Source organism: Pseudoneobacillus rhizolycopersici (assembly GCF_054786815.1).
Genome location: NZ_JBTOOE010000026.1, coordinates 1 through 53,583 on the forward strand (window position 1 = coordinate 1; position 53,583 = coordinate 53,583).

Below are 53,583 nucleotides of genomic sequence, written 5' to 3' on the forward strand. Positions count from 1 at the left end.
TCTCCAATAAAGAGTTGATAAAAGCTCAAAAAGTTAATCTGGCTTGTTTTCTTTTTAAAAAAAAGAAGTTTGTTAATGTTTGGTTGTTTAGTTTTCAAAGAACAATTTCGTTGTCGCGTTAGAGGCGACTTTTATAATATAGCATGTTGAGTTTTTCATGTCAACATCTTTTTTACTTTGTTAAACCCGTCAACCGCGATTAACTCATTGAGAATTTCGCAGCGACGGATATTAATATAACAAGTATTTCAACAGAGGTCAATAGTTTATTTTATTTTTTTAAAATAATCTTTCCTTCACCTTATAGTAGCGGTGGTAGACACCAAGTCCCTTTGTTTCGGCACTGACAACTCTTAGGAAGTTCTTATCAATTAAATATTCTAATAGAACTTCTAAATCAACCGAGTAAGGGGCTAATTCCTCATGCTCCATCATCTCTTGAAATGACCAATATTCTTTTGTTGATAGTATATCGATTAAATGTGATATTCCTACGACTGTCCGTGAATGAATAAGAAATTCGCTAGCAAGAAATAGGAGTTCTAGACGTTTTTCCAGCGTTTCAGTGCTACTGACTAGTTCTTCATATAATTTAAAAATTTCCGGTTCAATCTGTTTAACCTGCTGCCAAACGGTTACCTCTGGGTGAAATCCATTCTCGATGACAGCAAGTCTTGCTAAGTGATGCAAGCAATGCACCATATGATTGAATGCATCTAAAAATTGTTGATGATCAAAAAAGGTTTTTCCATCGACATAGCGACGAATGAGTTTGGCGAATTCCAAGCCCATCTTCAGCTTCCGTCCATAAAAGGGAAATTCTCTTAGTTCTGTCTTTAAATTTTCAAGAAAATCCTTTCGGTCGAAAATGATTTTCCCATTTAAGAGCCAATCAAAAATTTTTCGATTCGAGCCAAGCATAATCCATTCCTTTAGCTTCCCCTCAGAGACGATGTGCATGGCTGCTTTTTTATCAACATCATAAGAATAATGTTTAACAAACCATTGGTGTTCATGATCCTTTTGGATAATTAAAAGGACGACATCAAATGTATCGGTATGAATATTAGCTTTTATGCCTTTTTCTATTGCTATAATTCCTAATGTATTGGGATGACTTGCTCGTTCCTGATAAATTGGCCTTAGAATATGTTCCACGGTCCATGCGCCTCCATTATTGGTGGGAAACCTTGTCCACCACATAGATTCTTCGTTTATTTTATATTTTCGACAGGAGTTTTTAATATCCTTCTTTTCAATTCTAATCGCTATCATTATATGATATAGTTATTCTTTGGGAGGAAGATTATGATGGTGAAATATTCAAGTAAGATTAATAAAATTCGCAGCTTCGCCTTAGGGTTAATCTTTGTAGGATTTATTGTGATGTATGGTGGTATCTTCTTTCGAACTTCCCCAGTCATTATGACAATCTTTATGATATTTGGATTACTTTTTATCATTGCCAGTACGGTGGTTTATTTTTGGATTGGGATGCTCTCGACTAAAACGGTTCAGGTCACTTGTCCCAATTGCCAAAAGCAAACGAAAATGCTTGGTCGTGTGGATATGTGTATGTATTGCCGCGAACCGCTTACATTGGATCCAAATCTTGAGGGCAAAGAGTTTGATGAGAAATATAATCGAAAAAAGTAAAGGATGGCACTTTTGCCATCCTTTTTTAATGCGTATTTTTTGAAGCACAGTCTGGACATGACCCATAAATTTCCATTCGGTGATGTCCAACTTTAAACCCCGTCACATGGGAAGCCAAATGTTCTACTTCATCAAGCCCTGGATAGTGAAAATCCACAATTTTTCCACAGTCTTCACAGATCACATGATAGTGATTGCTGGTGATATAGTCAAAGCGGCTTGAAGCGTCGCCATAAGTTAGTTCTTTAACGAGACCTACTTCACGGAAAACGCGTAGATTGTTGTAAACCGTTGCGACACTCATGTTCGGAAATTTACCTTCGAGCGCTTTATATATATCATCGGCAGTCGGGTGTGACATAGAGTTGATTAAGTATTCTAAAATGGCATGACGTTGCGGAGTGATTCGAACTCCGGTCTCCTTTAATGTATCTAATGCTTCTTTTAATTGATTTGACATCGCCATGCACCCCTTTCAAAAAAGATTCTTATTTTATAATGTTTATAATTAGTGTACTAAGGACATTATTATCTTGTCAATATCATAAACTTGGTAAGTGCCATTTTCTTAGGAATTTGGTCGCAGAGTGTTTTCTGGCTCTCCAAGTTTGGCATTAACATATCGTGCGGCAACAAACAATAGGTCAGATAAACGATTCAGATAGGAAAGAACTAATGGATTAACTTCTTCACCAATCGCCACTGCATTGCGTTCCGCTCTTCTGACAACGGTTCTAGCTACATGAAGGGCTGCACCGGAAGGATGTCCACTAGGTAAAATAAAATTCATTAGCATAGGAAGATTAGTATCCCATTCATCAATGTGAGATTCCAATTCACTGATGTCTTCTGCTTTAAGTTTCCATTTCACTTCTTTTCCTGCAGGTGTGGCTAGCTCTGCTCCGACGTGAAAAAGCGTAGTTTGAATTTTAGCAAAGATTTGTAAAAAGTCTGCTTTTCCTTCAAAATCAACATTCTTTAAATAACTCAACGCAAGACCAATCATTGAGTTGGTTTCATCACAAGAGCCATACGCTTCCACTCGTTGATCGTTTTTCGCAACGCGTTGTCCGTAAATGAGTGAAGTGGTACCTTTGTCCCCAGTTTTCGTATAGATTTTCACTATAGTATCCCCTTTTTTAGCTTATTTTTATTATATGTATGTAGTTTATCGTACTTTCCATTATTGTGGGAAATTTTAAATAAAATAGCTGTGTTATAGAAGTCTGTTGATTTCCGCTCCAGGCACTCGCTTTCCGCGGGGCGTCCGGTGAGCCTCCTCGTCGCTTAGCTCCTGCGGAGACTCACCCTTGGACGCTATGTCCCGCAGGAGTCGAGTGCCTTCCGCTCCAATCAACAATTTCTTAAAATAAAAGTTATCATTAAAACACAGCCAATAAAAAAAGGGCAGATCACTAAGTGATCTGCCAAAACTTATTTGAGGAGGTATGCCCTAATATAATGTTATTCAAAACTTGTTTAGTGGAATGGACACTAGCCACGGGTTGTAAAAAATAGGCTAAGAAAGATGTTCTTTTATATAAGTTAAGGCTTCTTCGACATGCCCTTTAATTCGTATATTTCGCCACTCTTTTACTAAGCAACCATTTTTGTCAATAATAAAAGTGGATCTGATAATGCCCATATATTCTTTCCCGAACGTTTTCTTGAGCTTCCAGACGTGGTATGCCTTCGCGGCGACTAAGTTAACATCCGCTAATAGTAAAAATGGCAAGCCATGTTTATTAATAAATTTCTCGTGCTTTTGAATCGGGTCGGGACTAACTCCTAAAATTACCGTATCTAATTCTTGAAAGTTTTGATGGTAATCGCGAAAATTACATGCCTGTGTTGTGCAAGTTGGTGTCATATCTTGTGGGTAAAAGTAAAGTACAACATTTTTACCACGATAGTCTGATAATTTGATTGTTTCACCTGTATTGGATTCTAATTGAAAGTCTGGTGCTAGTTCACCAATTTGTACTGTCATTTTGTTTGGATGGCCTCCTTTTTTGGTGTATACCATGAGCCTATCCAATTTAATCGACAAATACAACTATCTTGACTGGATTAGTTGTTAACGGTCATAGAATGCCCGTGCGACAAATGCTGCAGGGATGGTGTAACCAATAAGCGCCTCAAACACAGCAATTATCCTGCCTATTCCAATTGGATAGATGTCACCGTAGCCAACAGAAAAAAGCGTCATTGCACTGAAATAAAAGCTTGATTCTAGACGGAGAAAAAAGCCGTCTCCTTCCGTAAGGAGACCATCTCGGACGATAGGATTGCCTTGAAGATCAAAAAGTAGATAAATAAGGGCGAAGCCGAGCGTGATGGTTATATAGACCACCGTGAGAACCAAAAAATTTTCAATTGAAAGCATCTTTCCTTTGATTTTATTGGGTGAAAATAGTGTTTTTATGGTCATCAAAATACAACCGGTAATCGATATAAAAAAGAGGATTGAAATCATAGGTGTTCCCTCTCATATAGGTTTTTTATCATTTTTATGCGGGCTTGGACATGAAAAGACTAGATTGTTTTTGTGATGGGGGGCTGACAGTACCTATCACCAAAGGAATAATTTTAAAAAATATGAAAAAAGCATCAACTACACCAATCGTGTTAGAATAAAAAAGCAATCATTCCCTTAGGAGGTTACTATTGTGCGATTTGATCAATCAGAAAGAATATATGGAGAAGCGTTAGAGCATATTGTCGGAGGGGTGAATAGTCCCTCGCGTTCCTATAAGGCAGTTGGCGGTGGTGCGCCGGTTGTAATGGAGCGTGCCCAAGGTGCTTACTTTTGGGATGTTGATGGCAATCAATACATAGATTATTTGGCGGCATATGGCCCGATTATTACCGGCCATGCCCACCCACATATTACAAAAGCCATTACAAGAGCAGCAGAGTCCGGAGTATTATACGGAACACCTACTCCACACGAAGTGAAGTTCGCGAAAATGCTAAAGGAAGCAATGCCCGGGCTGGAAAAGGTACGCTTCGTCAACTCTGGAACTGAAGCAGTAATGACGACGATAAGAGTTGCACGCGCCTATACCGGCCGGGACAAGATCATTAAGTTTGCCGGCTGTTACCATGGACATTCCGATCTTGTACTCGTTGCAGCCGGATCTGGGCCTTCAACACTTGGGACACCTGATTCTGCCGGAGTTCCAAAAAGCATTGCCCAAGAAGTTATCACGGTTCCTTTTAATGACATCGAGCCATTTAAAGAAGCTCTTGAGAAATGGGGAAACCAAATCGCAGCTGTACTCGTTGAACCGATTGTTGGTAACTTTGGAATTGTTGAACCGAAACCTGGGTTCCTCCAACAGGTTAACGACCTGACCCATGCTGCAGGTGCACTTGTTATCTACGATGAAGTCATAACCGCATTCCGTTTCATGTACGGCGGAGCACAAGATTTACTAGGCATTACTCCTGACTTAACGGCCCTTGGTAAAATTATTGGCGGTGGGTTGCCGATTGGGGCCTACGGTGGACGTAAAGAAATAATGGAAAAAGTCGCCCCATTAGGACCTGCCTATCAAGCGGGTACAATGGCGGGGAACCCGGCATCGATCCTAGCGGGAATCGCTTGCTTAGAGGTACTTCAGCAAGAAGGTGTTTATGAATACCTTGATCAATTGGGGGCGCTTTTAGAAGATGGCATTTTAAGCGCCGCAAAGGAATACAATGTTCCGATTACAATTAATCGTTTAAAGGGAGCGTTAACCGTTTATTTTACTACGGAAACAGTCTTCAATTACGAGCAGGCAGAAAATACGGATGGAGAAATGTTTGCAAAGTTCTTTAAGCTAATGCTGAACCAAGGAATAAACCTTGCTCCTTCCAAATACGAAGCTTGGTTTGTTACCATTGCTCATACAGAAGAAGATGTAGAGGCAACACTGTATGCGGTGCGCCAAGCATTTGAACAACTAATGGGATAAATAAAAAAACAAACTCGTGCCAAGTAGGCATGAGTTTGTTTTAATTTACAGCAATAATGTTGGCCTCAGGAACCAGTAGAATATTTGCGATACTTGAGTCGGTTATTTCTTTTATCTCACAAAAACCGTTTTGATAAGTATAAAATACAACATATTCATCACCTTGATACAAGACTTTATTTCCTGGCTTCATTTGGTTCACCCCATTATTGTAGTAATAGTTACTTAACTACCCTGTCCAATTAGAGGTTAAACCCCAAAAATAAAAATTTTCTAAATATTTTTCCGCAATGTTAATCAAACCGTACTAGGCTCAAACTGCTGCACTTGGAATAAGCGGTAGTATCCGCCTTGTTTCAACATCAACTCTTCATGACTGCCGATTTCGACAATTTCTCCGTGTTCGATTAGGACAATACGGTCGGCATGAGTGATTGTCGAAAGACGGTGCGCCACAATAAAAGTGGTACGATCTTTTGCTAGTCGCTCAAAGGATTCTTGAATTAGGTGCTCACTCTCCAAATCTAAAGCTGAAGTTGCTTCATCTAAAATCAAAATGGGGGGATTTTTTAAAAAGACCCTAGCAATCGCTATTCGTTGCTTTTGCCCGCCAGAGAGCTTTACGCCCCGCTCACCTACCTTCGTATCATAACCGTTTGGAAGATTCATAATAAAGTCGTGCGCATTCGCGGCTTTTGCTGCCTCGATTACTTCCTCTTCAGTAGCTTTTGGTTTGCCAAGAAGAATATTTTCGCGCACTGAATCGCTAAACAAGATATTATCCTGGAAGACCATTCCGATTTTATCTCTTAAGCTGCGAACTTTATACTCACGGATATCAACATCATCCAGTAAAATCGCTCCAGCTGTGACGTCGTAAAAACGTGGAATCAAACTAACTAACGAAGATTTTCCACCGCCGCTCATCCCGACTAAGGCAATCGTTTCGCCTTTTTGTACCTTAAGATTGATATTTTTTAACACTAATTCATCATTTTCATGATAAGAAAAGGATACTTGGTTAAAACTAATATTTCCTTGCACTTTTTCGCAAAGTTTGGCATCCGGACCGTCTTCGATGTCATATTTCTCATCAATGAATTCAAAGACACGGTCCATCGATGCGATTGACTGTGTTAAAGTTGTCGAGGAATTAACCATTCGGCGTAATGGGTTGTATAGCCTGTCTATATACGCAATAAATGCAATCATTGTCCCGATGGTTAAATGACCATTGATCACCTGAAGAGCTGAATAGCCGATGACGACCAATGGTGCGATGTCGGTAATAGTATTGACTGCCGAAAAGGATTTCGCATTCCAACGTGTATGGTCAAGCGCCTTTTCCAAAAAGTTACGGTTTTGCCGAGCGAATTGTGATTGTTCATGGTCTTCGATGGCAAAACTTTTGACAACCGGCATGCCTTGAACCCGTTCGTGCAGGTAGCTTTGGACCTCAGCTAAAGCTTGCGAGCGCGATTTCGTTAATTTTCGTAAATTTCCAAAGAAGTAGCGGACCGAAATCGCGTACAGCGGAAACAGGACTAAAGAAATCAACGTCAATTTGACGCTCATCGTGAACATGATGGCGATTGCGATAAAAATCGTTGCCATATCTAGCCAGAGATTCATGAGCCCGGTAACTACAAACGTTTTCGTTTGCTCAACATCGTTAATGACGCGAGAAATGATCTCACCTGATTTTGTGTTCGAATAATATTTAAAGCTTAATTTTTGAATATGGGTAAACAGCTTATCCCGAATGTCGTACAGAATTTTACTAGCCGTCCATTGTGCATAGTATTGTCTGTAATACTCAATTGGCGGTCGAATCACTACAAATATCAGCAGCATGACGCCCATCACCCATAATAGGTGCTCTATTTTTTCCACCTTCGAAAGCTCAGTACTTACCACCAAATCGTCAACGACATATTTGATTAAAAGTGGAATCATCAGAGGAATGGCAAATTTTAAAATTCCAATAAAAATAGTTAAAATAATTTGCAATCGGTATGGTTTTACAAATTGCAAATACCTACGGATACTTCCCAAGAAATTTCATCTCCAGTCATAAACCTTAAGAAAACCTGCCCTTTTGACTCAACAGGCAGGTTGTAGCTTTATTTAGCGTTTTAATGATAAATATTTTTCATACCAAATATCGATAAAATCTGGCGCAAACGGACCTTTGCGTAGCTTGATCCATTTAATTAATTTGTCAACGTTTCGTTTTAAAATTTGGTCAATAACCTCTGGGTACTTCATTTCGCGGCGATGTCGTTCGTACTCATCTTCATCAAGTAGATGATAGGACATATCCGGATATACCTTTATATCTAAGTCGTAATCAATGTATTTTAAAGCCTCGCCATCGTAGATGAATGGTGAGCTGATATTACAATAGTAATACACGCCGTCATCACGAATCATTCCGATGATATTAAACCAGTATTGCGCATGAAAATATACAATCGCTGGCTCTCTCGTAATCCAAGTTCGGCCATCAGACTCCGTGACAAGCGTTCTGTCATTGCCACCTATCACCAGAACTTCTGACCCTTTTAAAACCGTTGTCTCTTCCCAAACACGATGGATGTGCCCGTTATGTTTGTAGCTATGAATTTGTATTGGTTCACCTTCTGTGGGAACGCCCATATTATTCCCCTACTTTCATCCGAAAAACTTTGCGACCATTTTCTAAATAATAAAAAAACGACAAAGTACGATTCTTTTTTCTATTATTATAACGGTTGGACAAGGATTTTAAAACAAAAGAGCCATTGAATTTTCAATGACTCCCGGAAATGAAGTGTATTTTTGGTAAATGGCTTAAATTTTTATGTAAAAACGACTTCATTCATCAATTGATAGGAGCGAATCACTTCTTCAGTTTGATGGTCAAATATTTTTTGGATTTCTTTTAATTCCTCTTTCATTTTACTTATTTCCGATTGAATAGAGTCTACTTTGGCTTCCTGTTGTAGCACGCTCAGTTCCGTTTCTATCTCTTGGCAGCGTTCCAGCTCCGCCTGGAGATATAATAATTTTTCCATGGTTTTCATTTGTTCGGAAACTAACTGGTTAAATTGATTCATCCTGACACCGCCTTTATATTTTTGGTTATAGTATGTATTCGTGGAAAATAGAGCGTTTCCTTTGACTAGTTCTGTAGAGTATAGGGAGGTTTTGTCGAATCGAAATTTATTTATACCTTGGGGTTCTCAAAAGAAAGCACCCTATAAGATGAGGGTGCTTTCGGTAAGTATTATGAACGGCCTTGTTGAGACTGTTGGTTTTGACGTCTCACTTCAGCAGCGTTTGTTTCACTTGCGAACTCAGTACCAAATGCTCCTGCAGCTCCTTGGCCAGCGTTTGCTTGTGATTGTTGGTTTTGCTTTCTAACTTCAGCAGCGTTTGTTTCGCTTGCAAACTCAGTGCCGAATGCTCCTGCACCGCCTGCAGCGTTTTGGCGAGCTTGATATCCTTGACCAACATTTGCTTGTGACTGTTGGTTTTGACTTCTTACTTCAGCAGCGTTTGTTTCGCTTGCAAACTCAGTACCAAATTGACCTTGACCACCTTGAGATTGAGCGTTTTGTTGTCTAACTTCTTGAATGTTAGTACCTGCTTGCGATTTGTTTGGCTGGTTATTGAAATTTGCCATCATTATCACCTCCACGATGATTAATTTACCCATCGTAAAGGAAGTTATCCTATGTTAAAAAAATAATTTTTTAAACTAAAAGTGAAATACCACCATCAATAATAATCGTCTGCCCACGAATCATATTTGACTCTTCCGAAAGCAAGAACATCACTGCGTTTACCATATCATCAATTTCGACCATTCTTCCAGCAGGCGTTTTTTCACGGGCCTCTGCTAATAGTTCATCGCGGTTCGGGAAATGCGTAAGTGCCTCTGTATCAACCGCTCCACCAGAAATCGCATTGACGATAATATTTTTTGGAGCCAATTCCACGGCCAAATAGCGTGTCAATGCTTCGATGGCTGCTTTGGAAACTCCGACGGTCGTATAATTTTTTAGATAGCGAATGGAACCAAGAGAACTGATGCTAACAATTTTACCACCACCGTTTTTCTCCATGAGCTTGGCGGCTTCTTGGGCGCAGAATAACAGCGCCTTACTATTGATATTCATTGTCCAGTCCCAATGGGATTCCTCTAATTCCATAACTGGTCTTTGAACGCCAGAGGCAGCATTGCTTACAAAAACATCAAGTCTGCCAAAGGTTTCTTGAATTTGCGAAAACATATTTTTGATTTTTTCAACATCACCGACGTTTGCTTTTACGACTAATACCTTTCTGCCAATTGCCTCAATTTCCGAAGCAACCTCAAGGGCAGCAGATTTACTACGAGCATAGTTGATGACGATGTCATATCCCTGTTTCGCCAGCCGAATCGCCGTAGCCCTTCCGATTCCTCTACTGCTTCCAGTTATTAGTGCAACCTTTTGTGTCATATGTATTCCTCTTCCTTTCGGTTTTTCCTTTTCATTTTAGCCTTTTCATGTATAGATGACAATTATCATAAAGAAAATAGAGTTGAAAGGATTGGAAAGGAGGAAGTTTTGATGAGTATGGGTCGTGATATGACCGAACTATCAATGATGTCGATTAACGAGTGGCAAGACCATGAGCTTACCTATTTTCATCATTCCTTACAGCAGATGGTGCCGTACTTAAACAGCGAAGGGCAATCGATTCACCGTAAAATTGTGGAGGAAATCGAGCGGCGTGGTGGCTTGAAATCAGTTCATGGGGATAAAAGCGAAATGGTCTTTGATTAGGAATAATGAAGAGGTTATTGACCTCTCTTTAAGGGCTTTTATTAAAAACGGGCATCATCGACGCCCGTTTTCTTTTTCAAAGTTCAAAAATTGTTGCAACATTTTTTGATGAGAAACTGGAAAGGCGTATTCATCGATTTCATCTAAGGATACTAATTTTAAACGTGGTGTTTCCTTTACTTCTGAAATAATTTTTCCCGAATATACTTGAATAAACCACTTTAAATGGGAGAAAACGTGATCAATCGAACCTAGGTTTTCGTTAATCATTCCTTCGACCGCAAATTGACTTATTAATCTATCAAGAAATTCCTTCTGCGCCTGTCCCCGTTTTAGATCTAGATGAACTTCAAAATTTGGAAATTCCCACAAATTTGCCAATAATCCGCTTTCTGGACGCTTATGAATTAAGATGCGGCCATTTTCATCCGTTAAAATCCCGGCTACAATCTTCACATCCTTGACCTTCGTTTTTTTCGTTTTCACAGGCAAATCCGTTTGTGTCCCAGTTTCAAAAGCGTTACAATGTTCTCTAACAGGGCAAAGCAAACAGGATGGAGAGGTCGGCGTACAAATTAGTGCACCAAGCTCCATTAATGCCTGATTAAAGTAGGACGGATTATCGTGTGAGATTAGTTTCCGGACGGCCTCTTCGAATATTTTCCGAGTCGAAGGTTTAGCTATGTCTTCCCAAATTGATAAAATTCGTGACAGAACACGCATGACGTTACCGTCAACCGCTGGTTCTGGAACCCCATAGGCGATACTTAGAACGGCGCCTGCTGTATAGGGGCCAATCCCTTTAAGACTGGCAATTTCTTTTGGCGTATTAGGGACAACACCGGCGTACTTTTCCTGGACTTCACGACAAGCATTTTGTAAATTCCGCACTCTGGAGTAATAGCCTAATCCTTCCCATGCTTTTAAAATTTTTTCTTCATCAGCCGCAGCAAAGTCCGAAAGAGTTGGAAACTTTTCCATGAAGTTTTCATAGTAAGGAATAACAGTGTCGACACGGGTTTGCTGCAGCATAATTTCAGAAACCCAGATGCGGTAGGGATCTGATTCTCTACGCCATGGTAAATCTCTCTGTTCATTAGTAAACCAGTTGATTAAATCTGCTTGAAATTGTTCAATATCCATTTTTTCAATCGTTTCCAAGATAAATCCTCCAAGATGTTAAAAAAGCTAACTTTTTATTCCATAGCATTCCATTTGCTCAAGACCACCCTTAATATAAAGATCCAATAAGCCAAATAAAGAATGATTTTTTGATTTTCGCAATTTCTTTAGGGCAAAATAATGAGACTCTGTTGGTAAAAGAAAGGTCTCGATGATTTGATTTTGTGATTCACTTAGTTTTATTTGGTTTGCTTCAAATGTCGGCAATTGAGAAAGAATATGAGAGATAGCATTTTTGTACTGGTGACGGAAATTTTCGTTAACCTCATAGTGAATAACCATTTTGATTTGTGAATTCACATGTTTCATCTCCTTAGAGTATACGATAATAATGACACTTGACAAGTTTTTTCATTTTACCTAAAAAGGGGGTATTTTCCTTTTGGATACAGGTACTCATGTTGTAATGGGGCTTGCTTTAGGCGGTTTAGCCACATTAGACCCAGTAGTAGCAGGGAGTTCGGCGACTGCAACAAGTGTGTTGATTGGAACCATAGTTGGCTCGCAAGCACCTGATATAGACACCATTTTAAAATTGCGCAATAATGCAATATACATTCGTAATCATCGAGGGGTAACTCATTCCATCCCCGCCGTTCTGTTATGGCCAATTGGAATTGTTGCCGTGCTTTATCCGTTCTTTCCGGAGGCTAATTTGCAACACTTATGGATTTGGACATTTATCGCGGTATTCCTGCATGTGTTTGTCGACATTTTTAACGCCTATGGAACCCAGGCATTGCGTCCGTTTTCGTCGAAATGGGTCGCTTTAGGGTGGATTAACACGTTTGATTCGTTTATTTTTGCGATTCATGTCGTCGGCTTGATTATTTGGGCACTTGGAGCCCATCCGGGTTATACCTTTATTGCGGTTTATGCGGTGATATTGTCCTATTATGTCCTGCGATTTCTTGCTCAAAGGAGAATTCGCCGGACCTTACAGAAAATGATTCCCGATGCAACGGAAATCATTATTGCCCCAACTATGAAATTTCATCAATGGCGAATTGCCGTCATTAGTGATACGAAGTTCTATGTGGGTCGTTCAGTAAGGTTTCATGTTAAAATTTTTGACGAATTCGAACGGATTCCCGTTCCGGAAATCCCAGTAATAGAAGCAGCTAAGAAAGATAAAAATCTCTCTGCCTTCTTATCCTTTTCACCAGTTTACCGCTGGGAGCTTGATGAATACGATGATTATTATGAGGTTCGCTTTATCGATTTGCGTTACCGCAGCAACGGTCATTATCCATTCGTCGCAGTTGTACAATTAGACTTAGATTTTAATATCATTACCTCCTATACCGGCTGGGTGTTCAGCGAAGAGAAATTACGGAAGAAATTGTCGATTTTACCTGGATGATACCAAAGTCTGATCTGAACACGAAGAAAGGTCTGACCGTTTCAAACGGGCAGACCTTTTTTAATGAAAAGATTGGTTGTTTCCTTCTAATAAATGTTTGTATTTCGGATTGTTTGCGATGAAGTCATGGAGCTTGTCCCCATGGTTTTCAATCCATTGTCGAACTACTCGTTCCGTCACCTCCGGACCTCGATACTCTCTTCCAGCTTTTGCATAAGTAGTTTCAAAATCGTCCCAAAGAAGTTCGACCCAGATTCTCGCCAAATCCTCGTTTATTTGGCTATTTTTTTCTAATAAAAGCTTGATTAGGTTTTCTTGGTACAGTTGCATTTAAATCACCTTTTTTCCATTTATCATTTTTCATAGTTTTGATTATCTAAACCGATACTAATGGTACGTGGAGGGCAATCGTTCTACACGAGTTGGATTTTTTAGGAGGTTTTCGCATGCGAAATAAAGATTCACACTTCCCTATGCAGAGTGGCCAGAAACTCGAAGGTGAACCACGCGCAAAGGCGGAATACAATTCCCTTCGAGCAGACGGAACCATTAATACCCAACCACAAGAACGAATGAGAGCATCAAGTGACCGCGATTCGGACACACCTGAACTATTTAAAAGCCAACAACATTAAATTAGAGGAGGTCCTTTTTCTCGGGCCTCCTTACCCTTTTATTTCCTTTAGCATTGAAATCGGTAACGCCTCTTCGTCACCTTCACCACCAATTCGAAAGCCCCAAGCGAATACACCATTTAAATATTTCACTTTAAAATATGTCCCAGGTGCACCCTCAATTTCATACAGTTCATCCGTTTTGATTGTTGCTGGGTCAATTAAATACGATTTCGCCATAATGGCCTTGCGTTCTAAAACTGCATACTCGTTTACCATTCCCAATTGTTCCGCTTTTCTCGCCTTTTCATTTAGCTGGGAAATCTCCTGCTGCAGTTCATATGTCGTCATTTGACTATATCGCTTTTCCTGTTGTTGTGACAATTGTTGATCCATTTGGTTCGACCCCTTTATGTTTTTTGAATTATATTTAGTATAATAAAAATACTATCAAGGTGAAAGGAGAACATACTCGAATGAATAGTATTCTTATTACCGGAGCAGGGTCCGGTTTAGGTAAAGAGCTTGCTTTATTATTTTCGCAAAATAATTACCATTTACTTTTAGTTGGTCGTTCTAAGGAAAAATTGGAGAAGGTCAAGGCTGAGATTGAACAGCAAGGTGGTAGTGCTGATGTGATTTCAACTGATATCCGTTCGTTTGATGAGCTAGTCATGAAGTTTAAGCGGTTGACGGAGCATTACTCGATTGAAGGCGTTGTAAATAATGCTGGTGTTGGGCATTTTGGACCATTATTGAAAATGGACGAACGGGAAATCGTCGATATGATCGAAACCAATCTACTGGGGACCATTTTTGTCACAAAGGCGATACTACCTATTTTGGTCGAACAATCGTCCGGGTTTGTGATGAATATTATTTCAACAGCTGGCCTGCGCGGAAAAGTGAACGAAGCTGCATATGTCGCTAGTAAGTTTGGCGTGCGCGGTTTTACCCAGAGCTTACAGAAGGAATATGATGACTCAAATATCAGATTTATGGCGGTTTATATGGGTGGAATGGACACGCCATTTTGGGAAAACAGCGACCATATTAAAGATTCTTCTCGATTGAGGTCCGCGAGGGAAGTCGCTGAGATAATAATGGAGCAGTTTGGGCAACCAGAGATTGTGATTGAGGGGAGATAGCATGATTCTCTCCCCCCATGAGAACTATTCCTCTATTTCAAGCTCGACAAGGTACTCTTCAATCTGTTCTACCGAAAACCCTTTGCGGTACAAAAATTGCTTTATTCTAGTATGATCACTGCCAAATTTTCTAACGGCTTTCTCCCCTTGCTTGCGTATCGCATCCATCTCAGGGTTATCCTCTGAATCCAATTCCGCCACCATGCTTCTCAACACTTCTTCAATGATCGCAAAGGAGTGCCCTTTTCGTTGCAAAGCCAGCTTTAGCTTTTGTTCGAAGACATAGCGGGAGTCAGTTCGCTTTTTGCTAAAAGCCTTTTGACAAAGCTTTTGTACTTTTTCCAGCTGCAGGTCAAAAGTAAACTCATCCAAAACCTTGTCAATAATCGGATCTGCAACCCCCTTTTCCCTTAGTTCCATTTTTACTACAGTAGGGCCTTTATCGTTTGTATTTATTTGCGTTCGAACGAAGGCAAGGGCGAATTCTTCATCGTTTAAATAACTAAGATTGTAGAGACGGTGAATCACCTCCTGAATGACGGGTGCCTCCACTTCCTTTACAACTAGATAGTCCCTCACTTCTTTCTCAGAGCGCATGCGGTGGGCCAGATACTGGATAGCTACGCCCAACGCTTTGCGGATGGTGTCCTGATAGAGGACCTCCATTTGTGTGAATTCATCTAAATGAATGCCTTTTTTCAATTGGTATTTGATAAGGACATCTTCATCGACGCTAAAGGCGTACTTTTCGCCGTTGCCATCATCTACATATATATTAAAGCGATCGGTTTGTTTTTTTTGGGTTGTTATTTTTGAGATATAGACCATCATTTTCACCTCTACCACCAATTTAGCATATAAGCGGCAATGTTGTAATAATTGTGATATAAAAGAATAAAAAGGAGGGAATTTCCAATTGAAAATAGCGATTGCCGGCGGGTCGGGGTTTGTTGGTCAAGCAGTTAGTGAATTTTTTGTTAGCCAAGGTGCTGAAGTATTTATTTTAACAAGAAAAGGTGGCAACGATTCGAATCTAAAGCAGATTGAATGGTTAACAGCCACAAGCAATCCCAGTTCACAGCTTGCTGGCGTGGATGTGCTGATAAACTTGGCTGGAGAATCAATCAATAGCGGCCGCTGGACGGAACAAAGAAAAGCACGGATCCTACAAAGCCGTCTAACAGCAACAAACGAAATCTTAAAAATAATAGAAATCACCAAACCGAAACTACTTATCAACGCTAGTGCGATTGGATTTTATGGCACATCGGACCATCAAGTTTTCACCGAAGAAAGCGCCAGTATCGGCAACGATTTTTTAGCGGAAACGGTCAAACAGTGGGAAGCTTTGGCACTAAAGGCTAATCAGTTTGGTGTACGGACGGCCCTTTGTCGGTTTGGGATAGTATTAGCGAAAAATGGCGGGGCACTACCAAAAATGAGCTTACCATACCGAATGTTGATTGGTGGAAAACTAGGCAAAGGAAATCAATGGGTTTCTTGGATACATCTTGAAGATGTTGTAAGGGCGATTGATTTTATTATTAAAAATGAAAGACTACATGGGCCAATTAATTTCATCTCCCCTAATCCGGTTACGATGAATGAGTTTGGCAAAACACTTGGCGCGGTATTAAAATCGCCGCATTGGCTACCGCTACCTGGATTTGTCATGAAGCTAGCACTTGGTGAAATGAGCATACTCATGTTGGAAGGACAAAAAGTTATACCTAAAAAATTATTACAGTACCAATTTGAGTTCCGCTACCCGAATTTAGAATTGGCTTTAAAGAATATTTTTCAAAATTAACCGTTTATCTCCACATCTTTAGGGCAAAAATAGGGAAGTATCATGAGATATGAATTTCACTTAATCCTAAAGGAAAGGTTGATGAACCATGTCGAAGAACAAAAGAGATAAAACGAAAAGTACGTTAAGCAGTGCGCAAGCCGTTGCATACTCTCGTGAATTTAAGCGAGCAGACCGCGCTGGAAATTATAATCACCAAAGTATTAAGTAATATTTTCTTTCAATAAACAAACAATATAAGTACGAAAACATTGATGTTTTCGTACTTTATTGTTTGAAGGGGGATATATTATGGGCAGATCACGAGGTCAGAGATCAAGGGACAAAAATAAGCAAACTCTTCCACAAGTACCGAAGAATATGAAATCGGATGGAATTGATGTAGAGTACTCAGCTGAATTAGCTGATCAAGAAGATTTGGAAGCACAAGCTCGTGCGAATGCGGCAAACCAGCGAGTAAAGGCAAACAGAAAATAAAAAATAAGCAGGATGGGCCTCATCCTGCTTTTTAGATATATAAAGGGGGGGGAATAAAACAATGCTTGAATCAAAAGTTGCAAAACTTCCTTTTCACACTTTCAATATACCCCGCCTTAGGATAGTTATCAATTCAGTTCACAGATTGTTAAAATATTTCTGATGTAAAATATGACTATAATGTGAAAATGATTTCTCTCTTATTGCGCTTTATAAACAATTTCGCTACCTGAGAAGAAGCTTTGTCTCCACTCTTCAATAATGGGGTGATGCTGATTTTTTTCACCAGCATTATTGTAAAAATTAACTTTCTCACCCTCAGAAGTAGCTGCCCAAATTTTACCTGTAGTATCAAAGATGACAACGCCTTCTGCCACTCCTTCGAGACCCGGGATATAACCATGGAAGGCCATTTGGTTTTCATCTTCAGTCGGAACCGGATTAATTTGTTGGAAGGTAACACGGAAAATGTTTAAATCATCTCCCACTAACTTCTCAAATGATTTTCGCATCTCATCATCAAGGAATATGGAAAAGATTTGATTATATTCTTCTTTTTCCGTAAGTTGCCCATCTCCCTGCTCAACTACGCCGTCGATTTCCTCACTTGAATCATCTACCACAGCTATAGAATCTTCGTCAACTTGCTCAGTATCTGGTTCGTTTTCATTAACCGCTGTTTGATCGGAACAAGCCGATGCTATGAAAAGACTTCCCATTACACTCATAACTAGTAACCATTTCTTCATCATTTGTTAGCACCTCTAGTAGAATAATTAAATCTATCATAATTTTAGGACTATTTTAACATATATATCTTGGGAGTTGATAGACTATTTTTTAGATAATAAAAAATCTTTCTTGCAAATGTTAATATTTAGTTATTTCAACATAATAAAATCCGGTAAGACAATCATCTTACCGGATCGAACTATTCTTCTTCTATTACTTCCTCTTTTACGATAACCTTTACCGTCATGATTCGGAGTTCTTCCATTTCTACTACGCTAAAAGTAACGTTTTTGTATTCTATCGTAGGATGTTCGTTGGTTGCTGGTATGTAGCCCAATTGTCCAATGACAAACCCGCTTAAGGTATCGTATTCCTGCGTTGGCAATTCCACATTTATCTCATCTTCTACCTCGTATAAGTTGGTTGTTCCGAGCATGAGATAGGTATTTGGCTCTAGCCTAATAATATCCTCAGCTTCAGAGCCACGCTCATCGTATTCATCAAAAATATTACCAACGATTTCCTCAATCAAATCCTCAATGGTGACAATTCCATCTGTTCCGCCATATTCGTCAACGGCAATTGCCATATGCAAATTATGCTTTTGCATTTCCTTAAATAATTGATCCGTGCGAATCGATTCCAAGACGTAATACGGTTCACGAAGCAACGCACGTAAATTAAATTTATCATTATGATCATTTTCAATAAATTGAATTAAATCCTTAACATGAAGTATCCCAATGATGTGATCAATGTTTTCCTCATAGACCGGAAAGCGTGTGTATTTTTCAATGTTCGCAATTTGAGCGATTTCCTTTAGACTAGTATTAACTGGAATGGCGACAATGTTTGTTCGATGAGTCATAATGTCTGAAACCGTTTTATTGTCAAACTCAAAAATATTATTGATCATGAGTTTTTCAATGTCCTGAATCGTTCCTTTTTCTTTACCAACATCAACCATCATCCGTATTTCTTCTTCCGTAACATTCTCATCCTCGGCATTTGGATCAACCCCAAATAAACGAACGATTACATTCATCGATAACGTCAATAACTTCACAAAAGGGGAGGTTATTTTTGATAGAATCGTAAGGGGAGTCACGGCGAAATAGGCGATTGCTTCCGCTTTCTGCAACGCTAGGCGCTTAGGGACAAGCTCACCTAATACTAGAGTAAAATAAGATAAGATTAATGTAATAATGACAACAGAAATCGTTTCCAATAAATTCTTAGGAATCGGAACGCCCCAACGGACTAAAGTTTCTGCCAGTCTCCCTGCAAAACTGCCGGCAGCAAACGCACTCGCTAAAAATCCGGCGAGTGTTATTCCAATTTGGATTGTTGCTAAAAAACGGCTCGGCTCAGAGAGAAGATTTTGCAACATTTTTGCCTTTTTATCTCCTCCATCAGCCAACATCTTAATTTTATTATCATTTAATGAAATTAAAGCAATCTCCGATGCAGCGAAGAACGCATTTAAAATTATTAGTACCAAAAGTACCAATATTTCCGTAGCCAAAAAGACCAGCCTCCAAATATGTAAAAAAAAATGATATTGCACTTATTAAAGATATAATATTCTTACGTATTTTTCAAAAATTAGCTCTTTTTTATTCATGAATTGTAAAAAACGGAGCCGTCTTGTTTAGAATGACGGCCCATGTATGAAAAGCTGAATCTTGGGAATGCCCTCCTCCCTATACTCATCTCTTTCGTTTAGTTTCACCAATACCATTATCTTGATTCTAGTTTGAAAAGGGGGCAAATATTGTTATTACGTCCTGATCCTTACTTTCAACCCCTTCATCAAAGGTGAGTCTAGTTTTGAAATGATAGGATCTTTCAGGCGTAGAACATGGTAGTTCTTCTGGCAGCTTAAACGTAAAGGACAATTGACTTCTTTCTTCTGCTTGAATCTGCTTTGTCGTATAAATTGTCGTAGTATCAATTACCTTTTCATTTCCGGTCGTAAGGTCAGTCATCACTAAATCACAATCAATTCGCTGCAATTGTTGCTCAATGGTTCCACCCTTGATTAAAAAAAATCCATTAATGATTTCCCCTGGTTTATAATGTTCATTTGGCAAAGTCAAGTCGATGGTAGCTGAACCAATTCCCAACAATGACATATACTTCCTTAGTATCATTTGTTCTCCCCTCACTTATTTTTTATATATTTTTCTTCCATCCGTTTTTCGATTTTCTCAATCTGCTTCTTATCTCTTAAGATTTCTTCTTTGTTCCGCTTTAATAATTCTGAAAATGACACTCTTTCTTTTTTCATAAAAAATTCTCCTCTCTTGTCTTCGTGATTAATGAAAAAACCTTTACCATTTGTGGTAAAGGTTTTTGTGGTAGAAAATAAATAAAAGACCTTTACCCATGGTAAAGGTCTTGCTAACAACGTTATAGTTGCCAACAAAGCCGAGAGTAATGTAACTCCGAAATGACGACTTTGTTGTAAAAGCTACTCCCCTTTAGGAGATGAAATTATTTAACTATTAAGACTAATATAATATAGACCGACTATTAAGTCAATAACTTTTTTAGCATCTTATCGATTTTTGATTCGAACTACGTTTCCAGTCATTTCATGATTAATCTTCCTGATGATGGTACACGAAATCATAGGTAAGTTCCTTATTTTTAATCGTAATGGTGACCTCTTGAATCCCATCAGCAGAAATAAAGGTTCGGCTGTTTGTTGTGGTAGAAACAAGCTCGTAATGCTCTTGGATTTTTTTATAATATTCACTTATAATGTCCGGAGCTCCCCTTTCCCATAGATATATTTCTTTATGAGGATTAATTGAAATTGGTTTTATTCCAACTGGATATGGCAGCGTACCGTATCCGTGTTTTACATAGAGTTGACCTTGATGCTTTATCGGGTTCTTCCCTTTTATGTTTAGAGTCGCCATTGCTTGAAAAATTTCAGCAAATTCCAATTGGTTGTAGTCAAATGTAAAATGTAGCCATGTTTCATCCATCAGTGGGATAAAAAAGTGATAACGCAATGCCACGTTTTCCATTTTTTTATGTTCGATGTACATCTGAGTTGGATACGGGAAATTTTCGAGGTTTTCTTCTACAAACATTGCCGAAGTTGCTGCAATGGTGTTTTTTTCTGTAAGTGTCACTTTATTAATTGCCCCAACCTGAAGAGGTTTATTTTTTCGAAAAATTGCCCAACCATCATTTTCAGCTTTTCTTACTTCGGTATCTGGAAGATCCCAGCTAATAACCTTAATGATTTCTTCGGGCTGTCCTGCAATTTGCTGTTGGGAATTTTCTAATAGCGCCCAAAGGAAACTACCCAAAATGAAAAACAAAAGACCAGTTGCTAAAATACTCTGCCAATAGGATGTTTTTTTGGACACTTTTGGGTTTAGGATGGTTTTTTCTAGTCTAGTCCTTGTTGTAGCTTTTTCGAATGGGGTTGGTTTGAATTTTTGAAGTTCCTTCCATTGATAATCAAATGGACTGCTGTTGTTTTCCTTCATGCAAATCGCCCCCTTTATTGGTTGATTTTCTTAATTCTTGCAAGGCTCTAGAGAGTGTTTTACGAACTTTCGTTTCAGACCAATTGAGAATTTCAGCTATTTCTTTTGTTGGACATTCTTCCATTTTCACTAGGGTAACAACTAACCGATAGTTTGGTTTTAATTTTTGAATGGCTTGTAGTATCTCTTCAATGGACTCTTTCGTTTCGATTAGTTCTTCGACGTTCGTCGTGCATTGAATTTCTTTTTCGATGCTGAATAATGAGAATAAGCTCCTTCGTTTCCGTTTACGAATTTCATCAATGACGATATGCTTGGCAATGCCAAACAACCATGTTTTAATACTAGAGCGATTTTCAAAATTACTACTGGAAGTAAAGGCACGAACAAAAGTATCATGAACGAGATCCTCGCAGCTTTGCCGATCCCCCAACATGAAATAGATAAATCGATAAACGTCTTCGTAATATAATTCGTACCATTCGAGTACGAGTTTATGCGCGTCGCTATCGTTATAGTTAATATTGGCGCTATTGCGCAATCCTCTCACCTACTTCCCTTCATTTATCTATCAGTCGTTTTACATCGGAAAATGTGACGAATATTTTTTAAATATTTATTTAGAATCTAAATGAATAAAAAAACGCCAAATCAATTTGGCGTTTTTTTCTATTTTACCGAACGGAATTCTGAGAATGGATAGTAAACGAATTCTAGCTTTCCGACAATATCATCTTTTTTAATGAGTCCTAGGCCATTGCGGCTGTCCATACTGACGAGACGATTGTCCCCCATCACATAATAATGATTGGCAGGAACGGTAATCGGTTCGATGTCGTCTGTCAAAAATAGACCCATTTGTTCGGCAACTTCACGGTTGTACGATAAATAAGATTCTTCGACCACTTTGCCATTAATAAATAGTTGATCATTGCGAACTTCAATTTTGTCCCCTGGAATTCCAATGATTCGTTTTACATAATTGTCTACATCACCTTCGATGATAACAATTTCACCTCGATGAAACCCATTAACCGCAGCAATTTTGCTGACAAAGATTTTTTCTTGATTATGTAGGGTTGGCTCCATTGATGCACCTTCGACGATATAAGGGGCAAAAATAAAGGTTCTAACAATCAGTACTAATCCTAGTGCAATTGACAATGAAAACATCCAACTTTTCAATTCTGCTGAAATTCCAGATTTAAACATTTCCCAACAACCTCCGTACTTTATAAAATATATTCCATTTGAATATCTAGCGGTTCTCTTTTAAGTATTTGTTGATTGATTTCGGTGGCATAGGTGCAGCCAAGTGAACGATAAAAATGCTGAGTTTCTATTGATGGATGTGCCGCAATATACAGTTTTTTTGTACCAATACCTTTGGCTTTTTCACAGATGAGCTGAAATAATTTCTTGCCTACACCTTGACCACGATATTCATTAGAGACATGAATATAAGGTAGCTCTCGATATTGATTTTCGGAACCAAACTGCTCGCCTTCAATATTGGCAAAACCAACTAGTCCGTCATTTCTAAATGTACCTACAACGATTCCGTCTGTTTGTAAACATTTTTCCAATTCAGCTATCACTTGTGCCTTTTTCTCATCAGTCCAATTATCGATAAAGTAATCGTTTTTAAGTCTAAATTGATGACCATCTTTATACCAGACTACTTTCGTTTCTTGGTAGCGGTTAAAGCTTTTTAAAAGATTAGCATGTATATCGGCTAACTGTAAAGTCATGCACTCTATATTATCACAATTTTCCATAAAATCACCACCCAGAAATCTTTTTTACCATCATAACACAAACAGAACATTGTGAGATTTGATTTTTTCATAAAACTTGATGACAGTGTTCTCTGAAAAAATCTTCATAACTTCCACACAAGTTCCCTATAAATTCTCCACAAAAGTACCTTACTATAAAAGTATCTTAATTAAGTCTTAGGGCAATAAGAGTCCTAAATCTTAAAAACCTTCCCATAATTTGATTGGTACCGATTGTACCAGTCTTTTTTTTGTCTTTCACTCATTTTCTTTATCCGTCATATCCTTCACACATACAAAAAAAGAGACCAATCCTGTTTCGAATCAGTCTCTTTATGTTTGGTTTTGGGATTACTTTGGCTTTTTTGTTTTCGTTTTTTCTCTTACGGATAAAAGAAACTACTTAGCGGAAAATAAAAGACCAAATCGCTCACCGATTTGGTCTTAACGTATACTAAATATTAATCTTCGTCTCTCACATTCGGTCTTACTGGAGTTAGTTCTTCAGAAGCCTCGGTTTGGTAATGTAGATGTCTATGCCCTCGACGTCCACTATCGCGGTCAGGCAGAATATTATTAGCTAAGTAACGATGGAAAAACAGCTCGAATACTCCGAGAGCCAATGCCGAGGTAAAGGCTTCGCCCATCATATCGTCGCCGTAGGTCAAATTATTGGCCATCCACCAAATTACCAGAAACGCTAGACCAAAGTCAACGAGTGTGGCAACAATATTATTGGTTCTTGGCAAAATGAACATGTCGCCAATTAGATATGCCGCCAGTGTCACAACCAATGAAATTAGAAAAACATTCCGAAAGGCTACATCGTTAAAAACCCCAAGGATAATATACAAAATAGCAAGGGTTGCAACAAATTTAATCAACAAAGCTTTAACATGTTTCATGATGTAATTCCTCCTTTGAAGTTTATTTTTGCTTTTTTTCAGGTATATTATTCATTGCTTTGGTGATATTTATACAGAATTGATTTTCTTCAAAAAGGAGAGCAAGTAATGGTAAACAAGAAGGAAAAGCCAGTTCCAAACATATCGGGTACCTACCAAATTGCCGATGATGGACGACAAGCCGATTTAGAAGATGCTGAAAAGCATGCAAAGTTAGATGAAGAATCAAAGTATTACGCGCGGCTTTTTATGGAGGATTAAATGTAAAAAGGATAGACACGAGGCGTCTATCCTTTTTTATGATTAGTCTATATACGGTTCCATCCTATTTGAATTTATGAATGATGATAAAGACAAGCACGCCGAGAAATGCATATTGGATTAAATAATTCACCAATAAATATTTCCAATTTTCTTTCCTTAAGTATTCAATTAGCCTTTTCTCATACGCTATTTGTGGATTTTGCATTCGCATTTTTTCAAGTAACGCTGTTATTTCCCTTCTTGAGTACCAATATATTGGAAAACGACCAAGTTCTTGTTTTTTATCAAAAGCCTTATCCGTTTCACCAAAAAAGGCAACCATATAATTGCTGTTAAATTGGGACGGTCCAATAATTTCGATGACTTCAATTTGTCGGAAAGGAACAGCAACTCCTCTTTTGATTAAACCGTTAATAACAATAGATGTATCTTTCACTTCGACCGTTGACACAAGATAATTGATGATTTTAAAGATAATGTAAGCTACGCCAATGAAGACGATAGTTTTTACCTGTAATCTTGGAACATATAAATGAGCTAATAATCCGATAATAGCAACATGTGCCCCAACCACTCCAAGCATGGAAAGATATTTAAATAGAGGGACTTTGATAAAATTTTTCATCTTTTAATTCCTTTCAAATGTGTTTTCTCTATTATAAATAAAAATATCTTTCGTGAATAGATTTGAAAATCAGACTTATGCTAATGGCAAAAAGAGGTGATTACTATCAGAATCGTCTTGGCAAGCATATTGCTGTTTTTTTCATTTATTCCGCACAGCTTCGTCGAGGCTGAAACTCCCGCATACGCAAAATGGGGAAGGGTTGCGATGAAGTCCACCCATGAAAAATATCCGAAAGCGGAGATTATTGATTATCTCCATATTGGCCGCGTGGAGGGTAATAAAACATCCACAGAAAAATTCAAGTTATGGTTAAAGGAAAAAAATAGGGAATTTGGTGTGTTCGTCGATGTTGTGTTTGAAACAAAAACGGATAAACTGGTGAAGGTAACGTTTAAAGAAGTAAATCGCTGACTGGTATAGCTTAGGGCTATACCAGTTTTTTCGTGAATAGCCTAAAGGGAATAAATAAAATTATGAAAGTGACAATTGCTAAGATTTCTAACGGCAAAATATATAATGGCCAAGGTCCCAAAAAGTCTAATATCGATGGGTTAATCGGTTTTTCCGAGATGTACATATAATTACTACCTATCATTAAGTTTAGGACAAAGATAAGGGCGGCATAAATGTTTAGATATACGTATGCCTTGCAGACACTTTTCCAGGTAGGGCGATATTGCTCCACGAAAACCATAAACAGATTCGCAACTACTATGCCTCCGTGTGAGATAAAGAAATGGGTATACCGATAATGAGGAAAAGTGTACATGCTGATGTCCGGTGTCAACATCGCTTGAAGAGCGCTTCCTACTCCCGCAAAATAGGTGAACTCAAATAGTTTGTAACTTTTATTTATTAGCAATACGGCGGAAAGAATTAAGGATATGCTGCTAAGATGTAACGGTAAAGAGTATTCGATTGACCATTCATCAATCCACCAAATCCACCATTGCAAGCTAATTTCCGAGGCAATAAGAATAACCGCCAACCCCAAGCGGGCAAGGCGGTTGAAATGATGTACTGTGAGTTTTTGGCGAAATAGGAAAATGATCAAGTTTACAAGGGCCAGTGTCAATAAAGTTAGCCAATGTGTAGAAGAGAATAATACAAACGCCCCGTTGCCTTCCGCTGAAAAGTATTTTGCCAATAAGATCACCATCGTTGGTTTTAGTTTCATTATTCCTTAGTTGGGTTGTTAGCATACATCCAAAGTTTGCTAAGATTAGGTAGATTTCCCCTCTATATTCCTAAATATTTACCTTATTGTCGTTTATTTTTTACCAAAGACAGTATCATAATGGTGCTAATAATGAATGCAGTCCCCAGCCATTCTGCAAGTTCGAACGAAACTTGGAGCCAAATAACGGATAAAACGGCTGCTGAAAGCGGTTCGATACAGGCAAGTAAGCTCGTTTCCGAGGCAGTAATGTATTTTAAGCTTTCAAGGTAACAATAGAAGGCGATTAATGTTCCAAATAGGACAATAAACGCGACAGCTAAAAACGTGGTCAATGACCAGTCGCCTTCGATAGTCCAAGGTGGATGAATAAAGCTGAAGCTAATTCCACCTATGAGCATCCCCCAGCCGATGACGATGACTGAGCCCCATTTGGCTAATAATTTGTAAGGCTGCAGGGTGTAAAATGCCAAAGCAACAGCTGATGCGAGTCCCCAAAATAGCGCAATCCCCGAAATGGAGAGGCGCTGAATGCTTCCCTGCGTAACAAGGAGAAATGTGCCTACTAAAGCAAGACCAACTATTAATAATTCCCTTGGCGTAGGAAATCGCTTGGCAACTGCAGCCAGATAGAAGGTAATCATAGCTGGTGCTACATATTGTAAAACAGTTGCCGTCGCCGCATTCGAATGTTTGATGGCAGCAAAATATGTATACTGGACGGCTAACATCCCGAGAATACTAAATAACAGGAGACTGACGACATCGTGCTTATTTTTCCAAATATTAAAGACATCTTGCCTATCTTTTCCACTGGTAGCTAACACCAATAAAATAATGCCAGAAAATAATAGCCGAATGACAACAAGCCACTCTGGACTAAAGCCTCTATGCTGGAATAAATATTGAGCCACTGTTCCCGAGATTCCCCACATCGTGGCCCCGATAAGCACTAGAGCCATTCCTCTTGGTCTTGGATTCCATAACGCTATATTTTGTGTCCCCATGTTTTCCCCTCGTTTTTTCGTCAGATATATCAATCAAAAAATTCCATATGGCTCTTTTCATTTTTATAGTAATCTAGTCTGTCCTGTAGGGTCCCGGTGTGAAATTCAAATTTATGACCATCCGGGTCGGTAAAGTATACAGACTTTTTATCCTTTTCGTCTCTTGTTCTACCGGGTAGAATTTTGACGTTCAGCTGCGTTAATTTGGCATAAATTTTATCAAAATCAGCATCTTCAATAGAGAAAGCAATATGTGTATATGATTGGTGAATTTCGGTTCGCATGATATCCTTTTCCTCGTTTAAAGCAAGCCATATTCCATTTAGATCAAAATAAGCGGTGGTTCTTCCTTTTACTAAAAGCTTTGCATTAAAGACTTGTTGATAAAACTTGATCGAGTCATCTAGATTAGATACCGAAAATAATAGGTGATTTAAGCCGTTTATGGTCATATCAATTTGTCACCAGCTCTATTCAGAATTTTATTTCTATTCTACAACAATATGATGTTAAATTTATACAAAAATGTATCTTGTTTTGGATAATACATGTATTGACCATGGGAAGGTGTTTTTGAGGAAAGTTACTACGATTTTTTTAAGTCAACATGTTTTCAAAAAATAAACATTGAGGAAATTAATGGTACTATGTCTAGCAACAGTCTTGGCTATAAATAAAAAACCTCCCTATGGAAGGTCACAATCTCTGCTCCATATTTGATTTACATCAACCAGCTATCACAGCCTTCCTATTTTAATTTATTGGCGCTTTCGAACATTTCCTTCATAATTGGTATGATATCTGGTTCTGGATGATAATAATCGTTGTCAACTTGATTATGTGTGAATGAAAACGTCATTCTCTCTTTCTCATAAAAAGCGACAGAATAAAGGAAACCGACTCGTTCCTCTTGGTTTTCATCAGGAACGTATAAAATTGCTTTTATCTTATTCAACCATTGTTGAACCTCTTGACCTTCATTTAATTCTCTTCTCTCACCAGTACTCCCATCCAGGATGGTAATTTTATCAACATTTGTAATATTACCTGGATAGAATTCTCCAATCGTTTTCGGCTCTAGTCTCGGATGCCAAATAGCAAATCCGATGAATAAAAAAATCGCTGCTACTATGATAGCTACTTTCGCCTTGCCCATTGGAGTCCCCCCTTAACATTGGCAAACCATAAGGTGATTACCGTCTGGATCTTTAAAATTAAACCAATGATTGTGTTCAATACCAGTTGTTAGTTCAACTTCCTTTTTTTCCATATAGATAAAGGCAGCCTCGATATCAGTTGTATTAAAGTGAAAGGCTGGCACTTTGAAAGTATTTTCAGCAGTGTAGATTTTACTATCCAGTACAATTCCAGCACCTTTCATTGGCAAAACATATAAATGATCAAACAGAATTTCCCCGTCCGATGGTAAACCTAATAGGCTACAATACCAATCTCGAGCCGCTTCAATATTGCTTACTGGTATAAAAATCGTGCCAACTCTATTTAAAATTGGATTCATTTCCCTAACATCCTCCCTAAAGTTCAATCCAAAACCTCTTTACGACATTTCCATCCTCTTCGATAAAATCCTCATCTGGAACTCCGCCATTGTTGAGGATGGTTTTGAGTGAACCGATATTAGTTGCATCACAGGTAACTAGTACCTTTTTAATTCCAAGTTCTCTCACCACTTCTAATGACAGGGATAATAGCTTTGTAGCATAGCCTTTTTGTCTTTCGGTTGGACGGATTCCGTAGCCAACATGCCCGCCACGCTCGAGCAGTCTTTGGGTTAAGCTGTGCCTAATATTGACGGCCCCCAGTACTTTGTTACTTTCATTGACCAACCAATAAGTAGAGTCCTTCACCCAACCTTCTGGTATGTTCTCGCCACTTTCATTGTCTCGAAAAAATTGTAGCAAGGCATCAAAGTCAGTCGGATCCATTGTGATGACCCATGGCACCATTGTCTCGCCACTTTCCTTCCAATCATTGTAAAAGGATAAGTATTCCTCTCTAAGCTCTTTAGTAGGTTTTGAGAGTCGTAGTTCTGCCTCCACAAGTGCCACTCCTGTTCGCAAATAAATTTTCGTTAGTTTATCACAGGTTTGGGTAAATTGGAATAGTTTTCCGTAATTGTTTTTCGCATCCGGTCGGCAATTATTTAGAGTCATCGCGGGGATTTTCCTAGCCGTTCGGCTACTAGTTGTCTTTGTTCTACTGGGAGATTTCGGGCTTATCTTTCATACCTTTTTACAAAAAATATGGTAATATTAAGAAAATCTATGTATCTATTTATGATGTAAGATGGTGAGATTGATGGAAATTAGAAAAGCGTCTGGGGACGACTGGAATGAATTATGGGAGCTTCTCTATTTAATGGGAAAAACTGATAACGAGGACAATGTGAAACTACGATTTTTGAACATGTTTGATGATAAGCAACACTTTATTCCCGTTGCCGTACTGGATGGAAAATTAGTTGGCTATGGCTGGGTTCAAGATTATGGATTTCACCTGCGTTCAGGTAAAAAAATTAGTCGGATGAATGATTTGTTCGTTCATCCTGAGCACCGTCGCTCGGGAGTGGCAACGGCATTATTTTTGGCCATTAAGGAATGGGCTAAAGCTAATAGGACTAATTGGTTACAATGGAACTCTAGCCCAAGCGCAGTTGGTTTTTATCAGTGTTTGGACCTCTCACCTCTCGTTGAAGAGGATAATTATCCGTTTTTTGAGGTTGAGTTCTAGATTTAGTCGCATAGGATGATTGTGAAGGGAGTGCTGCTTTTTGGTTACTTGGTTTTTTATTGGATTCATTCTGTTAATTCTGGGGCTGGCTCTATTTATTGACTGGAATCGTAAAAGAACGAACAACAATCCTCATATGACTATTCATCCAGGCACCAAACCAGGCGAAAGCTCGAACTATATGATGGGAGATAGTCCTAAGGATACGGGTGGCGGAATTTAGGGATCAAAAAATGATCAAAATAGTGTTAGCGATGGTTGTCTATACTAAAATTGCCACATCTTCTGGCGGTTTTGGTATAGAGACCGATATTCATTTTTTAAGGCATTTCTCTGGATCAATTTTAACAATCTCCCACTCCCCTTTCGCCGCCCTTTTAAATTGCGAGATTAGTACATCCGTATCATTCGTTAACTGAAAAAAAACAAACCTATATTCCGCTCCCTCTGTACCCAAAAATTCAATGGTTTTTACATATCCCTCTTGGTTAGTCGGCCGACGCTTTTTCACTAATTTACACCACCCACCGTACATGATATCGACCACTGCTTCTGCATCATGTTGCCAGAGATGGTAAGCCGCACATAAGAAATCCTCCCCATACAACTTCATATCGTTAATTCTATAAAGCCCTTGATCTTTTACCAGATTTACATATCCATAATAATATGCAAAATAGGTAATCCCTTTCGACGAGCCTTCTATCGTTTCAAGTTCTACAAAATAATCCACTCCACCCGTTTCCCTAGGAAGCATATTGATTTTTATTAGATTAATATGAGCAATCCCCTCAAACGACTTGAGGTAATCATCGTAAGAAGTTCTGTTTTTGTAATGAGTTGTAAAAAAATTATATGCAATCGGATATGGCTGATTAGCATATCCAACTGTTCCACAGCCACCTGTTTGCTGCATCGCCAAGTTGGACGCCTCTCGTAAAACACTAAAATAGTTAAGAACAGTTTCATCTGGTGTTCGAATGATCGATGCTGGGAGTTTAATTTCGTCGTAGTTTTTATCATAAAATGGGTCAAAAAACTGATAGCTTGCAATTAGGGTATTTTTTATCGGAAGGCAGGAAGGGCGGAAATATTTTTCAAGATTTCGAGCTCGGTTAGTTGAAGTGGAATTTCTTTCTACAGGTTGGCCAAATTGCTGTGGCTGATATTTAGCACCCATGAGGAGCGTAATTTTATCCGTATCATCCCTTTGTCTTCTGAAGTTTTTCCAAAATCGCATTATCCCTCACCCACCCTTTCCACTACAATTGAGTCTGGTGATTACTGATTTTGGTACCAATATGCTCACCGGTACAGATTTTCCCCATGACTCCGGATTGATTAAAATTAAAAATATGTACTGGGAGATTGAAGTCTCTTGCTAGAAGTAGGGCGGATTGATCCATGACCTTGATGTTATTTTTCACAACATCATCATAGGCCAAATAATGATACATTTTGGCGTCTCGTTCAAGCGCTGGATCGGCCGTGAATACCCCATTTACACCTCTTTTCGCGACAAAAAGCGCATCACAATTAAGCTCAATTGCTCTTTGTACACTTGGATAATCAGTTGTGACAAACGGCTGGCCGTTTCCACCGCCAAAAATAACGATGTAGCCCTTCTCTAGATGGTGGATGGCCTTCAACCGGATATAGGGCTCGGCAACGGACGGAGCAGGGACTGCGGTCATGACACGTATTTCTCTGTCTGTTTTATTTTTCAAAACACCACGGAGCATCAGACTATTGATGATTGTTCCAAGCGTTCCGATATTATCCGCTTCAACGCGGTCGATTCCCCATTCTCTAGAAAGATTACCACGAAAAATATTGCCACCGCCGATAACAACAGCTACCTCGACACCTGTAGAAATTAACGACAATAATTCATTCACGATATGTTCAAGGTTCTTAACTCCAAAACTGTTCCCTTGTTCATCAGCTAAAGCACTGCCGCTCAATTTCACTAATATTCGTTTATAGCTCAATGGTATCCCTCCCATAAGTTCCACTGTTTATAAACTTATTCGCAGCCATTTTGATTAAGACTTTAATTCGGGAGATTGATTAGTTACAAATTAAAAAAAACAGACCCCACCTGGTATTCGATAAGATTTGTAAATATTAAGTCCAACGGCTTTCACATTTTGTTTAAGATTTCATTCTGCATACATTCGATTAATAAGCCTCTATCTCCTGGAAAGGAAAGCTCAAGCCCCTTCAGTTCATCGATTGATTTCCAGGCAATATCATAGATAAACTGATCTGGATCTTGGATGGCCATCCCACCGCCAACTAAATGGACGGTAAAATAGTGAATTTCCACATCGAATTGATCTTCTTCGTTCATTTCCTTTTTGACATAGTATGGCTTAACAATTTCAACCTTGTAGCCGGTTTCTTCTTCGAATTCTCTTACACAACATTCTTCAAAGGATTCTCCTTCATTTTTACCACCTGAAGGGACAGACCATTTCTTCACTTCTTCAGGTGTGCCTTGGAGCACCATCAATAACTCGCCCATTTCATTGATAAGAATACCTGCTCCCCCGTAATATTTCTTCATGCTTTTTAGCCCCGTTCTAAAAATTTAATGAAAACCCAATTAATTAAGTTTATCTGTTCTTACATTGCCTTCCAGTATACGGGGAATAATACCACATCTTATAGGGTTTTGGTGTATATTTAACAGTGTTAACTCACTTGAAGGGATTGAATTTGATGTTTATTAAACTGACAAAAGACCAACAACAATTGATGATTGCCGACATTCAAAGATTTTTTTCTCAAGAAAGAGATGAAGAAATTACTGAGTTTGCAGCGGAAAGAGTGTTGGACTTCTTCAAGAAATCATTAGCTCCACATTTCTATAATGCTGCAGTTCATGATGTTAAGCATGTAGTCGAGCAGCAATATTCCTCTTTGGAAGAGGAAATCCTTACGTTGGAACTTCCAATAAGAAAATAACTGATTGTAGAAGAGTGAATAAATTTTCACTCTTTTTTAATGGATTCTATCGGCGGATTTAGTTCCCCATCATCGAACCGATAGTCTTGAACATGAATTTTAAAAAGAAAATTTGCAATCATAAAAAGGATTAATAGGATGATGGTAAGAGATAAGTAGAATGCGGTTTTTATTGTGATTTTGAAAATGTTTGACTCAATAGATTTATCCATCCAATTCAAATGATCTCCCTCACTTTGATTTTTCAAATGCAAAAATCTCGTTAACTCGATAAGAAAAAGTTATCACTATTCATTAAAATTTAAAAATTTTCTAATACACCAACTTGGAATATACTGTCATTAAGAGGTGATTTTATGGAATATATTTTACTTTTTTTCATAGGAATCTGTGCCACAACTCTCGGCACGCTGGCTGGCGGCGGTGGTCTCATTAGTCTTCCTGCCATGTTGTTGCTGGGGATTCCCGTCCACTCAGCAATTGGGGCAAACAAGGTATCCAATACAGTTAGTTCATTTTCAAGTTTCTTTCATCTTTATAAAAAGAAGCAATTAACCCTTAAGGAATCTATTTGGATCATTCCTGTTAGTATTGGCGGCGGGATTAGTGGTGGTTTTATCGCTTCAAAAATTTCCGCTGAAAACATGTATATTATTGCTATTATTTTACTCATTTTCGCTTTTATTACATCTTTTATTGGCAAGAGCGGTTTTACTGGTGATGAACCTTTGAAACCGACCAAGATTAGTATTCCGGGGCTGTTCGGTATCGGAATTTATGACGGAATGTTTGGACCCGGCCAAGGAACGCTGATGCTCTATCTTTTTGGTTATTTAAGGGTTTCCTATTTACGAGCCGTTGGTTTTGTCCGCCTTGCAACTTTTTCAAGTTGTTTCGGTGCCGCGATAACGTATATCGCCACGGGTAAAATTATCTGGCCAGTGACCATCGCTCTTCTGTTGGGTTCAGTGACGGGGGCTCAGATTGGGGTACGAATTGCGGAGAAACTAAAGCCGAAATTTGTAAAACCGATATTGCGAGTAGTGACGGTAGGTTTGATTGTCCAAATCTTTGTGGAGCATGTACTTTAGAATAATTGGTCGAGTGGTGGATTCCTATATTTTAGGGATTGGCGGTGTTTGGGAATCCACTGGGGCTTTTCATTCCTAAACTTGGGTGCTTGTATTGAGTTTGAGAATTACTCCCCCATGTTATTCCCAATCTCAACTTAAATCTTAAAGTTTGGGAATTACTCCCCCAATGCTTTTCCCAATCCGCATCTGCTGAGAAAATGTCTCATCCGATTACTCGCTCCAAATGCCAAATACTTTTCTCAACCGAAGTCTCAATGTAACCAATTATTTGTTCCAGGGTAAAGACAGATAATCCAGCATCGATGGTCTCCTGTCCATACTCCATATCCCCCATTAACAACGGAATAAATGCCTCTACATCCTTCTTTTTCACCTCAGCCAAATCTAAAACAAAGTCACTCACATTTTCAAAAACAAAGCAATCTAATCTATAATGATTCAACAATTTCCCATTCAACAACCGGAAATCTTGATGGTACTGCCCCAACCTATTCGGGTTGACTTCAAGCCTATTTTTCAACCATGGCATGTAAAACCCTTTTAACCAAATATCGTCGGCAATCAAGTGAGAGTAATAGCCTAATAGATAGTCCGAATGACGGTACAACCGGTATTTCTCGAGAAAACCATTATAATCAATATTCCGAGTATAATCGCTGTGATCACCAGCATAAAAATGGGACATGTCCTTTGGTGAGACCGCATCAGGAGCTACCCCACCTAGTAAAAATGCTTGTTTACTTTTAATTGGTATCCTTTTCGTTATTTGGTCTGCGATAATTAAATGCATGACTCTCGAACCCATTTTCCACACTCCTTTGTAAAATAGCTTATCCTATACCCCTTTAGGTTCGATTAATCTTGACGGATCCTTCTTGATTATGTATTTCATCCCACTCGACATGGATTTCAAAGGTTCCTTCCTCGAAAAACAACGGGAGTTGATACTAATAGTCATTCCTGTTACCTCACTCAAAAAAATAAAAAGGAACTTCAGCGAAGCTCCCTTGATTATTTTCAATCTCTTTCTCTTGCCTTTTGTGTATCTCGGATATTCTTCTGAACCGTAATGGCTGCAAAAATGCTAAGAACAAAGGCCATTGCATAGAATCCCTTTTCGCTTAAGACAATACTGCCAGCGTTATACAAACCGATGGCCATTAATGAAATTGATACAATTAAGGCGACCCAACTAATACCATAATAAATATTGGTAACTGGTATTCCTTCTTCCTTATCTCTTACGGCTTTTTGCAAAGATACCGCCGAATAGAGGCCAAAGATTAACACAGCAAAGTAATATCCTTTTTCGTTCAGTTGCATGTCTGCGTTAAACAATCCAATAAAATAGGCAGAAACGCCGATTAGTAAGGCTGCCCAGGAAGCCCCTTTAAAGGCTGCCGTAGGTTCTCCTTCTTTTCGATCGACTTTTATTTTTACATCTTTTCTTTTATCTAATAAAACCTCATTGTCATTCGACATTGGATCTGCCACCCCCTTTATTTGTATCAAACAATAAAGACTCCCTCCCTTTCCAAAAATTATAATATAATTATTGGATAGGAAAAAGTCTTTTTTATCCGAATATTCTTTATACAGTTCCGGATGAGAATTTATTGGTAGCTATTCCTGTTTGAATTGGTATGTCCAGCAGCATAATTGCTGGCAGAGTGATTAATCCACCGTACATAATCCATCATCTGGATACATTCCAATGATTACAAACACAAAAAACAATTTCGAGATCGACGCCTAATAAAAACTCCCCCTAATACAAACAATATAGTTTACTTCAACAAAAAAGGGAGTTAGTTTGAATGAAAAAACTTCTTGTTTGCTTGGTTGGGATGTTAATCTGGACCAGTTCATCAGCTGAGGCTAATGTTTATAAGCGGTTTAAGTTTGAAAAAACAGGACAAGTTTTTTGGGAAGTAAAGACAAAGCAAAAATTGGTTGCTTTAACCTTTGACGATGGCCCTGATCCCATTTTCACACCACAAATCCTAGATGCACTAGCAAAATACGACGCTAAAGCAACCTTTTTTGTTATTGGTGCTGAAGCAGAGAAATATCCAGAAATCATCCGAAGGGAAGCAAAGGAAGGTCACGAAATTGCCAATCACACATATAGGCACCATTTTCGCGATCATTTTCAACCACACAAGCTAATAGATGAACTACAAAAAACCTCTAAAGTAATCGAAGAAATTAGTGGTCAAACGCCTTCTCTATATCGGCCACATTCCGGTTACTATAATGAAAACATCGTCAACACTGCCGTTAATAACGGTTATCGAGTCATCTTATGGTCATGGCACCAGGATACAAAGGATTGGAAGAGACCAGGTGTTGGGAAAATTACACAAAATGTTGTTTCGGACACCAAGCCTGGGGATATTGTGATTTTTCATGATGCTGGTGGAGACCGCAAGCAAACGGTAAAAGCAGTGGAAAATATTCTTAAAATTCTTTATCAGAATGGATATAAATGCGTGACAGTCTCTGAAATATTGCAACAATCCGACTCTATTTTCACAAGTCCACAAAATATCGTAAATTAAAATAAGGGTGATGTGCATTGGCACCACCATCCTTATTTTAGAAATATTGTACACCCTTGCGGAAATGTCTTCGTACGCCTTCCGCTAGGGTAAAAAAGCCCAGAATGACTAGGGTTATCGCTAAACCTGTGAAAATTGGTATCCACGGGGCGCTAAAAATATCATGCATTAGTGTTTCAAACAACAATGGCCACGCGTTCGAAGTATTTTGTAATTCATAAACAGGAATGTTCATGGCATTAATCGCCTGAACCTGATGTGATACATAAATTCCGATAATACCTAACTGGCCAATGATAAACGTGGTTCTACCTAAGTCAAGAATCACATTTATCAGAAGTTCTGGATATAGGACTGGTAGATAATAATTTCTCATTAGTTGAACGGGCCTTGTCCCAAGTGTAATGGCTGCTTCAATATACGGCTTTTGCGAGATAATCATGACTTGCTGTTTGACCAACTCAGCTACCCTGCCCACATCTAAAAAGGCAATGATAAAAATCACCCATGTGATCCGGTGTTGAGAAAAAATCAAATATGGCATATTAATAAATAGGATAATCATAAAGATAGCCGGTACAAATGATAACGCCAAGTTTAAAAACTGAAGCAATCCATTAACAGCTTTTGAGTAAAAGGCAAACAGTCCCAGTGGAATCGCAATCAAATATCTCAAAATCGTTATACTTAAAATTAGTATCAACATATCCTTAGCCCCAACGACAATTCGACTTAGCAAATCCACCCCTTTGCGGTCAGAGCCAAACCAGAACTCACTAGAAGGTTTGAATGGTGGAATTAGTAATTTGCCTTCATCCTCGGACATAATCGCACCTGTTTTTGTTAACTCCTTATCAATAAAAGGTAAATGGGGTCCGATCAAACAAATAATCAGTAGGAGGCCCAGAAAAATGAGGCCCATTTTCAATTGTATATTTAATCTCAAGTTTCGCCTCCCTCCTTTGCTAAGAAATAAAAGCTTGCGATTTTGCTAAGCAGATGACTAATAAACACAATAAATGTGAAAACGATGATAAATCCGATAACGACACGAGTATCAATATTCATTAAGTCTAACGGTGTGAAAGTTCGTTTTATTTCAAAAGCCTTATAAAATCGGTAAGCACCGCCCCGATAGCCCAGTAAATATTCAACAATAAATAGATTGGATAGTAAATATAACACAATCGTGTTCATATGGCTGAAAATTTTTACCCAACAATTCCCCAACATATGACGCCAAATCACTTTTCGCAAGGAAACACCCTTGCTAAGCGCGGTGCGAATATAGTCCTGACCTGATTGCTCTTCCAGTACGGTTGTCGTGATTCTAGCAATATAAAAGAGGGAATACATAGATAAAAATAGTACCCCGAGAATTTTATTAGACCACGTTTCACTTCCATAGACGTCTATATGGGGGAATCCGTATGTAAACAGCACCATGATTAAAATTTGTGTCGATAGGATAATAAAGAAGTCGGGAACGGCCAAGAACGTCGAGGTTGTTCGTTCGCCCAATAGGGAAAATCTTCGCTTTTTCGTGGTAAAATCATAGATTCCTTTGGCAATTCCAAACAAAATACTAATGAAAATACTAGGAATGAAAATAATGAGGCTCTTTTTAAAATATCTCCAAACCTCGTATTCTACTGAAAGTAGGTGTACAGTCTGACCTAAACTTTTCTGCTCTACCACCTGGCGATATGTACGTACGATATTTTCCTTATAATCATCCCAAGAAAACGTTGTCATTCTTTCCTCATACTGCTTTTGAATTTCTACGTTGGATAACGATAGATCTACCCCAGCAAAACCTCTTGGCAATAATACAATCAAAACTAGTACAAGCGTTACAAATATCCACATTAAAAATAGACCAAGCAATTGAGAGACCAATTTCATGTGCAATAATCAACTCCTTTTTTTCGAAAAGAGGGTAAAAATAAGACGCAATACTACTGGAGAAAGTTTCACAATTCTGTCATTAATCTCTAGGGTCTTTAGTGTGCTATAGAGCTGGATTTGTCTCAAACAGCTTTTTGGGGCGTAAAAAAGAGTGCTGCTAGCAACATACAGCACCTTAAACGATAACCTATTTGAATTTTTTCGGGAACTGTTCACGATTCCATCGGTGAAAAAATCACCCATATGGATAAGGTGCTCCTCATTCTGATCAGCTTGAGTATCTTATGCTTTTTGTGTATAAAAATTTTATTTTTCGATTCTCGTCCAACGATTGGCATCGCGGGTGCGAAATTTTTCCATCACTTGATTATGGGCCTCTTCAAGGTCAATGTTCAAGCGATTGGCCATGCAAGAGATGACGAACATCATGTCAGCAAGCTCAAGCGCAATGGAGCCTTCTGCTTCTTCTTTCTTTTTTGGCTTTTCCCCATATAAATGATTCACTTCTCTTGCCAATTCACCAAGCTCCTCTGATAGTCGGACCACCAGTGTCATCGGCTGGAAATAACCTTCTTTAAATTGACTAATATAATTGTCTACGTCCTTTTGCATATCTTTTAGTGTTAAATCTTTCATTTTATTCACTCCGTTTTCTTTAGAAATATGTATTAGTTTGTCCTTAAATGGATATCTCTTTAGGACATTTTGCTTCGACAATTTCACTTTCGTTAAATTTTTATAAAAATGAAAATTGTATGGTAAGATGAACTTATCTTATAAAAAAAGGGGCTAACTGTATAGTGAAAAGCAATCTAATCAAACGATTAACTTCATATGTTGTCGTCGATACGCAGTCAAATGCAGATAGCGAAACTTGCCCTTCTACACCGGGGCAATTAACGCTTGGGAAAATGCTCGTTGAGGAATTGAAGAAAATTGGTATGGTTGAAGTCACCATGGATGAAAATGGGTATGTGATGGCTACTTTACCAGCAAATACGGAAAAGGATGTTCCTACCATTGGCTTCCTAGCCCATGTCGACACGGCGACCGATTTTACCGGTGCAAATGTGAAACCGCAAATCGTTGAAAATTATGACGGTAGCGATATTGTTTTAAACGAAGCGATGCAGGTCGTTCTTACAACTAAAGACTTCCCGCAAATGACTAATTATAAAGGTCATACGTTGGTAACAACCGATGGCACCACCCTCCTAGGAGCGGATAACAAAGCGGGTATTGCAGAAATCATGACGGCGATGGAATATTTGATTGGGCACCCCGAAATCAAGCATGGTAAAATTCGTATCGCATTCACACCAGATGAGGAGATTGGCCGTGGTCCCCATAAATTTGATGTCGCTGCTTTTAATGCCAAATTTGCTTATACGATGGATGGTGGTCCGCTAGGTGAACTACAGTACGAAAGCTTTAATGCAGCCGGCTATAAGGTCACTTTTAACGGGACGAATATCCACCCTGGGACAGCGAAGGGCAAAATGGTCAATTCGATGAAAATCGCGATGGAGTTTGCTAGTATGCTTCCTGCCGCAGAGGCACCTGAATACACGGAAGGCTACGAAGGCTTCTTCCATTTAGGCTCGTTTAACGGTGATGTCGAAAAGACCGTTCTGTCTTATATTATCCGTGACCATGATAAGGAAAACTTCCAAGCTCGCAAAGCTTTAGTTGAGCAAATTGTTGAAGAGCTTCGCGGGAAGTATGGCAAGAGCGCAGTTGAACTTGATATGAAGGATCAATATTACAACATGCGTGAAAAAATCGAGCCAGTCATGGAAGTTGTTAATATTGCCAAACAGGCACTGAAAAATCTCGACATTAAGCCAATTATTGAGCCAATCCGCGGTGGTACTGATGGATCTCAGCTTTCATACATGGGTCTTCCGACACCAAACATCTTCACCGGCGGGGAAAATTATCACGGAAAATACGAATTCGTGTCAGTCGATAATATGGAAAAAGCCACAATGGTGATTATTGAAATTGCTCAGTTGTTTGAGCAACAAGCCTAATTTGAAGTCCAGCCTTTTTTAATGGGGCTGGATTTTTTATTTTGCTCTTCCTTGGTTGATACTTTTTTAGTGAAACTGTCCGTAAGGAAAAAAATTCAAAAAAATTATATTTAGTACCTTGCATTAATCAGTACTGTGTATTATGATAACAAATGTGGAAGCAATTGCTAATTTTTTTTGCATAGGTATTATACATCATTCAGTAGTGAATGTTATAGGTGTGCTACGAAAGGAGGATTTTTCCTTTGAATGTCCAATTTAAAAAAGGAGTCCTAGAATTATGCGTGTTAATTTTAATATCCAAAAAGGATCAGTACGGTTATGAATTGGCGCAAAATATTTCTAGTAAAATCGAAGTCGCGGAAGGAACTCTGTATCCTTTGCTAAGAAGATTAACGAAAGAAGATTATTTAACAACATATTTAGCTGAATCAACAGAAGGTCCTCCCAGAAAGTACTATTCGTTAACCACTTATGGTCGGGCGTATATGAAATTATTAGTGGACGAATGGCAAGAGTTTTCTAGTGCAGTAAATCAATTTATTGTGGAGGGTATGGAAAATGGTGAAGAATGAATTTTTGGATAAACTGGAGTATTTGTTGAGTAGAGTTCCAGAGCAAGACCGTCGGGAAATGCTTTATGATTACCAGGAACATTTTGAAATTGGCTTGGCGAACGGGAAAAGTCAGGCTGAGCTGATTGCTGAGTTGGGTGACCCACATGTGATTGCCCGTGACTTGTTGGCAGATTATCGGATTGTCAGGGCGGAAAAGGATAAGACACCATCGAATATTGGTCGGGCGATTATCGCAGCCATTAGTTTAAGCTTTTTTAATCTAGTATTTATCGTTGGGCCTGTTGCGGGACTTTTTGGAGCGTATGTGGCTTTATGCGCTACATCATTTGCTTTAACCGTTTTTCCGCTGGCGATTATGGGAGCGTATTTTTTCGATTACAGCTATGAAACATTTGCCGTCAATTTTTTCATTTCATTAACGTCGTTTAGCCTTGGTGTGCTGATGAGTATTGGGATGATTTATGTAGGCAAGTTTTTCTACAATGTAGTCCTTCGTTATATTAAATTCAATGTCAAAGTGATAAAAGGAGATCGAGGCTATGAAAAAGCTAGTTTATAGTATGCTATTTTTATTTGTTGTTGGAGTTGTCGGGACATTGGTTTCCGTTAGTGCCTCCGGCGGATTTTCAGTGAAAACCTGGGGTATTCATGATGAGGTTCAAGTAAAAAGTGCGGATATTAGTCGAATTGAAGTGGATTTATCTGGTTCGGATGTGGCGTTACATCCAACTAATGGAGATGAAATCACTGTTGAATTGAACGGGAAAATTAGTAAGAAACATAAGAAAAAGGTACGATTAGATGTCGAAGAATCCGGCAACACCCTCAAGGTTGGTATTAAAGGGCTGGACCAAATTTTTCTAAATGTTGGGGTGCTCATCCTCGATACGAATGTGGAAGTATTTTTACCACAGAAAATTTATGATTCTATCAAAATAAACACTTCATCCGGGGATATTACGGTTCAAGAGTTCAAAGCAAAAGAATTTATTTTGGAAGCTAGTTCAGGAGATATGCTGATTCGTGACCTTCACAGTGATCAACATCGATTCCAGACCTCATCCGGCGAAATGGAGCTGTCGAATGTGTCAGGTGATATTGAAGCAAAAAGCTCGTCGGGTGATATTATCATCAAGTATGAAAATACGAGCGGCAATCTCAATGCGAAAACGAGCAGCGGCGACATTTCCATTGAGTTCCATGAACAGCCTGATTCCTTGGCGATTGATTTTAAGGGTAGCTCCGGTGAAGGCCAAATTAGCTTAAACGGCGTCAATTATCAGGAAAAATCAGAGCATTTGATTCGTGGCGTGATTGGCTCTGGTGATTTTAAAATAAAGGCAGAGACATCGTCAGGGGATTTCAGCTTACGATAAGACTACAAGTCTGCTACCGCAGGCTTGTTTTTATTTTATTTACCTATTTTGCAAGTTTATTTACCTTTTTTGAACAGATATTTACCGATTCCGATCATTTATTTAGCGATTTCACAATTATATTTACCTTTTTCACATTTCCGACACATTATTTCACCTCAAAAAAAGGCAGCGACCAAATCCGCTGCCTTTTGAGATTATTTCAATCTTATTTTCGCTTCCCCTTCTATCCAGCTTGGATAAGCGTTTATTTGTAAAGAAAGCGGCCCTTTTATCTTTCGCAAATTAGGGATATTAATGCCAAAACTTACAATCGTTTTGTCGTCCCGCCAACTTTTAGAAAAGGATTCAAATGGAACGAGATTTCCATCCCGATCATAGATATCATGAAAAATAAATGCAGGAAAGTCATTTGGGATAACCATAGGGAACTCGAGATAATTCCCCTTCACCGTTACTTCACGAAGGAGGTTTCCTTTAGGTTGCTGCAAAATTTTCTTCTCTGCTATATCGACAACGACAAACTCCTCGTTCTTATCAATCGCTTGAATCTTATTAACCACCAAATATAATTCCTTTGGTTGGCGGAAATAGTTACTTTGAAGATAAATAATTTCTTCATTTTCTGATATCGTTGTTCCTGTTTGCCCATTAGTGATTTTATTCCAAACTTCACCATTTTCATCAACAAGTCGTAAATCTTCGTAGCCAAGGATTTTTTTCGTATTATTTGGGTCCTTCTTTACATGTATAGCAACCCTTAGAGGATATACGGTTGCTTCTACAAAAGTGATTTTTTGCCCTTCCATTTCGATCGTTTTGTTTAGTTCAAATGTTTTCTTTTCAGCTACATTCTTCTGTAAAGTAAACGGAATCGAATAATCCCCTTGAGTATTTCCACTTATCTTTAATTTTAGGACTATATTATTCGAAGTTAGTGTTTCCTGATAGTAGTTATCTAGTACCCCATTGAAGGTCGTTTCCCCCTTATCCGAAAAATGGGAAGAGCCATAGGAGAAAACGCCTGCAGGAAATTCCCCACCATCTTGATACTCTAGTTTAGCTTCGTCAATTTGCAGTCGTTTTTGTTTTTTGGTAGATTCTAGACTGTAGAAAAGAACAATTCCATTCTCATCTGCAATCACCCCATCGATGGTGACTTTTAGCCCATTCTTCTCATCAGTTGCACCAATTTCCTGATAATAGTCATTTTCGATTGCCGCCATTTGCCCTTTGTCAAAACGGATCAAATCAACAATTTTTTCCATTCCGGGGATAGTGGTTATATAACCGGCAAAGGCTGGTGATAGACGGACAGATGCGAAAAATCCAATCATTAGTACGGCGGCTACGACAAAACCATATAACCATTTGGATCGGTGGCGGCTTGGCTTATTCTGCTCTTCCAGTTTTGCTTTTTGAAAACCAGCCATGATGGCTGCATCTAGTGAGTCTACTGAAACAGGTAGATTATCGACCATTTGTTTATACTCTTTCAGTCTATCTTCCTCTTTGTTAAACATGAAGATTCCCACCTTTCTCTTCGAGTTTACCGCGCAGCATTTTTAAAGCTCTATTCAGCCACGTTTTCACGGTTCCTTCCGGACACTGCATCGAGTCAGCAATATCCTTTATTTTTAAATCATGAAAGTATTTGAGCATCAAGATTTCGCGGGAACGTTCGTCTAAGGAGAGCATCGCATCCTTTAGCTCCATTTCCTCGTGATTTTCGGATATACCTTGGCGCAGTAAGAATTCCTCATTTAATACTGTCCGCTTGTTCTTCTTCAGCTGGTCATTGCAATAGTTGATCATGATGCGAATCAACCATGTTTTAAAATAAGATGCCTCGCGAACCTGGCGGATATTTTTATAAGCACGATAGGTAACCTCCTGAATGGCTTCAAGGGCTTCATGTTCATTTTTTAAAAATGAACGTGCTGTTTTGTATAAATCAATTTTATAAGCTTGCATTAAAGCTAGAAATGCTTCGTCATCACCATCGATGGCTTTTTGTACAAATTGTTCCTCACTCAAGTTATTCCCCTCCTTGCCTTCCTAACTATTAGACCTGCAAGTTTGAAAAAAGTTTTATTGATTTGTATGTTTTGAAAAAAACTTATCCACGGTGGATAAGTTTATTTTTTAGGAGCGGTCAGTGGAAGTTGATCAATCAATCTTTCCGCAGCTCGACGGTACATATTGCTAATATTGGCTAATGAAACGATTAATAATATCTGTTCTAATAGAGGGTCATCCAATTCGCCGATTTCCTCATTTACTTCCTTGGCATGAACGGCAAACTCCTCTTGAAAACTGCCAGCATTCTTCGCATGGATATCAAGAAAGCTTTGATAAAAGGTATCTAAATTTAGCTCGCCCTTTTCAAATTTATGGTTTATCCCGTCAAGAGTGGATTTAATGTCAGCAATCGTCAACGCGCCCTTTAATTGATAGATTAAACTAATAAGAATTAGATGCTCTTTTGAATATTTCTTATTTTTGATAGGAAAAAAAAGCTTCCCTTTCGCATAGTTGTTAATCATCGTTTTGGTGAGAATTTTTTCATCCTCTGTCCGTTTTGACCCATTAAATCTATTTTCAAATAGTTGAATGACTTGATCCATGTACAAATCAATTTCAGGTATATCATCTAAATGAAGGTTATTTTCCAATCCTAATTGGTTTATGAATTCGTTGATATTTTTCATATTCACAGCGACCTCTTATATTTCATGATAATAAACATATTATATAGGATTTTTTTACGATTGACTAGATGTTATAATGCATGTATCATTATATGTAGTTATTAAAACTACATAAAGGAGTGTTAATATGAATTCTTATATCCGTGAACCGATTAATGGACTTACTCATTTGGCAGGTGCTATTCTTTCCTTCATTGCATTACTTGCGATGGTTATTAAGGCTTCCAAAACAGCTGCTTCACCTCTAGCGATATCTGCGGTGATCGTTTTTGGAGTAAGTATGATTCTTTTATATGCTGCTTCCGCTACCTACCATATGGTGATGGCCAAAGATAAGGTGATTGCTTTTTTTAGACGATTGGATCACTCAATGATTTTTATTTTAATCGCCGGAACTTATACGCCATTTTGTTTGATTAGTTTAAAGGGAGTTACTGGCTGGCTGTTATTTTCTCTAGTTACAGGGATCGCTGTTTTGGGTGTAATATTTAAGCTTGTTTGGTTTCATTGTCCACGTTGGTTATCGACTGGTCTATATATTGCCATGGGATGGTTGATTATCTTTTTTGCCGCGCCACTGGCAGAAAATCTTCATGGGGCCGGGTTATTCCTGCTTGTTCTGGGTGGGATTTTGTACACGATTGGTGGTATTATTTACGGAGTAAAGCCGAAGTTTTTAGCTTTTAAGAGCTGGGGATTCCATGAAATCTTTCATATCTTCATTATGCTTGGAACATTAGCTCATTTCTTGTCCGTGTTTTTGTTTGTGATTTAACTTCATTAATGGGAGGATACCAGTTTGGCAGAACATCATTTTCATTTAAAAGCAAATTGGCCAGGGGGACGTAATGTTGTCGGAGAGATTGCGGCGGGAAACCTGGTGACAAAGATTTCGATACCGCCAGAGATGGACGGACCCGGGATTGGCACGAACCCTGATGAAATGCTGCTTGGGGCGGCAGCGACCTGTTATATTATCACTTTAGCGGCCATGATGGAGCGGAGTAAATTGGAGAAAGCTTCGCTAACAATGGAATCAGAAGCGATAGTGGATGTGACCAACGGAGTGTTCACTTATAAAAAAATTATTCATCGCCCGCATGTCGTTTTGTTGGCAGATGCTTCAGAACGCGACATCCAACTAGCCCAAAAACTAGCAAAAAAAGCCGAAACCTCTTGCATGATCAGCCGCGCCATCCAAGGAAACGTCGAAATTGAACTACAGGTAAAAATAGAAACACTTTAAAGAATTAAAGTGTTTCTTTTTTAATAATTAATCGAGTTGTTCCCATGGTCTGTTTTCAATCCATTTGTACTCCCCCTCCCTTTAACGATTAACTACTAACCGAGGTTTCCTTGAAAAACTGCTCCTTCGAAGGTGAGAAAATGACAAATAGTAATATAATTGCAAGGACGATACTTAATGAAGAGAATAACACACAAACAAGCTGTAACGAAAATATTTCTGCAAATAGTCCTACCAATAAGGTCAAACCAATTTGTATGATTCCCTGAACCATTTCAGCTACGCTTGCAAATCTCCCCATTATCTCTACCGGGACATTGTTTTGGAAGAAAGTCGCATAGCCAGTGTTCGCAAAGGACATAAAAAAGCCAAGAAATACAAATGCGGCAGTCGCGGTAATAAAGTTAAGTGATGAATAAAAGCCTAAATAGCCGACTGCGGTTAACAGCATGCCCACCCCAATAAATAATCGCAGGGAGATTTTTTTCGCCAAAATTGCCGCCAAACTTGCCCCCACCAATGCACCAATCCCGGTAATACTAACAATTAACCCATACTCCCGGTCTGATAAATGCAAGTTCTTTTTAATAAAAGTGACCTCTTGTGGGTCAAGGGCAAAACCTATTAAAGTAGCAGCCTGAAATAATAGATACACCCCGATAAAATACTTGGCCGATTTCGCAAACCCAATGATTATTTTCCAATCTTTCACTAGAGTAGCCCATCTCACCACACCACGAGCACCTTCCACCTTTTCATCAACATTAGGTAACAAGTAAATTAAAAATGCACAAATAAAAAAGGAGATCGCATTGATGAAAATACATAAATCCGTTCCAAATTTCATAATCAGCGCCCCAGCTATCGCTGGCCCTAATAAAAAGGCACCTGAGTTTGTCATACTCATAATCGAATTAAAGCGTTTCCGATTTTCAGCCGGAACTAGTTTCGTAATATATACGGAAGAACTCGGTCCAAAGAAGGCTGCAGCTAAATTTATTACAAATAAGACACCATAAATTGCCCATAATGACGGCAAAAAAGGAATGACAAAAACAAAGACACCTCTTAGCACGTCGATAAGGATCATTAATCTTCGTTTATTTACCCGATCAATCACACTTCCTGACCACGTATTCGTCAACAACACGGCTATCGGCCTGATAATATAAAGCCCTGCCACCGCGGCTGCCGACCCAGTTAAATTTAAGATTGCCAGATTTAAAGCGATTAAATAAATCCAATTACCTAGATTCGAAACACCAATCCCTGTTATCATCAAAAACGGATATTTCCACTTATTCATACATATGACTCCAATTCTATCACCAGTTTATTAATTATTTCTTTTTCGTCTAGCCAATTACCTTCTTTTTCCTTAAACAAAAAAAAAAAACGGTTAGCCTTTGGCTAAACCGCTTACTACATTGTTAAGGATTGATCTGACTCCTGTCGACTATAATAACTATTCACTAAATATCCACTTAAGCTTGCTAGTACCTGTTGAAAGAGCATACCGACAACAACCGGCACCGCAACCTGTGGGGCGAAATAAGTCGTTGCAATAACCGCACCTGCACTAATATTCCGCATTCCACCTGTAAACGTTAAGCCAATGACCGTGTCGCGATCCAATTTAAACAGCTTGCCGATGATAAAAGCAAACCAATAACCCGTTAAAGCCACCAATAAGACGGCTAAACAAATAGCGACTAATTTTAAATTAATTTCGCTTAAATACGGGGCAACAACTGCTCCATTTAGCATGACGACAAGCCCGATCCCTATTTTAGAAATGGGCGCGAGCCTTGGACTCCACACCTGTTTTACCTTCCCTTTGGTCAAATGATTGATTGCCATTCCCAACAGCGAAGGAATCACAATCATCCCTAACAGCCCCATCATCATACTGCCAACATCCAGCTCTATTTTCTGCCCAACAATGAGTGAAACTGTAAACGGGACAATGAATGGAGAAAGCAACGTATCGATAAGGATAACCGTTAATGTCATCGGGATATTTCCCCGATAAATGGTCACCCAGATTAAACTAGTAATCCCCGTTGGAATCGCCATCCCTAGTATCAATCCCGTAATGGTAAAAATGTCATCCTGAAAGGTCAAATGTCCAAAACTCCATGCCCACAGCGGCATGATAATGTGTAAAATACAAAGGGCCATCACAATTGGAAAAGGATGGGTGATGACATTTTTTAAAGTTCGGAAATCAGAATTAAGACTTCCAGAAAACGTCATAAGAGCAAAAATCCAAGGAATCAAAAAGGCAAAGTCCTTAATAGAATCCGAAAGTAACACCCCAAGGATTACACCTGTTGGGGTGATCAAAGGCATAACTCTTTCAAGATGCCGATTTATTGTGTACAACATGATGTTTACTTCCAATCTATGGTGATATTATAAGGTTTTTATATATTCCTTCCACGCCGTGATTCCACCTTCTAATACGGCGACTCTCTCATTCTTTTCTGATAAAATAGCGGCGCATTTCTCAGCAGAATTTCCAGTCGTACAGGTGACGATAATCTCTTGATTAGTTGGGATTCCGTCTACCTCTGTCCCATTCTCAAAAATCTTCGTTTTTACTATATTTTTAATTTGACCAGTAGATGTTTCAATATGATACTCCATAAATTTATCCTCAGACCGAACATCAAGAATTAGGACTGTTTCATCCTTTTTCAATTTTTCTTGTAGTTCCTGTGGGGAGATTTTTCGAATGTTCATTTGGTAAACCAACTCCTTTATAGATATTCCTACTATAAACGATACCATCTTTAAAGTCAGTTGGAAAATTTTTTATATCGCCCATTTACAACGTAACAGTGTTATGTTACATTTTTTCTAGAGAAAGGAGCCGTTTATATGAGCAACGAATTAATTTCAAAAAAAGACCTTTTAGATGCAACTGGAATTTCATATGGACAGCTGTACCGTTGGAAACGAAAAAATTTAATTCCGGAGGATTGGTTTATCCGCAAATCCACGTTTACCGGTCAGGAAACCTTTTTTCCAAAAGAAAAAATCTTAGATCGGATCGATAAAATCCAAGCAATGAAAGAAAATCTATCACTTGATGAGCTTGCAGACATGTTCTCACCAACAGCAGGGCCGTTTGAATTTTCAATAGATGAATTAGTTAAACGCAACATTGTTTCAAAACCTGTCTTAGACTTTTATCTAAGTGAAACAAAGACGATAACGGAATTTGCCTTTGAACAAAGCCTCGAGCTTTTTATCTTAGAAAAACTGTTGCAGTCGGGTGAGATTAACTTAGATGAAGCAAAAATGCTCCTACAGGTTTTACGAGATTCTGACAAACAAAAAACTGTCATTATGTTAATTCGAAAACTTGGCATCTCCTCTTGCCTAAGTGTTACAAACACAGAGTCTGTTCAGTTTGAAATGGGCACAAGAATCGTTGTTCAGGTTTCGTTAGCGGAATGCGCGGAAGAATTAAAAACAAAATTACTTTAGGGGGAAGTGCGATGAACGTAAATCAACAATTAGGGAATTTAATGATTAACGGCTTGGGAAGTTCAAACGGTGGGAATTTCGATAGCGTCACTATTAACGGCAAAGGAACGATTAATAGTGATATTCAATGTAATTCCTTTTCATGTAATGGAGCTGGAACTGTCCATGGTGATGTGAAAGGTGAGCATTTAAAAATTAGCGGCACAACTAAAATTACCGGAAAAATTCAATGCAGCACCATTTCAGTTGACGGCAAGGGCTCTTTTAAGAGTGACCTTTATTTTAATAAAATGAATGTCTCGGGAATGAGCTCGATTGATGGCAACGTAAAGGGTGAGGACTTAAAGGTTCAGGGGCGAATCTCCGTTGATGGGAATTGCGAGGTCGAAAATTTCAAGTCAGAGGGACAGTTTAGTATTGATGGTCTACTAAGTGCGGAAACGATTGATATTTATACCTATGGTGAATGTAAGGCAAGGGAAATCGGTGGGCAAACCATTCGGGTGAAGGAAAAGACTAATTTCCTTTTAGATCTTTTAAAAGCGGTTAAATCAGTGAAACTTTCCGTTGATACGATTGAGGGTGACGATATATCCCTTGAAAATACCAAAGCTAAAGTAGTACGTGGAAATCATGTGGTAATTGGCGAGAACTGTGAAATTGAACTGGTGGAATATAAGGATGACTTGAAGGTTGTTGGCAATGGCCGTATCCATAAAAGTGTGCAAGTTTAATAGAAATGAGGGATTTTGATGGGTCATTTGGGGAATTTGACGATAAATGGATCCGGAAGCTACAGTGGCGGCGCTTACCGGAAAATAATAGTTCGCGGTGACGGTACGATTACCACTGATTTTGAATGTGAGGTTTTTAAGACCTTCGGTACCAGCCATGCATTACATAATGCAAAGGTCGAGAAGGTTGATGTTTTTGGTGAAACGCGAGTCAACGGAAATCTTGATTGTAGGAAGATGAAGATATTTGGCACCACGGTCATTGGTGGGTCAGCTTCGATTGATACTACAAAAGTTTTCGGGACATTGGAGATTGGCAATCGTTTTTCCGGTGAAGAGGCGGATATAAAGGGGAGCCTATCAGTTGATGGTGACGCGGAGGTTGAAATCTTTAAATCTACTGGCTCCTTTGCTATAAAGGGGTTACTGAATGCCGGCACTATTGAGGTCAGTTTGCGATACGGTTTTAGTAAGGTGAGTGAAATCGGTGGCGAGCGTATTGTTGTGAAGAGAAAGTCCTCTTTCCTGCCGTTTTCTAAAGGAGAAGGTTCACTTGAAGCGCATGTGATTGAAGGTGATGAGGTGTTCCTCGAGAACACGAAGGCGGATATTGTTCGCGGTAAGAATGTTCGAATTGGCGCAGGATGTGAGATTGGAGTTGTTGAATATCGCCAGAGTTATAAGGCTGATCCTGGGAGTCGTGTTGGCGAACACCGGAAATTGGGGTAATCACCAAAGGAAGAATGAAAATGTCCAATAAAGGATTCTATTGGACATTTTCCATTTCAAGAAATCTCATGTTTTTTCTCAGGCGATTCAAGCGATGTCTTGACCAACATTCCCCGCAAATATGTCAATAATTGATCCCGCAGCTCCGGTCGTTTCATTGCAAAGTCAATCGATGCCTGTAAAAATCCAAATTTGTCGCCAACGTCGTAACGTGCTCCTTCAATATTAAAAGAATAGATAGGTTCCAACCCCAGCAACCGGTCTAACGCTTCCGTCAACTGGATTTCCCCTTTACTGTCTGGTAAAACAGTCTCCAATATTTCAAATACAGTCGGTGTCAAGATATACCTCCCAATAATGGCCTGACTGGACGGTGCCAAATCTATACGCGGCTTTTCAACAAGCCTCTCAACCTTATATAACTCACCATACTGCTCAGAAGACTGGACAATTCCATATTTCTCGACGTCCCGCAACGGCACCTCCTTACAACCAAGAATACTAGACCTCACCTTTTCAAACTGCCCTATCATTTGTTTTAAAGCTGGCACAGGACTGTCAATAATATCATCCCCTAATAGAACCGCAAATGGTTCATCCCCGATAAACTTTCGTGCACACAGCACGGCGTGCCCTAAGCCGAGGGGTTCCTTTTGGCGAACATAATGGATGTTGGCAAGATTGGAAATTTCCCCTACCATCTGCAGTAAATCCATTTTCCCCGTTTTATCCAACAAGAGCTCCAACTCTACCGATTTGTCAAAATGATCCTCAATTGCTCGCTTGTTTCGACCCGTAATAATGATGATATCTTCTATTCCCGATTCAACGGCCTCCTCGATAATATATTGAATCGTTGGTTTATCGACGATTGGCAGCATCTCTTTTGGCTGTGCTTTCGTGGCAGGCAAAAACCGTGTCCCTAAGCCCGCAGCTGGAATAACCGCTTTTCTAATCATCCAATCCCCCCTTTACAGTTCCTACTACCTTCATCCTATGATTCAAACAGGTTGACTAATTCGCTTTTCCAAATGGACTCAAGTTTTTGCGAAAAAAGGAATATTGTTCCTCTTTATGTAAAGTCTATAATGTATAGAATTGGCTTTTGAGGTGTAAGGATTGAATTTTTATAAACATGAAAGAGGGCAGCTCGCGATTGCGTTATTGATTATTACCATCTTTGTTGCACCATTCTTTATTCTTAGAGATCAGGCTCATATTCGGGTTCACGATAATTTGGACTCTAATCTCGCTTGGTACAAGGTGCTCTCGGAAAGTGGGCAAATTACCGGTCCAATCGACGCGACGATACCTCAGATTATTAATGGCTTGCCCCGCAATGCTTTTGGAACGGAAATTAGTTTAATCGTTTGGTTATACAATTTTTTTCCCACGATGATTGCCTACGGCTTAAGTCAGTTCATCACTCGACTTGTGGCCTTTCTAGGAATGTACCTATTACTGAAAAAGCATTTCTTAGCGAGACCAGAGTGGTCAGTCTTAACGATTGGAACCGCATTAGGCTTTGCACTTACCCCCTTCTGGCCGTCTGGGATGCTTAGTACGCTTGGGATGCCACTAGCCTTATGGGCATTTCTTAATATTCGCAACGGGGAAAAAACGTGGACAAACTACTTAGTGTTGGCCCTTCTCCCCTTTTATTCAAGCATTGTGCTCGGTTTTTTCTTTTTCTTAAGCTCGATGGGGGTATTTTGGTTGACCGATGTGGTTAGGGGAAAGGGTTGGAACTGGCGGTTTTTTTTAGCAATCGCCTTAATGAGCTCTATCTATTTCATTACAGAATACCGACTCTTCTATTCGTTTCTATTCGATGATGAACCGAATAGTCGGGATGAATATTTTCATGCCCGGCTGTCATTTTTAGGTAGCCTTCGACTTACTTGGAAAAATTTCATTTATGGCCATCATCATGTACACACTTTCCATACGCTTATCATTTTACCAATCATTTTTATTGCCCTTTATTTCGTCATTTCCAAAAAGCTATTTAAGCAGGAAAAGGTGTTTGTATTTTTATTTACGCTTAATTTTGCTTTATCGGCATGGTACGCATTTTGGTTTTACAAAGGGTGGCTTCCGCTCACGGAACGATTCCACTTTATGGATACCTTTAATTTTGCCAGATATCATTTTTTAAGACCGCTTGTTCTCTATCTTCTGTTTGCGCTGGCGTTAAAAATTGTTTGGGCCTATCGAAATATTCCTACAAATGCAATCGTATTGGCTCAGGTTGTCCTAATGCTTCTATGTAATGAGGAAATTCGCTATCAAAAACAACCAAGTGTCGGTCAATTTTTTGCTGTAGAGCAGTTCGACGAAATCAAAAACCATATCGGTCTACCACAGGAGG

General features: G+C 38.9%; 73 protein-coding genes and 1 pseudogene (1 of these 74 only partly in view). 26 read left to right on the top strand and 48 right to left on the bottom strand.

Annotation, left to right across the window (positions count from 1 at the left end):
- Positions 1-279 precede the first annotated feature (279 nt).
- The gene (locus tag ACX9YW_RS19360; protein ID WP_460349580.1) at positions 280-1,158 is read right to left on the bottom strand and encodes a nucleotidyltransferase-like protein; all 879 of its coding nucleotides are present in this window, start codon (positions 1,156-1,158) and stop codon (positions 280-282) included.
- A 150-nt stretch (positions 1,159-1,308) separates the two neighbouring features.
- Here ACX9YW_RS19360 and ACX9YW_RS19365 point away from each other — a divergent pair, with 150 nt between their 5' ends.
- On the top strand, positions 1,309-1,656 hold the full coding sequence (locus ACX9YW_RS19365) for a YgzB family protein (protein WP_460349582.1): 348 nt from the start codon (positions 1,309-1,311) through the stop codon (positions 1,654-1,656).
- A 25-nt stretch (positions 1,657-1,681) separates the two neighbouring features.
- On the opposite strand, the gene perR is transcribed toward ACX9YW_RS19365, so the two are convergent.
- The 4 genes from perR to ACX9YW_RS19385 form a co-directional block, all read right to left on the bottom strand.
- Complete coding sequence (gene perR / locus ACX9YW_RS19370) at positions 1,682-2,116, bottom strand: peroxide-responsive transcriptional repressor PerR (protein WP_460349584.1); 435 nt, start codon at positions 2,114-2,116, stop codon at positions 1,682-1,684.
- Positions 2,117-2,224: 108 nt separating this feature from the next.
- Complete coding sequence (locus ACX9YW_RS19375; protein WP_460349586.1) at positions 2,225-2,779, bottom strand: cob(I)yrinic acid a,c-diamide adenosyltransferase; 555 nt, start codon at positions 2,777-2,779, stop codon at positions 2,225-2,227.
- A 396-nt stretch (positions 2,780-3,175) separates the two neighbouring features.
- On the bottom strand, positions 3,176-3,646 hold the full coding sequence (gene bcp / locus ACX9YW_RS19380) for a thioredoxin-dependent thiol peroxidase (RefSeq protein WP_460349588.1): 471 nt from the start codon (positions 3,644-3,646) through the stop codon (positions 3,176-3,178).
- A gap of 87 nt (positions 3,647-3,733) precedes the next feature.
- On the bottom strand, positions 3,734-4,132 hold the full coding sequence (locus ACX9YW_RS19385) for an ion channel (RefSeq protein ID WP_460349590.1): 399 nt from the start codon (positions 4,130-4,132) through the stop codon (positions 3,734-3,736).
- Positions 4,133-4,325: 193 nt separating this feature from the next.
- Between ACX9YW_RS19385 and ACX9YW_RS19390 the strand changes: the two genes are divergently transcribed.
- Positions 4,326-5,618: a glutamate-1-semialdehyde 2,1-aminomutase gene (locus tag ACX9YW_RS19390; protein WP_460349592.1), complete on the top strand. Its 1,293-nt coding sequence runs from the start codon at positions 4,326-4,328 to the stop codon at positions 5,616-5,618.
- Positions 5,619-5,658: 40 nt separating this feature from the next.
- On the opposite strand, the gene ACX9YW_RS19395 is transcribed toward ACX9YW_RS19390, so the two are convergent.
- The 6 genes from ACX9YW_RS19395 to fabL all read right to left on the bottom strand — a co-directional run bounded on the left by ACX9YW_RS19395 (position 5,659) and on the right by fabL (position 10,105).
- The gene (locus ACX9YW_RS19395) at positions 5,659-5,811 is read right to left on the bottom strand and encodes a hypothetical protein (protein ID WP_460349594.1); all 153 of its coding nucleotides are present in this window, start codon (positions 5,809-5,811) and stop codon (positions 5,659-5,661) included.
- A gap of 104 nt (positions 5,812-5,915) precedes the next feature.
- The gene (locus ACX9YW_RS19400; RefSeq protein ID WP_460349596.1) at positions 5,916-7,673 is read right to left on the bottom strand and encodes an ABC transporter ATP-binding protein; all 1,758 of its coding nucleotides are present in this window, start codon (positions 7,671-7,673) and stop codon (positions 5,916-5,918) included.
- 72 nt (positions 7,674-7,745) lie between these two features.
- The gene (gene ntdP, locus ACX9YW_RS19405) at positions 7,746-8,276 is read right to left on the bottom strand and encodes a nucleoside tri-diphosphate phosphatase (protein WP_460349598.1); all 531 of its coding nucleotides are present in this window, start codon (positions 8,274-8,276) and stop codon (positions 7,746-7,748) included.
- A gap of 182 nt (positions 8,277-8,458) precedes the next feature.
- Positions 8,459-8,716, bottom strand: coding sequence for a YgaB family protein (locus ACX9YW_RS19410; RefSeq protein WP_460349600.1), 258 nt, complete (start codon positions 8,714-8,716; stop codon positions 8,459-8,461).
- Positions 8,717-8,886: 170 nt separating this feature from the next.
- The gene (locus ACX9YW_RS19415) at positions 8,887-9,288 is read right to left on the bottom strand and encodes a gamma-type small acid-soluble spore protein (RefSeq protein WP_460349602.1); all 402 of its coding nucleotides are present in this window, start codon (positions 9,286-9,288) and stop codon (positions 8,887-8,889) included.
- Positions 9,289-9,355: 67 nt separating this feature from the next.
- Complete coding sequence (fabL, locus tag ACX9YW_RS19420) at positions 9,356-10,105, bottom strand: enoyl-[acyl-carrier-protein] reductase FabL (protein ID WP_460349604.1); 750 nt, start codon at positions 10,103-10,105, stop codon at positions 9,356-9,358.
- Between the two features lie 111 nt (positions 10,106-10,216).
- Here fabL and yfhS point away from each other — a divergent pair, with 111 nt between their 5' ends.
- Positions 10,217-10,432, top strand: a complete 216-nt coding sequence (gene yfhS / locus ACX9YW_RS19425; protein ID WP_460349606.1) for a mother cell protein YfhS — start codon at positions 10,217-10,219, stop codon at positions 10,430-10,432.
- 54 nt (positions 10,433-10,486) lie between these two features.
- Here yfhS and mutY read toward each other — a convergent pair whose 3' ends face one another.
- Together mutY and ACX9YW_RS19435 are read right to left on the bottom strand one after the other, a co-directional pair.
- Entirely contained in the window at positions 10,487-11,575 is a 1,089-nt protein-coding gene (gene mutY / locus ACX9YW_RS19430) for an A/G-specific adenine glycosylase (RefSeq protein ID WP_460349742.1), read from the bottom strand.
- A 45-nt stretch (positions 11,576-11,620) separates the two neighbouring features.
- Positions 11,621-11,914: a hypothetical protein gene (locus ACX9YW_RS19435; RefSeq protein WP_460349609.1), complete on the bottom strand. Its 294-nt coding sequence runs from the start codon at positions 11,912-11,914 to the stop codon at positions 11,621-11,623.
- A gap of 82 nt (positions 11,915-11,996) precedes the next feature.
- On the opposite strand from ACX9YW_RS19435, the gene ACX9YW_RS19440 reads away from it, so the two are divergent.
- A complete protein-coding gene (locus ACX9YW_RS19440; RefSeq protein ID WP_460349611.1) occupies positions 11,997-12,977 on the top strand; it encodes a metal-dependent hydrolase in 981 nt (326 codons plus the stop codon).
- A gap of 60 nt (positions 12,978-13,037) precedes the next feature.
- Here the strand turns inward: ACX9YW_RS19440 and ACX9YW_RS19445 are convergent, their stop codons facing one another.
- Complete coding sequence (locus ACX9YW_RS19445) at positions 13,038-13,307, bottom strand: YfhJ family protein (RefSeq protein ID WP_460349613.1); 270 nt, start codon at positions 13,305-13,307, stop codon at positions 13,038-13,040.
- A gap of 116 nt (positions 13,308-13,423) precedes the next feature.
- On the opposite strand from ACX9YW_RS19445, the gene ACX9YW_RS19450 reads away from it, so the two are divergent.
- Positions 13,424-13,612, top strand: coding sequence for a small, acid-soluble spore protein K (locus ACX9YW_RS19450; protein WP_460349615.1), 189 nt, complete (start codon positions 13,424-13,426; stop codon positions 13,610-13,612).
- 30 nt (positions 13,613-13,642) lie between these two features.
- Here ACX9YW_RS19450 and ACX9YW_RS19455 read toward each other — a convergent pair whose 3' ends face one another.
- Positions 13,643-13,987 carry a YfhH family protein gene (locus ACX9YW_RS19455; protein ID WP_460349617.1) on the bottom strand — a complete coding sequence of 115 codons (345 nt, stop codon included), beginning with the start codon at positions 13,985-13,987 and terminating at the stop codon, positions 13,643-13,645.
- 80 nt (positions 13,988-14,067) lie between these two features.
- On the opposite strand from ACX9YW_RS19455, the gene ACX9YW_RS19460 reads away from it, so the two are divergent.
- Complete coding sequence (locus ACX9YW_RS19460; RefSeq protein ID WP_460349619.1) at positions 14,068-14,739, top strand: SDR family NAD(P)-dependent oxidoreductase; 672 nt, start codon at positions 14,068-14,070, stop codon at positions 14,737-14,739.
- A gap of 24 nt (positions 14,740-14,763) precedes the next feature.
- Here ACX9YW_RS19460 and recX read toward each other — a convergent pair whose 3' ends face one another.
- Positions 14,764-15,570, bottom strand: a complete 807-nt coding sequence (recX, locus tag ACX9YW_RS19465; protein WP_460349621.1) for a recombination regulator RecX — start codon at positions 15,568-15,570, stop codon at positions 14,764-14,766.
- 85 nt (positions 15,571-15,655) lie between these two features.
- Here recX and ACX9YW_RS19470 point away from each other — a divergent pair, with 85 nt between their 5' ends.
- From ACX9YW_RS19470 to ACX9YW_RS19480, 3 genes are all read left to right on the top strand, one after another.
- Entirely contained in the window at positions 15,656-16,549 is an 894-nt protein-coding gene (locus tag ACX9YW_RS19470; RefSeq protein ID WP_460349623.1) for a TIGR01777 family oxidoreductase, read from the top strand.
- A gap of 88 nt (positions 16,550-16,637) precedes the next feature.
- Positions 16,638-16,760 (top strand): YfhE family protein, encoded by a 123-nt coding sequence (locus ACX9YW_RS19475; RefSeq protein ID WP_460349625.1) that lies wholly within the window; start codon positions 16,638-16,640, stop codon positions 16,758-16,760.
- A gap of 80 nt (positions 16,761-16,840) precedes the next feature.
- Entirely contained in the window at positions 16,841-17,026 is a 186-nt protein-coding gene (locus tag ACX9YW_RS19480; RefSeq protein WP_460349627.1) for a YfhD family protein, read from the top strand.
- A 200-nt stretch (positions 17,027-17,226) separates the two neighbouring features.
- On the opposite strand, the gene ACX9YW_RS19485 is transcribed toward ACX9YW_RS19480, so the two are convergent.
- The 9 genes from ACX9YW_RS19485 to ACX9YW_RS19525 all read right to left on the bottom strand — a co-directional run bounded on the left by ACX9YW_RS19485 (position 17,227) and on the right by ACX9YW_RS19525 (position 23,950).
- Entirely contained in the window at positions 17,227-17,778 is a 552-nt protein-coding gene (locus ACX9YW_RS19485) for a hypothetical protein (RefSeq protein WP_460349629.1), read from the bottom strand.
- Between the two features lie 179 nt (positions 17,779-17,957).
- Positions 17,958-19,283: a hemolysin family protein gene (locus tag ACX9YW_RS19490; RefSeq protein ID WP_460349631.1), complete on the bottom strand. Its 1,326-nt coding sequence runs from the start codon at positions 19,281-19,283 to the stop codon at positions 17,958-17,960.
- A 226-nt stretch (positions 19,284-19,509) separates the two neighbouring features.
- Complete coding sequence (locus ACX9YW_RS19495; protein WP_460349633.1) at positions 19,510-19,911, bottom strand: sporulation protein; 402 nt, start codon at positions 19,909-19,911, stop codon at positions 19,510-19,512.
- A gap of 11 nt (positions 19,912-19,922) precedes the next feature.
- A complete protein-coding gene (locus ACX9YW_RS19500; protein WP_460349635.1) occupies positions 19,923-20,048 on the bottom strand; it encodes an FbpB family small basic protein in 126 nt (41 codons plus the stop codon).
- A gap of 313 nt (positions 20,049-20,361) precedes the next feature.
- A complete protein-coding gene (locus ACX9YW_RS19505) occupies positions 20,362-21,267 on the bottom strand; it encodes a hypothetical protein (protein WP_460349637.1) in 906 nt (301 codons plus the stop codon).
- On the bottom strand, positions 21,239-21,817 hold the full coding sequence (locus ACX9YW_RS19510) for an RNA polymerase sigma factor (RefSeq protein WP_460349638.1): 579 nt from the start codon (positions 21,815-21,817) through the stop codon (positions 21,239-21,241). Before ACX9YW_RS19510 ends, ACX9YW_RS19505 begins: the two co-directional genes overlap by 29 nt.
- 119 nt (positions 21,818-21,936) lie before the next feature.
- Positions 21,937-22,479, bottom strand: a complete 543-nt coding sequence (gene lepB / locus ACX9YW_RS19515) for a signal peptidase I (RefSeq protein WP_460349640.1) — start codon at positions 22,477-22,479, stop codon at positions 21,937-21,939.
- A 20-nt stretch (positions 22,480-22,499) separates the two neighbouring features.
- On the bottom strand, positions 22,500-23,045 hold the full coding sequence (locus ACX9YW_RS19520) for a GNAT family N-acetyltransferase (RefSeq protein ID WP_460349642.1): 546 nt from the start codon (positions 23,043-23,045) through the stop codon (positions 22,500-22,502).
- Between the two features lie 461 nt (positions 23,046-23,506).
- The gene (locus ACX9YW_RS19525; RefSeq protein ID WP_460349644.1) at positions 23,507-23,950 is read right to left on the bottom strand and encodes a YndM family protein; all 444 of its coding nucleotides are present in this window, start codon (positions 23,948-23,950) and stop codon (positions 23,507-23,509) included.
- A gap of 108 nt (positions 23,951-24,058) precedes the next feature.
- Between ACX9YW_RS19525 and ACX9YW_RS19530 the strand changes: the two genes are divergently transcribed.
- Entirely contained in the window at positions 24,059-24,211 is a 153-nt protein-coding gene (locus ACX9YW_RS19530) for a hypothetical protein (RefSeq protein ID WP_460349646.1), read from the top strand.
- Between the two features lie 64 nt (positions 24,212-24,275).
- Here ACX9YW_RS19530 and ACX9YW_RS19535 read toward each other — a convergent pair whose 3' ends face one another.
- Positions 24,276-24,839 (bottom strand): hypothetical protein, encoded by a 564-nt coding sequence (locus tag ACX9YW_RS19535; RefSeq protein ID WP_460349648.1) that lies wholly within the window; start codon positions 24,837-24,839, stop codon positions 24,276-24,278.
- Between the two features lie 96 nt (positions 24,840-24,935).
- On the opposite strand from ACX9YW_RS19535, the gene ACX9YW_RS19540 reads away from it, so the two are divergent.
- A complete protein-coding gene (locus tag ACX9YW_RS19540) occupies positions 24,936-25,253 on the top strand; it encodes a DUF3889 domain-containing protein (RefSeq protein WP_460349650.1) in 318 nt (105 codons plus the stop codon).
- A 16-nt stretch (positions 25,254-25,269) separates the two neighbouring features.
- Here the strand turns inward: ACX9YW_RS19540 and ACX9YW_RS19545 are convergent, their stop codons facing one another.
- From ACX9YW_RS19545 to ACX9YW_RS19570, 6 genes are all read right to left on the bottom strand, one after another.
- Positions 25,270-26,019, bottom strand: coding sequence for a YwaF family protein (locus ACX9YW_RS19545; RefSeq protein WP_460349652.1), 750 nt, complete (start codon positions 26,017-26,019; stop codon positions 25,270-25,272).
- A gap of 83 nt (positions 26,020-26,102) precedes the next feature.
- Positions 26,103-27,026, bottom strand: a complete 924-nt coding sequence (locus ACX9YW_RS19550; RefSeq protein ID WP_460349654.1) for a DMT family transporter — start codon at positions 27,024-27,026, stop codon at positions 26,103-26,105.
- Positions 27,027-27,055: 29 nt separating this feature from the next.
- On the bottom strand, positions 27,056-27,478 hold the full coding sequence (gene fosM, locus ACX9YW_RS19555) for a FosM family fosfomycin resistance protein (protein WP_460349656.1): 423 nt from the start codon (positions 27,476-27,478) through the stop codon (positions 27,056-27,058).
- 296 nt (positions 27,479-27,774) lie between these two features.
- Positions 27,775-28,182, bottom strand: a complete 408-nt coding sequence (locus ACX9YW_RS19560) for a hypothetical protein (protein WP_460349658.1) — start codon at positions 28,180-28,182, stop codon at positions 27,775-27,777.
- Positions 28,183-28,194: 12 nt separating this feature from the next.
- Entirely contained in the window at positions 28,195-28,545 is a 351-nt protein-coding gene (locus ACX9YW_RS19565; protein ID WP_460349660.1) for a VOC family protein, read from the bottom strand.
- Positions 28,546-28,561: 16 nt separating this feature from the next.
- Positions 28,562-29,200 (bottom strand): GNAT family N-acetyltransferase, encoded by a 639-nt coding sequence (locus ACX9YW_RS19570; RefSeq protein WP_460349662.1) that lies wholly within the window; start codon positions 29,198-29,200, stop codon positions 28,562-28,564.
- Between the two features lie 145 nt (positions 29,201-29,345).
- On the opposite strand from ACX9YW_RS19570, the gene ACX9YW_RS19575 reads away from it, so the two are divergent.
- A complete protein-coding gene (locus ACX9YW_RS19575; protein ID WP_460349664.1) occupies positions 29,346-29,777 on the top strand; it encodes a GNAT family N-acetyltransferase in 432 nt (143 codons plus the stop codon).
- Positions 29,778-29,817: 40 nt separating this feature from the next.
- Positions 29,818-30,000, top strand: a complete 183-nt coding sequence (locus ACX9YW_RS19580) for a hypothetical protein (protein ID WP_460349666.1) — start codon at positions 29,818-29,820, stop codon at positions 29,998-30,000.
- 90 nt (positions 30,001-30,090) lie between these two features.
- Here ACX9YW_RS19580 and ACX9YW_RS19585 read toward each other — a convergent pair whose 3' ends face one another.
- The 3 genes from ACX9YW_RS19585 to ACX9YW_RS19595 all read right to left on the bottom strand — a co-directional run bounded on the left by ACX9YW_RS19585 (position 30,091) and on the right by ACX9YW_RS19595 (position 32,346).
- Positions 30,091-31,017: a hypothetical protein gene (locus tag ACX9YW_RS19585; RefSeq protein ID WP_460349668.1), complete on the bottom strand. Its 927-nt coding sequence runs from the start codon at positions 31,015-31,017 to the stop codon at positions 30,091-30,093.
- Positions 31,018-31,039: 22 nt separating this feature from the next.
- Complete coding sequence (gene pyrH, locus ACX9YW_RS19590) at positions 31,040-31,768, bottom strand: UMP kinase (protein ID WP_460349670.1); 729 nt, start codon at positions 31,766-31,768, stop codon at positions 31,040-31,042.
- A 152-nt stretch (positions 31,769-31,920) separates the two neighbouring features.
- Complete coding sequence (locus ACX9YW_RS19595) at positions 31,921-32,346, bottom strand: NUDIX hydrolase (RefSeq protein ID WP_460349672.1); 426 nt, start codon at positions 32,344-32,346, stop codon at positions 31,921-31,923.
- Positions 32,347-32,501: 155 nt separating this feature from the next.
- On the opposite strand from ACX9YW_RS19595, the gene ACX9YW_RS19600 reads away from it, so the two are divergent.
- Together ACX9YW_RS19600 and ACX9YW_RS19605 are read left to right on the top strand one after the other, a co-directional pair.
- The gene (locus tag ACX9YW_RS19600; RefSeq protein WP_460349674.1) at positions 32,502-32,747 is read left to right on the top strand and encodes a DUF2164 domain-containing protein; all 246 of its coding nucleotides are present in this window, start codon (positions 32,502-32,504) and stop codon (positions 32,745-32,747) included.
- A 356-nt stretch (positions 32,748-33,103) separates the two neighbouring features.
- On the top strand, positions 33,104-33,838 hold the full coding sequence (locus ACX9YW_RS19605; protein WP_460349676.1) for a sulfite exporter TauE/SafE family protein: 735 nt from the start codon (positions 33,104-33,106) through the stop codon (positions 33,836-33,838).
- Positions 33,839-34,043: 205 nt separating this feature from the next.
- On the opposite strand, the gene ACX9YW_RS19610 is transcribed toward ACX9YW_RS19605, so the two are convergent.
- The 3 genes and pseudogenes from ACX9YW_RS19610 to ACX9YW_RS19620 all read right to left on the bottom strand — a co-directional run.
- The gene (locus ACX9YW_RS19610; RefSeq protein WP_460349679.1) at positions 34,044-34,646 is read right to left on the bottom strand and encodes a zinc dependent phospholipase C family protein; all 603 of its coding nucleotides are present in this window, start codon (positions 34,644-34,646) and stop codon (positions 34,044-34,046) included.
- Positions 34,647-34,858: 212 nt separating this feature from the next.
- A complete protein-coding gene (gene yiaA, locus ACX9YW_RS19615) occupies positions 34,859-35,323 on the bottom strand; it encodes an inner membrane protein YiaA (protein WP_460349681.1) in 465 nt (154 codons plus the stop codon).
- A gap of 118 nt (positions 35,324-35,441) precedes the next feature.
- Positions 35,442-35,525 (bottom strand): annotated as a pseudogene (locus ACX9YW_RS19620) (sulfite exporter TauE/SafE family protein); the annotation flags it as partial.
- Between the two features lie 133 nt (positions 35,526-35,658).
- Between ACX9YW_RS19620 and ACX9YW_RS19625 the strand changes: the two are divergent.
- Positions 35,659-36,402 carry a polysaccharide deacetylase family protein gene (locus ACX9YW_RS19625; RefSeq protein WP_460349683.1) on the top strand — a complete coding sequence of 248 codons (744 nt, stop codon included), beginning with the start codon at positions 35,659-35,661 and terminating at the stop codon, positions 36,400-36,402.
- Positions 36,403-36,439: 37 nt separating this feature from the next.
- On the opposite strand, the gene ACX9YW_RS19630 is transcribed toward ACX9YW_RS19625, so the two are convergent.
- From ACX9YW_RS19630 to ACX9YW_RS19640, 3 genes are all read right to left on the bottom strand, one after another.
- Positions 36,440-37,348 carry an ABC transporter permease subunit gene (locus ACX9YW_RS19630; protein ID WP_460349685.1) on the bottom strand — a complete coding sequence of 303 codons (909 nt, stop codon included), beginning with the start codon at positions 37,346-37,348 and terminating at the stop codon, positions 36,440-36,442.
- Positions 37,345-38,307, bottom strand: a complete 963-nt coding sequence (locus ACX9YW_RS19635; RefSeq protein WP_460349744.1) for an ABC transporter permease subunit — start codon at positions 38,305-38,307, stop codon at positions 37,345-37,347. The genes ACX9YW_RS19630 and ACX9YW_RS19635 overlap by 4 nt, the downstream gene beginning before the upstream one ends.
- 309 nt (positions 38,308-38,616) lie before the next feature.
- Positions 38,617-38,946, bottom strand: coding sequence for a nucleotide pyrophosphohydrolase (locus ACX9YW_RS19640; RefSeq protein WP_460349687.1), 330 nt, complete (start codon positions 38,944-38,946; stop codon positions 38,617-38,619).
- Positions 38,947-39,110: 164 nt separating this feature from the next.
- Here ACX9YW_RS19640 and pepT point away from each other — a divergent pair, with 164 nt between their 5' ends.
- From pepT to ACX9YW_RS19660, 4 genes are all read left to right on the top strand, one after another.
- The gene (pepT, locus tag ACX9YW_RS19645) at positions 39,111-40,343 is read left to right on the top strand and encodes a peptidase T (RefSeq protein ID WP_460349689.1); all 1,233 of its coding nucleotides are present in this window, start codon (positions 39,111-39,113) and stop codon (positions 40,341-40,343) included.
- A gap of 245 nt (positions 40,344-40,588) precedes the next feature.
- On the top strand, positions 40,589-40,918 hold the full coding sequence (locus ACX9YW_RS19650; RefSeq protein WP_460349691.1) for a PadR family transcriptional regulator: 330 nt from the start codon (positions 40,589-40,591) through the stop codon (positions 40,916-40,918).
- Positions 40,905-41,480, top strand: coding sequence for a DUF1700 domain-containing protein (locus ACX9YW_RS19655; RefSeq protein ID WP_460349693.1), 576 nt, complete (start codon positions 40,905-40,907; stop codon positions 41,478-41,480). Before ACX9YW_RS19650 ends, ACX9YW_RS19655 begins: the two co-directional genes overlap by 14 nt.
- Positions 41,461-42,297: a DUF4097 family beta strand repeat-containing protein gene (locus ACX9YW_RS19660; protein WP_460349695.1), complete on the top strand. Its 837-nt coding sequence runs from the start codon at positions 41,461-41,463 to the stop codon at positions 42,295-42,297. The genes ACX9YW_RS19655 and ACX9YW_RS19660 overlap by 20 nt, the downstream gene beginning before the upstream one ends.
- 197 nt (positions 42,298-42,494) lie before the next feature.
- On the opposite strand, the gene ACX9YW_RS19665 is transcribed toward ACX9YW_RS19660, so the two are convergent.
- From ACX9YW_RS19665 to ACX9YW_RS19675, 3 genes are all read right to left on the bottom strand, one after another.
- A complete protein-coding gene (locus ACX9YW_RS19665) occupies positions 42,495-43,820 on the bottom strand; it encodes a DUF4179 domain-containing protein (RefSeq protein ID WP_460349697.1) in 1,326 nt (441 codons plus the stop codon).
- Complete coding sequence (locus ACX9YW_RS19670; RefSeq protein ID WP_460349699.1) at positions 43,813-44,334, bottom strand: sigma-70 family RNA polymerase sigma factor; 522 nt, start codon at positions 44,332-44,334, stop codon at positions 43,813-43,815. The genes ACX9YW_RS19665 and ACX9YW_RS19670 overlap by 8 nt, the downstream gene beginning before the upstream one ends.
- A gap of 101 nt (positions 44,335-44,435) precedes the next feature.
- Entirely contained in the window at positions 44,436-45,008 is a 573-nt protein-coding gene (locus tag ACX9YW_RS19675; protein ID WP_460349701.1) for a DUF1836 domain-containing protein, read from the bottom strand.
- A 127-nt stretch (positions 45,009-45,135) separates the two neighbouring features.
- On the opposite strand from ACX9YW_RS19675, the gene trhA reads away from it, so the two are divergent.
- The gene (trhA, locus tag ACX9YW_RS19680; protein WP_460349703.1) at positions 45,136-45,783 is read left to right on the top strand and encodes a PAQR family membrane homeostasis protein TrhA; all 648 of its coding nucleotides are present in this window, start codon (positions 45,136-45,138) and stop codon (positions 45,781-45,783) included.
- A 24-nt stretch (positions 45,784-45,807) separates the two neighbouring features.
- Entirely contained in the window at positions 45,808-46,254 is a 447-nt protein-coding gene (locus ACX9YW_RS19685; RefSeq protein ID WP_460349705.1) for an OsmC family protein, read from the top strand.
- An 88-nt stretch (positions 46,255-46,342) separates the two neighbouring features.
- Here the strand turns inward: ACX9YW_RS19685 and ACX9YW_RS19690 are convergent, their stop codons facing one another.
- From ACX9YW_RS19690 to ACX9YW_RS19700, 3 genes are all read right to left on the bottom strand, one after another.
- Entirely contained in the window at positions 46,343-47,560 is a 1,218-nt protein-coding gene (locus tag ACX9YW_RS19690; protein WP_460349707.1) for an MFS transporter, read from the bottom strand.
- Positions 47,561-47,676: 116 nt separating this feature from the next.
- On the bottom strand, positions 47,677-48,642 hold the full coding sequence (locus ACX9YW_RS19695) for a bile acid:sodium symporter family protein (RefSeq protein ID WP_460349709.1): 966 nt from the start codon (positions 48,640-48,642) through the stop codon (positions 47,677-47,679).
- Positions 48,643-48,669: 27 nt separating this feature from the next.
- Positions 48,670-48,999 carry a rhodanese-like domain-containing protein gene (locus ACX9YW_RS19700; RefSeq protein WP_460349711.1) on the bottom strand — a complete coding sequence of 110 codons (330 nt, stop codon included), beginning with the start codon at positions 48,997-48,999 and terminating at the stop codon, positions 48,670-48,672.
- 138 nt (positions 49,000-49,137) lie between these two features.
- Here ACX9YW_RS19700 and ACX9YW_RS19705 point away from each other — a divergent pair, with 138 nt between their 5' ends.
- The 3 genes from ACX9YW_RS19705 to ACX9YW_RS19715 are packed head-to-tail and all read left to right on the top strand — an operon-like array spanning position 49,138 to position 51,212.
- Entirely contained in the window at positions 49,138-49,749 is a 612-nt protein-coding gene (locus ACX9YW_RS19705) for a YhbD family protein (RefSeq protein WP_460349713.1), read from the top strand.
- Positions 49,750-49,760: 11 nt separating this feature from the next.
- Complete coding sequence (locus tag ACX9YW_RS19710) at positions 49,761-50,483, top strand: polymer-forming cytoskeletal protein (RefSeq protein ID WP_460349715.1); 723 nt, start codon at positions 49,761-49,763, stop codon at positions 50,481-50,483.
- 18 nt (positions 50,484-50,501) lie between these two features.
- Entirely contained in the window at positions 50,502-51,212 is a 711-nt protein-coding gene (locus ACX9YW_RS19715) for a cytoplasmic protein (RefSeq protein WP_460349717.1), read from the top strand.
- 56 nt (positions 51,213-51,268) lie between these two features.
- Here the strand turns inward: ACX9YW_RS19715 and galU are convergent, their stop codons facing one another.
- On the bottom strand, positions 51,269-52,171 hold the full coding sequence (gene galU / locus ACX9YW_RS19720; RefSeq protein ID WP_460349719.1) for a UTP--glucose-1-phosphate uridylyltransferase GalU: 903 nt from the start codon (positions 52,169-52,171) through the stop codon (positions 51,269-51,271).
- Positions 52,172-52,331: 160 nt separating this feature from the next.
- Here galU and ACX9YW_RS19725 point away from each other — a divergent pair, with 160 nt between their 5' ends.
- Positions 52,332-53,583 carry the 5' portion of a DUF6044 family protein gene (locus tag ACX9YW_RS19725; protein WP_460349721.1) on the top strand. Its footprint extends 410 nt past the window's final position, so only the first 1,252 of its 1,662 coding nucleotides appear in the window; the start codon lies at positions 52,332-52,334; its stop codon lies off the right edge, out of view.

Excerpts from the sequence above, each read along its gene's own strand:
- ACX9YW_RS19655 (WP_460349693.1), top strand. The coding sequence starts at position 40,905 with ATGGTGAAGAATGAATTTTTGGATAAACTGGAGTATTTGTTGAGTAGA.
- ACX9YW_RS19550 (WP_460349654.1), bottom strand. The coding sequence starts at position 27,026 with ATGGGGACACAAAATATAGCGTTATGGAATCCAAGACCAAGAGGAATG.
- ACX9YW_RS19530 (WP_460349646.1), top strand. The coding sequence starts at position 24,059 with ATGGTAAACAAGAAGGAAAAGCCAGTTCCAAACATATCGGGTACCTAC.
- ACX9YW_RS19600 (WP_460349674.1), top strand. The coding sequence starts at position 32,502 with ATGTTTATTAAACTGACAAAAGACCAACAACAATTGATGATTGCCGAC.
- ACX9YW_RS19565 (WP_460349660.1), bottom strand. The coding sequence starts at position 28,545 with ATGAATCCAATTTTAAATAGAGTTGGCACGATTTTTATACCAGTAAGC.
- ACX9YW_RS19690 (WP_460349707.1), bottom strand. The coding sequence starts at position 47,560 with ATGAATAAGTGGAAATATCCGTTTTTGATGATAACAGGGATTGGTGTT.
- yfhS (WP_460349606.1), top strand. The coding sequence starts at position 10,217 with ATGAGTATGGGTCGTGATATGACCGAACTATCAATGATGTCGATTAAC.
- ACX9YW_RS19545 (WP_460349652.1), bottom strand. The coding sequence starts at position 26,019 with ATGAAACTAAAACCAACGATGGTGATCTTATTGGCAAAATACTTTTCA.
- ACX9YW_RS19525 (WP_460349644.1), bottom strand. The coding sequence starts at position 23,950 with ATGAAACATGTTAAAGCTTTGTTGATTAAATTTGTTGCAACCCTTGCT.
- ACX9YW_RS19485 (WP_460349629.1), bottom strand. The coding sequence starts at position 17,778 with ATGATGAAGAAATGGTTACTAGTTATGAGTGTAATGGGAAGTCTTTTC.
- recX (WP_460349621.1), bottom strand. The coding sequence starts at position 15,570 with ATGATGGTCTATATCTCAAAAATAACAACCCAAAAAAAACAAACCGAT.
- ACX9YW_RS19665 (WP_460349697.1), bottom strand. The coding sequence starts at position 43,820 with ATGTTTAACAAAGAGGAAGATAGACTGAAAGAGTATAAACAAATGGTC.
- ACX9YW_RS19595 (WP_460349672.1), bottom strand. The coding sequence starts at position 32,346 with ATGAAGAAATATTACGGGGGAGCAGGTATTCTTATCAATGAAATGGGC.
- ACX9YW_RS19365 (WP_460349582.1), top strand. The coding sequence starts at position 1,309 with ATGATGGTGAAATATTCAAGTAAGATTAATAAAATTCGCAGCTTCGCC.
- ntdP (WP_460349598.1), bottom strand. The coding sequence starts at position 8,276 with ATGGGCGTTCCCACAGAAGGTGAACCAATACAAATTCATAGCTACAAA.
- ACX9YW_RS19495 (WP_460349633.1), bottom strand. The coding sequence starts at position 19,911 with ATGATACTAAGGAAGTATATGTCATTGTTGGGAATTGGTTCAGCTACC.
- ACX9YW_RS19480 (WP_460349627.1), top strand. The coding sequence starts at position 16,841 with ATGGGCAGATCACGAGGTCAGAGATCAAGGGACAAAAATAAGCAAACT.
- bcp (WP_460349588.1), bottom strand. The coding sequence starts at position 3,646 with ATGACAGTACAAATTGGTGAACTAGCACCAGACTTTCAATTAGAATCC.
- ACX9YW_RS19500 (WP_460349635.1), bottom strand. The coding sequence starts at position 20,048 with ATGAAAAAAGAAAGAGTGTCATTTTCAGAATTATTAAAGCGGAACAAA.
- ACX9YW_RS19715 (WP_460349717.1), top strand. The coding sequence starts at position 50,502 with ATGGGTCATTTGGGGAATTTGACGATAAATGGATCCGGAAGCTACAGT.
- lepB (WP_460349640.1), bottom strand. The coding sequence starts at position 22,479 with ATGTTTAAATCTGGAATTTCAGCAGAATTGAAAAGTTGGATGTTTTCA.
- galU (WP_460349719.1), bottom strand. The coding sequence starts at position 52,171 with ATGATTAGAAAAGCGGTTATTCCAGCTGCGGGCTTAGGGACACGGTTT.
- ACX9YW_RS19395 (WP_460349594.1), bottom strand. The coding sequence starts at position 5,811 with ATGAAGCCAGGAAATAAAGTCTTGTATCAAGGTGATGAATATGTTGTA.
- ACX9YW_RS19700 (WP_460349711.1), bottom strand. The coding sequence starts at position 48,999 with ATGAACATTCGAAAAATCTCCCCACAGGAACTACAAGAAAAATTGAAA.
- ACX9YW_RS19610 (WP_460349679.1), bottom strand. The coding sequence starts at position 34,646 with ATGGGTTCGAGAGTCATGCATTTAATTATCGCAGACCAAATAACGAAA.
- ACX9YW_RS19635 (WP_460349744.1), bottom strand. The coding sequence starts at position 38,307 with ATGAAATTGGTCTCTCAATTGCTTGGTCTATTTTTAATGTGGATATTT.
- ACX9YW_RS19675 (WP_460349701.1), bottom strand. The coding sequence starts at position 45,008 with ATGAAAAATATCAACGAATTCATAAACCAATTAGGATTGGAAAATAAC.
- ACX9YW_RS19575 (WP_460349664.1), top strand. The coding sequence starts at position 29,346 with ATGGAAATTAGAAAAGCGTCTGGGGACGACTGGAATGAATTATGGGAG.
- ACX9YW_RS19385 (WP_460349590.1), bottom strand. The coding sequence starts at position 4,132 with ATGATTTCAATCCTCTTTTTTATATCGATTACCGGTTGTATTTTGATG.
- ACX9YW_RS19570 (WP_460349662.1), bottom strand. The coding sequence starts at position 29,200 with ATGACTCTAAATAATTGCCGACCGGATGCGAAAAACAATTACGGAAAA.
- ACX9YW_RS19535 (WP_460349648.1), bottom strand. The coding sequence starts at position 24,839 with ATGAAAAATTTTATCAAAGTCCCTCTATTTAAATATCTTTCCATGCTT.
- ACX9YW_RS19695 (WP_460349709.1), bottom strand. The coding sequence starts at position 48,642 with ATGTTGTACACAATAAATCGGCATCTTGAAAGAGTTATGCCTTTGATC.
- ACX9YW_RS19520 (WP_460349642.1), bottom strand. The coding sequence starts at position 23,045 with ATGGAAAATTGTGATAATATAGAGTGCATGACTTTACAGTTAGCCGAT.
- ACX9YW_RS19505 (WP_460349637.1), bottom strand. The coding sequence starts at position 21,267 with ATGAAGGAAAACAACAGCAGTCCATTTGATTATCAATGGAAGGAACTT.
- ACX9YW_RS19605 (WP_460349676.1), top strand. The coding sequence starts at position 33,104 with ATGGAATATATTTTACTTTTTTTCATAGGAATCTGTGCCACAACTCTC.
- ACX9YW_RS19585 (WP_460349668.1), bottom strand. The coding sequence starts at position 31,017 with ATGCGATTTTGGAAAAACTTCAGAAGACAAAGGGATGATACGGATAAA.
- yiaA (WP_460349681.1), bottom strand. The coding sequence starts at position 35,323 with ATGTCGAATGACAATGAGGTTTTATTAGATAAAAGAAAAGATGTAAAA.
- ACX9YW_RS19475 (WP_460349625.1), top strand. The coding sequence starts at position 16,638 with ATGTCGAAGAACAAAAGAGATAAAACGAAAAGTACGTTAAGCAGTGCG.
- trhA (WP_460349703.1), top strand. The coding sequence starts at position 45,136 with ATGAATTCTTATATCCGTGAACCGATTAATGGACTTACTCATTTGGCA.
- fabL (WP_460349604.1), bottom strand. The coding sequence starts at position 10,105 with ATGACACAAAAGGTTGCACTAATAACTGGAAGCAGTAGAGGAATCGGA.
- ACX9YW_RS19660 (WP_460349695.1), top strand. The coding sequence starts at position 41,461 with ATGAAAAAGCTAGTTTATAGTATGCTATTTTTATTTGTTGTTGGAGTT.
- ACX9YW_RS19410 (WP_460349600.1), bottom strand. The coding sequence starts at position 8,716 with ATGAATCAATTTAACCAGTTAGTTTCCGAACAAATGAAAACCATGGAA.
- ACX9YW_RS19415 (WP_460349602.1), bottom strand. The coding sequence starts at position 9,288 with ATGATGGCAAATTTCAATAACCAGCCAAACAAATCGCAAGCAGGTACT.
- ACX9YW_RS19450 (WP_460349615.1), top strand. The coding sequence starts at position 13,424 with ATGCGAAATAAAGATTCACACTTCCCTATGCAGAGTGGCCAGAAACTC.
- ACX9YW_RS19710 (WP_460349715.1), top strand. The coding sequence starts at position 49,761 with ATGAACGTAAATCAACAATTAGGGAATTTAATGATTAACGGCTTGGGA.
- perR (WP_460349584.1), bottom strand. The coding sequence starts at position 2,116 with ATGTCAAATCAATTAAAAGAAGCATTAGATACATTAAAGGAGACCGGA.
- ACX9YW_RS19640 (WP_460349687.1), bottom strand. The coding sequence starts at position 38,946 with ATGAAAGATTTAACACTAAAAGATATGCAAAAGGACGTAGACAATTAT.
- ACX9YW_RS19560 (WP_460349658.1), bottom strand. The coding sequence starts at position 28,182 with ATGGGCAAGGCGAAAGTAGCTATCATAGTAGCAGCGATTTTTTTATTC.
- ACX9YW_RS19445 (WP_460349613.1), bottom strand. The coding sequence starts at position 13,307 with ATGCAACTGTACCAAGAAAACCTAATCAAGCTTTTATTAGAAAAAAAT.
- mutY (WP_460349742.1), bottom strand. The coding sequence starts at position 11,575 with ATGGATATTGAACAATTTCAAGCAGATTTAATCAACTGGTTTACTAAT.
- fosM (WP_460349656.1), bottom strand. The coding sequence starts at position 27,478 with ATGACCATAAACGGCTTAAATCACCTATTATTTTCGGTATCTAATCTA.
- ACX9YW_RS19455 (WP_460349617.1), bottom strand. The coding sequence starts at position 13,987 with ATGGATCAACAATTGTCACAACAACAGGAAAAGCGATATAGTCAAATG.
- ACX9YW_RS19705 (WP_460349713.1), top strand. The coding sequence starts at position 49,138 with ATGAGCAACGAATTAATTTCAAAAAAAGACCTTTTAGATGCAACTGGA.
- ACX9YW_RS19625 (WP_460349683.1), top strand. The coding sequence starts at position 35,659 with ATGAAAAAACTTCTTGTTTGCTTGGTTGGGATGTTAATCTGGACCAGT.
- ACX9YW_RS19460 (WP_460349619.1), top strand. The coding sequence starts at position 14,068 with ATGAATAGTATTCTTATTACCGGAGCAGGGTCCGGTTTAGGTAAAGAG.